Annotated in this window: 47 protein-coding genes, 2 pseudogenes and 1 riboswitch (1 of these 50 cut by a window edge); of the genes and pseudogenes, 26 read left to right on the top strand and 23 right to left on the bottom strand. The window is 72.7% G+C overall.

The genetic code is table 11. The annotated features are described in order from the left end of the window. Positions 1-70 precede the first annotated feature (70 nt). Complete coding sequence (locus ACFWVC_RS21195; RefSeq protein ID WP_384288007.1) at positions 71-451, top strand: DUF2795 domain-containing protein; 381 nt, start codon at positions 71-73, stop codon at positions 449-451. A gap of 44 nt (positions 452-495) precedes the next feature. Further along, on the top strand, positions 496-1,974 hold the full coding sequence (locus ACFWVC_RS21190; RefSeq protein WP_384288004.1) for a phosphatase PAP2 family protein: 1,479 nt from the start codon (positions 496-498) through the stop codon (positions 1,972-1,974). Positions 1,975-2,076: 102 nt separating this feature from the next. On the opposite strand, the gene ACFWVC_RS21185 is transcribed toward ACFWVC_RS21190, so the two are convergent. The 3 genes from ACFWVC_RS21185 to ACFWVC_RS21175 all read right to left on the bottom strand — a co-directional run bounded on the left by ACFWVC_RS21185 (position 2,077) and on the right by ACFWVC_RS21175 (position 5,658). Then, positions 2,077-2,490 carry an SseB family protein gene (locus ACFWVC_RS21185; RefSeq protein WP_384288001.1) on the bottom strand — a complete coding sequence of 138 codons (414 nt, stop codon included), beginning with the start codon at positions 2,488-2,490 and terminating at the stop codon, positions 2,077-2,079. Positions 2,491-2,582: 92 nt separating this feature from the next. Continuing rightward, the gene (locus ACFWVC_RS21180; protein WP_384287994.1) at positions 2,583-3,653 is read right to left on the bottom strand and encodes an RNA ligase (ATP); all 1,071 of its coding nucleotides are present in this window, start codon (positions 3,651-3,653) and stop codon (positions 2,583-2,585) included. A 73-nt stretch (positions 3,654-3,726) separates the two neighbouring features. Then, on the bottom strand, positions 3,727-5,658 hold the full coding sequence (locus tag ACFWVC_RS21175) for a DUF5107 domain-containing protein (protein WP_384287992.1): 1,932 nt from the start codon (positions 5,656-5,658) through the stop codon (positions 3,727-3,729). 173 nt (positions 5,659-5,831) lie between these two features. Here ACFWVC_RS21175 and fes point away from each other — a divergent pair, with 173 nt between their 5' ends. Beyond that, positions 5,832-7,256: an enterochelin esterase gene (gene fes, locus ACFWVC_RS21170; RefSeq protein WP_384287989.1), complete on the top strand. Its 1,425-nt coding sequence runs from the start codon at positions 5,832-5,834 to the stop codon at positions 7,254-7,256. 79 nt (positions 7,257-7,335) lie between these two features. Beyond that, entirely contained in the window at positions 7,336-7,851 is a 516-nt protein-coding gene (locus tag ACFWVC_RS21165) for a GNAT family N-acetyltransferase (protein WP_384287987.1), read from the top strand. 135 nt (positions 7,852-7,986) lie between these two features. Beyond that, positions 7,987-8,138: riboswitch (TPP riboswitch) on the top strand. Positions 8,139-8,206: 68 nt separating this feature from the next. Here the strand turns inward: ACFWVC_RS21165 and ACFWVC_RS21160 are convergent. After that, positions 8,207-9,382, bottom strand: a complete 1,176-nt coding sequence (locus tag ACFWVC_RS21160) for an Ig-like domain-containing protein (protein ID WP_384287986.1) — start codon at positions 9,380-9,382, stop codon at positions 8,207-8,209. A 558-nt stretch (positions 9,383-9,940) separates the two neighbouring features. Here ACFWVC_RS21160 and ACFWVC_RS21155 point away from each other — a divergent pair. The 3 genes from ACFWVC_RS21155 to ACFWVC_RS21145 all read left to right on the top strand — a co-directional run bounded on the left by ACFWVC_RS21155 (position 9,941) and on the right by ACFWVC_RS21145 (position 12,721). Beyond that, positions 9,941-10,393 (top strand): DUF4232 domain-containing protein, encoded by a 453-nt coding sequence (locus ACFWVC_RS21155; protein WP_384287983.1) that lies wholly within the window; start codon positions 9,941-9,943, stop codon positions 10,391-10,393. A gap of 431 nt (positions 10,394-10,824) precedes the next feature. Further along, positions 10,825-11,607 carry a response regulator transcription factor gene (locus ACFWVC_RS21150; RefSeq protein ID WP_384287981.1) on the top strand — a complete coding sequence of 261 codons (783 nt, stop codon included), beginning with the start codon at positions 10,825-10,827 and terminating at the stop codon, positions 11,605-11,607. Further along, the gene (locus tag ACFWVC_RS21145; RefSeq protein ID WP_384287979.1) at positions 11,600-12,721 is read left to right on the top strand and encodes a sensor histidine kinase; all 1,122 of its coding nucleotides are present in this window, start codon (positions 11,600-11,602) and stop codon (positions 12,719-12,721) included. Before ACFWVC_RS21150 ends, ACFWVC_RS21145 begins: the two co-directional genes overlap by 8 nt. Before the next feature lie 18 nt (positions 12,722-12,739). Here ACFWVC_RS21145 and ACFWVC_RS21140 read toward each other — a convergent pair. The 8 genes and pseudogenes from ACFWVC_RS21140 to ACFWVC_RS21105 form a co-directional block, all read right to left on the bottom strand. Further along, positions 12,740-13,450 (bottom strand): annotated as a pseudogene (locus ACFWVC_RS21140) (NAD-dependent epimerase/dehydratase family protein); the annotation flags it as partial. A 173-nt stretch (positions 13,451-13,623) separates the two neighbouring features. Next, entirely contained in the window at positions 13,624-14,502 is an 879-nt protein-coding gene (locus tag ACFWVC_RS21135) for an LD-carboxypeptidase (protein WP_384287977.1), read from the bottom strand. Between the two features lie 110 nt (positions 14,503-14,612). Further along, complete coding sequence (locus tag ACFWVC_RS21130; RefSeq protein WP_384287975.1) at positions 14,613-16,607, bottom strand: prolyl oligopeptidase family serine peptidase; 1,995 nt, start codon at positions 16,605-16,607, stop codon at positions 14,613-14,615. Then, positions 16,604-17,941, bottom strand: a complete 1,338-nt coding sequence (locus ACFWVC_RS21125; RefSeq protein WP_384287973.1) for a M20/M25/M40 family metallo-hydrolase — start codon at positions 17,939-17,941, stop codon at positions 16,604-16,606. Before ACFWVC_RS21125 ends, ACFWVC_RS21130 begins: the two co-directional genes overlap by 4 nt. After that, positions 17,934-18,767 carry a M55 family metallopeptidase gene (locus tag ACFWVC_RS21120; protein WP_384287971.1) on the bottom strand — a complete coding sequence of 278 codons (834 nt, stop codon included), beginning with the start codon at positions 18,765-18,767 and terminating at the stop codon, positions 17,934-17,936. Before ACFWVC_RS21120 ends, ACFWVC_RS21125 begins: the two co-directional genes overlap by 8 nt. 197 nt (positions 18,768-18,964) lie before the next feature. Further along, complete coding sequence (locus ACFWVC_RS21115; protein ID WP_384287969.1) at positions 18,965-21,484, bottom strand: SpoIIE family protein phosphatase; 2,520 nt, start codon at positions 21,482-21,484, stop codon at positions 18,965-18,967. A gap of 203 nt (positions 21,485-21,687) precedes the next feature. After that, complete coding sequence (locus ACFWVC_RS21110; RefSeq protein ID WP_384287968.1) at positions 21,688-24,072, bottom strand: MFS transporter; 2,385 nt, start codon at positions 24,070-24,072, stop codon at positions 21,688-21,690. A gap of 163 nt (positions 24,073-24,235) precedes the next feature. Next, positions 24,236-25,747, bottom strand: a complete 1,512-nt coding sequence (locus ACFWVC_RS21105; protein WP_384287966.1) for an SLC13 family permease — start codon at positions 25,745-25,747, stop codon at positions 24,236-24,238. 291 nt (positions 25,748-26,038) lie between these two features. Between ACFWVC_RS21105 and ACFWVC_RS21100 the strand changes: the two genes are divergently transcribed. Genes ACFWVC_RS21100 through ACFWVC_RS21090 form a run of 3 tightly spaced genes read left to right on the top strand, consistent with a single transcriptional unit; the run spans position 26,039 to position 29,061 of the window. Beyond that, on the top strand, positions 26,039-27,268 hold the full coding sequence (locus ACFWVC_RS21100) for a CaiB/BaiF CoA transferase family protein (protein WP_384287964.1): 1,230 nt from the start codon (positions 26,039-26,041) through the stop codon (positions 27,266-27,268). Beyond that, positions 27,269-28,213 (top strand): hydroxymethylglutaryl-CoA lyase, encoded by a 945-nt coding sequence (locus ACFWVC_RS21095; protein ID WP_384287962.1) that lies wholly within the window; start codon positions 27,269-27,271, stop codon positions 28,211-28,213. A gap of 56 nt (positions 28,214-28,269) precedes the next feature. Beyond that, positions 28,270-29,061: an IclR family transcriptional regulator gene (locus ACFWVC_RS21090; RefSeq protein ID WP_384287960.1), complete on the top strand. Its 792-nt coding sequence runs from the start codon at positions 28,270-28,272 to the stop codon at positions 29,059-29,061. A gap of 42 nt (positions 29,062-29,103) precedes the next feature. Here ACFWVC_RS21090 and ACFWVC_RS21085 read toward each other — a convergent pair whose 3' ends face one another. Beyond that, complete coding sequence (locus ACFWVC_RS21085; protein WP_384287958.1) at positions 29,104-29,550, bottom strand: SRPBCC family protein; 447 nt, start codon at positions 29,548-29,550, stop codon at positions 29,104-29,106. Positions 29,551-29,736: 186 nt separating this feature from the next. Here ACFWVC_RS21085 and ACFWVC_RS21080 point away from each other — a divergent pair, with 186 nt between their 5' ends. Both ACFWVC_RS21080 and ACFWVC_RS21075 read left to right on the top strand, forming a co-directional pair. Then, positions 29,737-30,789: an Rv2578c family radical SAM protein gene (locus tag ACFWVC_RS21080; protein WP_384287956.1), complete on the top strand. Its 1,053-nt coding sequence runs from the start codon at positions 29,737-29,739 to the stop codon at positions 30,787-30,789. 90 nt (positions 30,790-30,879) lie between these two features. Further along, the gene (locus ACFWVC_RS21075; RefSeq protein ID WP_384287954.1) at positions 30,880-31,395 is read left to right on the top strand and encodes a GNAT family N-acetyltransferase; all 516 of its coding nucleotides are present in this window, start codon (positions 30,880-30,882) and stop codon (positions 31,393-31,395) included. On the opposite strand, the gene ACFWVC_RS21070 is transcribed toward ACFWVC_RS21075, so the two are convergent. Both ACFWVC_RS21070 and ACFWVC_RS21065 read right to left on the bottom strand, forming a co-directional pair. Next, a complete protein-coding gene (locus ACFWVC_RS21070) occupies positions 31,361-31,642 on the bottom strand; it encodes a HEAT repeat domain-containing protein (protein WP_384288018.1) in 282 nt (93 codons plus the stop codon). The genes ACFWVC_RS21075 and ACFWVC_RS21070 overlap by 35 nt on opposite strands. A gap of 15 nt (positions 31,643-31,657) precedes the next feature. Continuing rightward, a pseudogene (locus ACFWVC_RS21065) lies at positions 31,658-32,263 on the bottom strand (HEAT repeat domain-containing protein); the annotation flags it as partial. A 928-nt stretch (positions 32,264-33,191) separates the two neighbouring features. On the opposite strand from ACFWVC_RS21065, the gene ACFWVC_RS21060 reads away from it, so the two are divergent. From ACFWVC_RS21060 to pssA, 8 genes are all read left to right on the top strand, one after another. Next, a complete protein-coding gene (locus ACFWVC_RS21060) occupies positions 33,192-34,979 on the top strand; it encodes a 3-hydroxyacyl-CoA dehydrogenase family protein (RefSeq protein ID WP_384287951.1) in 1,788 nt (595 codons plus the stop codon). A gap of 97 nt (positions 34,980-35,076) precedes the next feature. Continuing rightward, positions 35,077-35,835 (top strand): TetR/AcrR family transcriptional regulator, encoded by a 759-nt coding sequence (locus ACFWVC_RS21055; RefSeq protein ID WP_384287949.1) that lies wholly within the window; start codon positions 35,077-35,079, stop codon positions 35,833-35,835. A 509-nt stretch (positions 35,836-36,344) separates the two neighbouring features. Continuing rightward, positions 36,345-37,682 carry a crotonyl-CoA carboxylase/reductase gene (ccrA, locus tag ACFWVC_RS21050; RefSeq protein WP_384287946.1) on the top strand — a complete coding sequence of 446 codons (1,338 nt, stop codon included), beginning with the start codon at positions 36,345-36,347 and terminating at the stop codon, positions 37,680-37,682. Positions 37,683-37,696: 14 nt separating this feature from the next. Beyond that, positions 37,697-39,709: a protein meaA gene (locus ACFWVC_RS21045; RefSeq protein WP_384287944.1), complete on the top strand. Its 2,013-nt coding sequence runs from the start codon at positions 37,697-37,699 to the stop codon at positions 39,707-39,709. 55 nt (positions 39,710-39,764) lie between these two features. Continuing rightward, on the top strand, positions 39,765-40,268 hold the full coding sequence (locus ACFWVC_RS21040; protein ID WP_384287942.1) for a MaoC family dehydratase: 504 nt from the start codon (positions 39,765-39,767) through the stop codon (positions 40,266-40,268). A 20-nt stretch (positions 40,269-40,288) separates the two neighbouring features. Then, positions 40,289-41,500, top strand: coding sequence for an acyl-CoA dehydrogenase family protein (locus ACFWVC_RS21035; protein WP_384287939.1), 1,212 nt, complete (start codon positions 40,289-40,291; stop codon positions 41,498-41,500). A gap of 170 nt (positions 41,501-41,670) precedes the next feature. Next, positions 41,671-42,327: a phosphatidylserine decarboxylase gene (locus ACFWVC_RS21030; protein WP_384287937.1), complete on the top strand. Its 657-nt coding sequence runs from the start codon at positions 41,671-41,673 to the stop codon at positions 42,325-42,327. Next, positions 42,314-43,165, top strand: a complete 852-nt coding sequence (gene pssA / locus ACFWVC_RS21025; RefSeq protein WP_384287934.1) for a CDP-diacylglycerol--serine O-phosphatidyltransferase — start codon at positions 42,314-42,316, stop codon at positions 43,163-43,165. Before ACFWVC_RS21030 ends, pssA begins: the two co-directional genes overlap by 14 nt. A gap of 81 nt (positions 43,166-43,246) precedes the next feature. Here pssA and ACFWVC_RS21020 read toward each other — a convergent pair whose 3' ends face one another. Together ACFWVC_RS21020 and ACFWVC_RS21015 are read right to left on the bottom strand one after the other, a co-directional pair. Then, positions 43,247-44,374 carry a glycerate kinase gene (locus ACFWVC_RS21020; RefSeq protein WP_384287931.1) on the bottom strand — a complete coding sequence of 376 codons (1,128 nt, stop codon included), beginning with the start codon at positions 44,372-44,374 and terminating at the stop codon, positions 43,247-43,249. Between the two features lie 37 nt (positions 44,375-44,411). Then, positions 44,412-45,146 carry a class I SAM-dependent methyltransferase gene (locus tag ACFWVC_RS21015; RefSeq protein ID WP_384287929.1) on the bottom strand — a complete coding sequence of 245 codons (735 nt, stop codon included), beginning with the start codon at positions 45,144-45,146 and terminating at the stop codon, positions 44,412-44,414. A 116-nt stretch (positions 45,147-45,262) separates the two neighbouring features. Here ACFWVC_RS21015 and ACFWVC_RS21010 point away from each other — a divergent pair, with 116 nt between their 5' ends. From ACFWVC_RS21010 to ACFWVC_RS20995, 4 genes are read left to right on the top strand one after another with little or no spacing between them, the layout of a single operon-like run. Next, positions 45,263-46,327 carry an ADP-ribosylglycohydrolase family protein gene (locus tag ACFWVC_RS21010; RefSeq protein ID WP_384287926.1) on the top strand — a complete coding sequence of 355 codons (1,065 nt, stop codon included), beginning with the start codon at positions 45,263-45,265 and terminating at the stop codon, positions 46,325-46,327. Positions 46,328-46,336: 9 nt separating this feature from the next. Then, entirely contained in the window at positions 46,337-47,347 is a 1,011-nt protein-coding gene (locus ACFWVC_RS21005; RefSeq protein ID WP_384287923.1) for a ketopantoate reductase family protein, read from the top strand. Continuing rightward, complete coding sequence (locus ACFWVC_RS21000) at positions 47,340-47,750, top strand: hypothetical protein (RefSeq protein WP_384287920.1); 411 nt, start codon at positions 47,340-47,342, stop codon at positions 47,748-47,750. Before ACFWVC_RS21005 ends, ACFWVC_RS21000 begins: the two co-directional genes overlap by 8 nt. A gap of 50 nt (positions 47,751-47,800) precedes the next feature. Next, positions 47,801-48,310, top strand: a complete 510-nt coding sequence (locus ACFWVC_RS20995; RefSeq protein ID WP_384287915.1) for an NUDIX domain-containing protein — start codon at positions 47,801-47,803, stop codon at positions 48,308-48,310. Between the two features lie 20 nt (positions 48,311-48,330). Here the strand turns inward: ACFWVC_RS20995 and ACFWVC_RS20990 are convergent, their stop codons facing one another. Then, a complete protein-coding gene (locus ACFWVC_RS20990) occupies positions 48,331-50,124 on the bottom strand; it encodes a gamma-glutamyltransferase family protein (protein ID WP_384287912.1) in 1,794 nt (597 codons plus the stop codon). A gap of 40 nt (positions 50,125-50,164) precedes the next feature. Between ACFWVC_RS20990 and ACFWVC_RS20985 the strand changes: the two genes are divergently transcribed. Together ACFWVC_RS20985 and ACFWVC_RS20980 are read left to right on the top strand one after the other, a co-directional pair. Beyond that, entirely contained in the window at positions 50,165-50,983 is an 819-nt protein-coding gene (locus ACFWVC_RS20985) for a nucleotidyltransferase domain-containing protein (RefSeq protein ID WP_384287909.1), read from the top strand. Between the two features lie 78 nt (positions 50,984-51,061). Beyond that, on the top strand, positions 51,062-51,808 hold the full coding sequence (locus ACFWVC_RS20980) for an NAD-dependent deacetylase (RefSeq protein ID WP_384287902.1): 747 nt from the start codon (positions 51,062-51,064) through the stop codon (positions 51,806-51,808). 25 nt (positions 51,809-51,833) lie between these two features. Here the strand turns inward: ACFWVC_RS20980 and ACFWVC_RS20975 are convergent, their stop codons facing one another. The 5 genes from ACFWVC_RS20975 to ACFWVC_RS20955 form a co-directional block, all read right to left on the bottom strand. Beyond that, entirely contained in the window at positions 51,834-52,817 is a 984-nt protein-coding gene (locus ACFWVC_RS20975; protein WP_384287897.1) for an aldo/keto reductase, read from the bottom strand. Positions 52,818-52,883: 66 nt separating this feature from the next. After that, positions 52,884-54,317, bottom strand: a complete 1,434-nt coding sequence (locus ACFWVC_RS20970) for a phytoene desaturase family protein (protein ID WP_384287893.1) — start codon at positions 54,315-54,317, stop codon at positions 52,884-52,886. Beyond that, entirely contained in the window at positions 54,314-55,132 is an 819-nt protein-coding gene (locus ACFWVC_RS20965) for an inositol monophosphatase family protein (protein WP_384287889.1), read from the bottom strand. Before ACFWVC_RS20965 ends, ACFWVC_RS20970 begins: the two co-directional genes overlap by 4 nt. A 75-nt stretch (positions 55,133-55,207) precedes the next feature. Next, the gene (locus ACFWVC_RS20960) at positions 55,208-56,746 is read right to left on the bottom strand and encodes an NCS1 family nucleobase:cation symporter-1 (RefSeq protein WP_384287885.1); all 1,539 of its coding nucleotides are present in this window, start codon (positions 56,744-56,746) and stop codon (positions 55,208-55,210) included. A 16-nt stretch (positions 56,747-56,762) separates the two neighbouring features. Beyond that, positions 56,763-57,671: the 3' portion of a TIGR03842 family LLM class F420-dependent oxidoreductase gene (locus ACFWVC_RS20955; RefSeq protein ID WP_384287880.1), read on the bottom strand. Its footprint extends 111 nt past the window's final position; the window shows 909 of its 1,020 coding nt (coding positions 112-1,020); its start codon lies beyond the right edge, outside the window — the gene reads right to left on this strand; it ends in the stop codon at positions 56,763-56,765.

Below are 57,671 nucleotides of genomic sequence, written 5' to 3'. Positions count from 1 at the left end.
TTCGGCAGGCATTCAACGCCGCGAACGGGTAGACGAGGAAGTACCCGGCCCCCCGAGGAAAGGAGCCATCGTGCAACGAGGAAGCGACCGCCTGAGCGTCCACCGAGACGACGAGATGAAGCACGAACTGCGCGGACTGCTGCGCTCCGGGCATCCGACCCGGGTCGACGAGTGGCACGACCCCGAGCCGGCCGCCGACGACGACCTCGCGGTCGTGAACGGTCCCGTCCTGTCCGGCGCCACGGACGGCACGTCGCTGCCGTTCGAACTGGCCCGCCACCTGACCCGCAAGACGTTCCCGGCCCGGCGCGGCGACCTGCTGCGGGCGTTGCGCGACCACCACGCGCCCGACCCGCTCACCGACCTGGTGGACGGCCTGCCGGGCGACAACCGGCGGTACGCCAACGTCCAGGAAGTCGTACGGACGCTGGGGATGGGCCCGCGGGCCTGACCCCGGACGGACCCGGCAGTGGAATCGATCAGGAGGGAGTCGATGTGCGCCCGAAGCTGAGCGCGTGGGACAAGGAGCTGTTCCAGCGGGTCGCGACACGGGAGTGGCCGGCCGCGGAGCCCGTGCTGCCCCGGCTGAGCCGCGCCGCCAACCACGGCGCGCTGTGGTTCGGCGTGGCCGCGGGCATCGCGGTGGTCGGCGGCCGCCCGGGGCGGCGAGCGGCGCTGCGCGGCGTGGGATCGCTCGCCCTCGCCTCGGCGGTGGTCAACACCGTCGGCAAGGGGGCGGTGCGCCGGGCCCGCCCGGTGCTGGACTCCGTGCCGATGATCCGGCGCCTGTCGCGGCAGCCCGGCAGCACGTCCTTCCCCTCCGGTCACGCGGCCTCCGCGGTCGCCTTCGCGGCGGGGGTGGCCGTCGAGTCCCCCCGCTGGGGGGCGGTCGTGGCGCCGCTCGCCTGGTCGGTGGCGTTCTCCCGGATCTACACCGGCGTGCACTACCCCAGCGACGTGCTCGCCGGGATGACGCTCGGCGCCGGCGCGGCGCTGGCCGTGCGCGGTCTCGTGCCGACCGGCCGAGACCTCGCCGTGCCGCCCACGCCGCAGGCCGACGCGCCCGCCCTCCCGGGCGGGCGCGGCCTGTACGTGGTGGTCAACGAGGTCTCCGGGCCGCCGCCCTTGATGGGCATGCCCGCGGACCGGCTGCGGGCGGTGCTGCCGGAGGCCGTGGTCGAGGAGTGCTCCGAGGACGACGACCTCGCGGAGATGCTGGAGAAGGCCGCCCGCCAGGCCGCGGAGTCCGGCGGCGCGCTCGGCGTCCACGGCGGCGACGGCAGCGTCCGCCTCGCGGCGGAGATCGCCTTGCGGCACCGCGTGCCGCTCATGGTCTCCCCCGGCGGCACGTACAACCACTTCGCGATGGACCTGGCCATCGACTCGATCGACGACGCGGCGCGTGCCGTGGAGGCGGGCACCGCCATCTCGGCCGACGTCGCCCGCATCACACCGCTGGACGGGAGCGGCGACAGGGGCGGGGAGGACGGCAAGGCCGCACGGCCGTCCCTGTTCCTCAACACCTTCAGCATCGGCGTCTACCCCGAGCTCGTCCGCTACCGCGAGCGCTGGTCCCGCCGCGTCGGCAGCTGGCCGGCCGGCGTCCTCGCCGCGGTCCACGTGCTGCGCACGTCCAGCCCCGTCGACGTCGACATCAACGGGCGCCGCCACTCGGTGTGGATGCTCTTCGCCGGCAACGGCGCCTACCGCAGCCTCGGGCCGGCCCCCGTCCGCCGCCGCAACCTGGCCGACGGACAGCTCGACGTCCGCATGGTGCCCGGCAGCCCCTATGCCAGGACCCGGCTGCTCGCCGCCGCCCTCACCGGCTCCACCACCGCCCTGCTGCGACGGGTGCGCCTGGGCGGCATCGGCCCGGGGACTCGGCTCGCCGCGGACGGCGAGATCGCGCCCGCCCCGGCCGAGTTGCTCGTCGACAAGGTCAACGAGGCCCTGACCGTCTACCGGCCCATGTAGGGAGGCCACGCCCCGGGCGCTGCCCGGTACGACGTTGCCCCCGGCCGGCCTCCGCCTGCCGGGGGCAACGTCATGTCCCCAGGTTTGTTCAGGACCTCCGGCTCAACCGGACAGGCCCGCGAGGGCCCTGACCCCTTCGCCCTTGATGGTCAGGGTGTCCGGCGACCCCGCGTCGATGGAGAGCGTGAGCTCGTCCGAGGGCCATCCGCTGCTCAGCGCGGACAGGGGCATTATTCGGTAGCCCCTGGCATTGGGCAGGGCGTGGGCGAGACGAACCTCCGAGGTGAAGACCGGCACGAGTTTCGTGCCGTCCTCCTGCTCGAACACCGGCAGGCTGATCGTCTCCTGCTCCGCGTCATCGCCGCCCGCGGCCTCCGGTGCCCCGGGGACCGGGAGCAGCACGTCACTGGCCGCGAGGGTGCTGAGGGCGGAGGCGTTGTCGCCGCCCGTGGCGATCTCGTGCAGGGCGCGCTGTGCCGGCGGCTGGGCGCCGTTGGGGGCGCTGAAGTCGGTCATGGCCGTTCCCTTCTCTTGCGTGCGCTGTGTCGGGTGACTCGGGTGCTGCGCCTGCCCAGCGACGGGAGAGCCATGCATGCCGCTTGCTCCAATTACTCGAATTCCGTGCCGCCCTTGCGGGTGAGGTACGCGTCGCTGACGACCTTGGCGATGGCACGGCCGCCGAGCACGGGACTGTGGCGGTCAGCGGCGGCGCGGACGACGACGCCTTCCCGCAGGTGCAGGCCGCGGCCGGAGACGGTCTCGGCGCCCCGCGCCAGTTCCAGGACGACGTCGAGGTCGAAGGGGCCCGCGTGCAGCCGGGGCACCAGGGGCAGCGCTCCTTCGGGCAGCGACTCGGCCGGGTCCAGCCAGCGCACGGCGCCGTCGATCTCCGCCGCCACGTCGAAGGCCGCGTACCCGGGGACGCCGCCGCGCCCGTCCGCGCCGTAGCCGAGGTCCTGGACGCCGGAGCCGTAGACCTCGCCGTACAGCGCGACCCGGGCGGCACCCAGCCGTTCGGCCAGAGCGGCGGCGACGGCGGGCAGGCCGTGGCCGTGCGCGGCACGCCAGTACAGGTTCTGCGCGGACTCCTTGAGGGCCAGTCGCTGGGCGCCGAGCCCCTTGGAGGTGACCAGTACCTGCCCCGTCGCCGCCACGTAGGTCAGGGCGCACGCCGTGCCGTGCAGCTTCTCCGTGATCACGACCGGTTCGCCGGGCGCGAAGACGCCGGGGTAGCGCTTGAGGTTCTCGATGTCGATCCACGGCAGCAGGTCCGGCGCGGACTCCACGTCTCCGCTCATCGACACCGGGACCGGGGGCACCCATTTGGTGATGCCCAGCACTCCGGCGAAGTCGGCTTCGCCGGAGGCGGCCTGCGCCAGGTCCGTGCCGTCGAGCGCGGCGGGGCGGCACACGATGCCCTGGGACAGCTCGCCGCGCAGCCGGACCGCCTTGACGCGGTTGGCGGCGGCGCCGGCGAGCCGTCCCGTCAGGCCGAGTTCGGCGATCAGGGCGTCCGGCAGCACGGACTGCTCCGGGATGTACAGCGCGAAGTCACCGGTGCGGTAGGCCCCTTTGGCCACGACCGCCCGGTAGAGACCGACCTGGGCGAGCTCCAGGGCGTCCGCGTTCGGGTGGTCGTGGATGGTGAGCCGTTCGGCGGTGACGCGCAGCGTCGACATGGGCTTCCCCCCTCTTGGTGGTGCTCGGGAGGCACCACTGTGCGGGGTGTCGTGCGCCGTGGGCCACCGGTTTTCAGGGGGTCATGCGGAAGTCGTAGGCCTCGGGCAGCGGTTCGCCGTCGCCCAGGGCCTGCCAGGTGAGGTGCAGGGAGTCCTCGCCCTCCCGCAGGTCGTCGACGGTGAAGCCGGTGTCGAAGACGGCGAGGGCGCCCGCGATGTCGCCCCGGGCGCGCAGGACTTGGGCGTGCAGGAGGCGGAAGCGGCCGCGGGCGAGGACGTCGGCGGGGAGGGTGCCGAGGACGGCGGCGGCGTCGGCGGGGCGGCGGGCCGCGAGCAGGGCCGGGACCGCCTCGCGGGCGAGGGCGGCGCGGACGCCGGCCGGGGAGGTGCCCTCGGCCTGGGCGCGTACGGCGTCGAGGTAACGCTCCGCGGCGCGCGCGTGGTTGCCGTCGGCCAGGTCGGCGGCGGCGAGGCAGTGCAGAGGCAGCCAGGAGCGGGTGCGGGCGGCGGAGCGCTCCCAGCTGCGGACGGCCTGGGCGCGGTCGCCTGCGTCCCATTGGGCGAGGCCGAGGTGGTGGTCGAGGTACCACTCGTTGCCGTCGTACGTGCCCGCGGTCTCCAGGAGTTCGCGCCATTCGGGCGAGACGAGCACGGGGGCGGGGAGGGCGTCGTCGCCCGGGGCCTTGGGGAAGACGCCGGCGAGGAGCAGTTCCAGCCACGGCTTCTGCGGCTCGCCGATGGTCTCGGGGACGAAGGGCGTGCCGGGCAGGTCGTAGCGGCCGCGCAGCACCTCCAGGGCGCCCCAGCCGGAGCCGGTGGCGAGGATGTCCTTGGGCTCGGCGTCGGCGGCGGGGAGCCATGCCTCGTACGCGGCGCGCACCCGCTCCCGCGGGAGGGCCGCTTCCAGGCGGGCCTCGACGTCTCCCGTACCGGCGTCCGGCCCGGCGTCGAGGGGTCCGTAGGCCTCCAGCCAGGACACGGCGGTGCCGGCGGCGAGCGGCAGGTGTTCGAGCTGGGTGGGGGCGAGACCGGCCTGGATCTCCAGATAGCCGCCGGTATCGGTGTCGCCGGCGAGCCAGCGCTGCCAGCGGCGGCCGCCGCGCCCCTGGCCCCAGACGAAGAGCTTGCGGCCGCGCAGGGTGTCGGTGGAGGTCTGGACGAGGCCGTGGCCGTCGGTGCCGAGTGCGGCGATCCAGGGGCGGGTGCCGTCGGACAGGTCGTAGAACCAGTCGGCCGGGTGTTCGGACGCGGTGGGCGCTTCCGGAACGGGTACCCGGTGCAGTGTCCGGTTGGAACCGAAGTGCCAGGCGTGACCGGCGGGGGCGAGGACACGGGTGCCGGGTGTCTCCGGCACGGCGGTGTTGGACCACCAGTAGAGGGGAACGGTCCGGTGGTGAGGATTGCGGACACGGACGCCGGCATAGAGGAAGTCGGAGCCGTCGGGAAGCCACAGGTCGATCTGGTACGGCAGGTCGCGCAGCCGTTCCCACTCCCAAAGGCGCAGCATCTCGCCGCCGTCGGGCGCGGGGACGCGGGCGGCGTGCAGCGGGGCGCAGGTCATCGTGGTGTGACCGGTGGCACCCGGGTTCCATTCGACGCCGCCGGAGAACCAGGCCCCGGCGAGCCCGAAGTCGGCGAACTGCAGGACGGGGTTGACGTGCAGCAGTTCCCGCCCGGTGGGCTTGTGGTGCAGCGAGTACAGGCGGCCGCCGAGCCCGGGCAGGACGGTGGCGCGCAGGCGGTCGTTCTCGATGACGACGGCGTCGAGGGCGGTGGGCGTGCGCTCGCGGGTGTAGCCGTCCAGACGCGGTACGGGGAGCAGCGTGCGCAGGTGCCCGTAGGCGAGGCGACGGGCCATCGCGGGCGGGAGGTCGGCGTTCTCGGCTGCGTCGGGTTCGGCCGGCACGTGCAGTTCGTGCGGGGCGCGCAGGGCGGGCAGCGGGTTCTCCGGGCCGAGCGGGGCTGCGGGGAGGGTGAGGGTGCTGCGTCGCACGGTGGTGGCCAAGAGGCTCCCTCTCTTCGGCGCCGATGGGCAGGTGAGGACATGGAACCCCGGATCGGCCCGCGCCGACAGGGGTTTGGTCGCGGTGCGACGGGCCTCACGGCGACTTCAGGTAGAGGAGAACGTGACTTTAAATGACCTTTGCCATCGGAGGCGTCCAGGAGGGTTTGCCGATCATGCTGTCCGCGTTGTGGAGCCCGCCGTCCGGCACGTCGCTGCGCGCGCCGCGCTTCCCCCGGCCCGCGCCGGTGGAACGCGCCCGTAGCCCGCGGATCGCGGCGCTCACCGAACGCCCCGAGCGGGAGGGGGACTTCTGGCGGGCCGTGGAAGCCGAGGGCACCCCCCTGGTGGAGGCCATCGACGGTGACCCGGGGCACGCCGCCGTCACCTTCCTGTGGCGGGGCACGGCCGCGACGCGCACCGTCCTCGTGCTGCCCAACCAGGTGGTCGACCCCGAGGACCTGGCGGGCAACCTCATGGCCCGCGTCCCGGGCACGGACGTGTGGCACTGGACGATACGGATGCGGGCCGACTGGCGTGCCACGTACGCCCTTTGCGTGGACGACGGCGAGGGTGACGACGAGGCCGACGAGGGCAACGGGGACGGCACAGCGGGCGGCTTCGGGCCGGACGGCCCGGCGGGCGGCTCCACGTCCGGCGCGCCGGACGCGCCCGGCGCGAGACAGGCGTACCTGCGGCGGCTGCGCCGCCATCCGCGCCGCGACCCGCTCAACCGGGCCGTCTTTCCCAGCCGTTGGGGTGCCGAGCCGCTGTCCGTGGTGGCCCTGCCCGCCGCTCCCGTGGCGCTCGGCAGCGGCCGGACCCGCCCCGGCACCGGGACGGGCGAGTTGTCGGTGCACACGCTGCGCAGCGGGCACCTCCACAACTGGCGGCGGGTGTGGACCTACACGCCCGCCGGCTACGAGGACCTGGCCGGGCTGCCGGTCGTGGTCCTGCTGGACGGCGACGTGTGGCAGCAACTGGGCATCTCCGGGATGCTCGACGGCCTCATCCGCGTGGGTCTGCTGCCACCGCTCGTCGCGCTGCTGCCGGACGCGCTGGACAGCGACACCCGCCGACGTGAACTCGCCTGCGACGAACGCTTCGTGGCTTTCCTTACGCGTGAACTGCTGCCCTGGGCGGCCCATCGCTGGCCCGTCACCGGCGACCCGTCACGGACCGTCGTCGCGGGTCAGGGTCTCGGCGGCCTGGCCGCGGCCTACGCGGCCCTGCGGCGGCCGGAGCGCTTCGGCAACGTCCTGGCACAGTCGGGCGCCTTCTGGTGGCCGGCCGCCCGCCGGGAGGGGGCCTGCCCGGAGGAGTGGCTCACCGGCCGCGTCCGGGCCCTGGCCCGCAGACCCGTGCGCTTCCACCTGTCGGCCGGTCTCCAGGAGTGGGGCGTGCCGGCCGCCGGCCGCCGCCTGCGCGACGCCCTGAGCGCCAAGGGGTACGCGGTCGCCCACCGCGAGTACAACGGCGGCCACGACTACCTCTGCTGGCGCGACGACCTCGCCCACGGCCTCGTCTCGCTTCTCCGCGGCCCCTTCCCCGGCGAAGTCCCCGGCGGCGGGCCCCGCGGACTGGTCGTCGGCGGCGGCTGAGGCCCCGGGTACCAAGCACCGGGACCCGGCAGGGGAAAAACCGGTTGCCGGAAGGGCGGGCGGACCGGAGACTGCCCGCGTGCTGATCCGACGGGAAACCTCAGACGACCTGGCCGCCGTGCACGCCGTGACGGCGGCCGCCTTCGCGAAACCGGGCGCGGAGGTGCCCGTGGAAGCCACGCTGGTCGCGGAGTTGCGGGAATCGGGAGCGTGGCTGCCCCTGTTGTCGCTGGTCGCCACGGACGACGAGGGTGCCGTGGTCGGGCATGTCGTGTGCTCGCGCGGCCATGTGGACGCGGTCCCCGTGGCGGCGCTGGGCCCGCTGAGCGTGGCGCCGGAGTACCACCGGCGTGGGGCCGGGCTGGCCCTGGTCCACAGCGTGCTGGGCGCGGCGGAAGCGCTCGGGGAGCCGCTGGTGGCCCTGCTGGGCAGCCCGGCGTACTACGGCCGCTTCGGCTTCCGGGCCAGTACGGACTACCGGATCACGCCGCCGGACGCGGCGTGGGGCCCGTACTTCCAGGTGCGGCCGCTGGCCGCGTACACCCCCTCGATCAGCGGGGCGTTCCGTTACGCGGAGCCGTTCGACCGCGTCTGAGCGGGACGTGGGAGGCGCCCCGGCGCCAGTAGTCCCAAAAATCATGGAATGGGTGGATTTGCCGCTAGTGCTGCGCGAGGATCGGTATTAGCCTGGAAGAGGCCTACGGGGCGAGCGAGGGAGTTCGGTAGCACCGAGAGCGGACAGGGAAGGTCCCACTTCCCCCGCGACCGGGATCAACGGCCGAGCTGAGAGGCTTGAAGGTCAGGGAAGAGGCAAGGACCGGAGAGCGACCCCTAGCACCTGATCCGGACCATGCCGGCGAAGGGAGTCCCACCTCGTAGGTCGTCGAGGGAGCCCGCGCATTCTGCGCGGGCTTTGTCGTGTCCGACCCCCGCCGTGCCGTCGGCCCGCGTCACAGGGCGCTCCCAGCACGCCAGTCGGACCAGTCGGCGTTCCAGTCGCCGTAGCCGTTGTTGAGCTGGACGGTGTCCGTGGAGTTGACGACGGTGACCGGGTCGCCGATGCCGACGTGCTCGTAGAACCACTTGGCGTCGGCGGTGCTCATGCCGATGCAGCCATGGCTGCCGTTGACGCGCCCGAACTTGCCGTCGTTCCAGGGCGCGGCGTGGGAGAAGGTGCCGGAAGTGGTCAGGCGGACGTCCCACTTGACGTCCTTGAGGTTGTAGGCCTCGGGGCCGAAGATGCGGACGGTGCGGGAGTTCATGGTGATGCTGGGAGTCTTCTCCAGGACGACCATGGTGCCGTTCCAGGTCTCGTAGCCGGGCTTGCCGGTGGAGACCGGGAGGGTCCGCACGACCTTGCCGTCGCGGCGGAGGGTGAGGGTCTTGCGCGAGGTGTCGACGGTGGTGGTGACGGCGTGCCCGATCCGGAAGTGCACGACGCGGTTCTGGGTGCCGTAGAGGCCGCCGCCCGCGTCGACACCGTCGAGGTTCATGCGGAGGGTGACGTCGGTGCCGGCCTTCCAGAAACCGCGGGGCCGCCAGTCGACGCGGTCCCGGCCGCTCCAGTCCTTCATCCAGCTCCAGGAGCCGTCGACGGCGGGCGAGGCGGTGACGGCGAGCTTGCGCTCGACGGCGGCGCGGTCGCGGATGGGCTGATTGAAGACGATGGACACCGGCATGCCGACGCCGACGGTGGTGCCCTTGTCGGGGTGGTACTCCCCCACGAAGGTGCGGTCGGCCTCGGCGGTGGTGAAGCGTACGTGCTTGGTGAGCGCCTTGCCGTCGTCGCCGGTGGCGCGGGCGACGACGTCGTAGGTGACGCCCGGCGCGAGGTGCCCGGTGGACGTCCAGCCCGCCTTGCCGGCGGCGAGCGTGCCGGACAGCGGTCCGGGGCCGGGCGCGGTGACGCGGACGGAGTCCAGCCGGCCGGAGGTGACGCGGACGGCCACCTTGCGGTCGACGGGAACGGGCTGTTTGGCGGATGCGGGGGTGACGGTGATCGCCGGACGATCGGCCGCGTCCCCGTCGCCCCCGGTGTCGCCGGAACCGCTGCACGCGGAAAGCGAGGCGGCGACGGACAGCGCGAGGACCGCGGCGGACGTGCGCGGTATCCGGTCGTAATGCATGGGTCGGATCCTCCCCGGTCGAGTCGTACCTCTCCTCCTGCCCGGGACGGCCCCGTTCCACCGCATGCCGAGGGAACCCGCCGAGGACGGCGGCGAGGGTCGCGATCCCGGCGGCGCCATCGCCATCGCCATCGCCATCACCATCGGCCAGGTCGAGGCTCGGGAGCGCGAAACGCCGTGCTGAACTGCGCGATCACCAGAATCCGGAACGTGGCGATGTGACCGCAATGCGTTACCATTCCGTATCAGCCATGTACGTCCGGAAACCGTCCCGGTCGGCGCCCGCGTGTTCCGAGCCGAACGCCGGCGGCGAGCCGGGCCGAACAACTGGGGGACGTCATGGAGCACATGAACGCGCGCGGCGCCGCGACGGCGGCGGTGCTGGTCTGTACGGCGGCGGCACTTCTGACCGGATGCCGCGGGGACGACGGCACGGCGAAGCCGCCGGTGCCCACGGGCTCGGTGACTGCGGCTTCGCCGACTTCCTCGGCCTCCCCTGTTTCCTCGGCTTCGTCCGCGCCGGGCCCCTCGGCGTCGCCGATCGCATCGGACGGTCCGGTGGGATCCGCTTGCGGGGACACGGCGTTGGAGGCGGGGCCGGCGCGCCAGGCGGCGCAGCGGCCGCAGGGGACGGGCACGGGGGCGGCGATCGTGGGCTTCACGAACACCTCCGGAACCGCCTGCACAGTCGAGGGGTTCCCCACGGTGGCCGGGGCGGCCAACGGCTCGCCGGAGCTCAACGTGCCGCTGACCGTGGAGCACAGCGGCACCGCCGCACCGGTCACGGTGGCGCCGGGCGGCCGGGTGTGGGTCAAGTTGACGTTCCATCAGGTCCAGGGCGAGGGTGACGGCTACTGCGCGTCGGGAGAGGCGCCGGTGCAGTACCCGACGATGGTGCTGGGCCTGCCGGGTGGCGCGGGGCGTCACCAGGTCGCCCTGGACGACGGGGTGTTCGCCGAATGCGACGGGATCGTCGCGGTCACCGCGCTGTCGGCGGCACAGCCCTCCTGACGTCACGCGCGGTGGACCGCGAGGGCCGACGCCGGAAGAGCGGACCGCCCTGGTGCGCGGGGTAGGCGCGTACGCGTCGTCATCGGCCCAGTTCCGCCGCGAATCGGGTGCCGGGCGCGGCCGCCGCCACCGCGCGGGCGTCGGCGGCGGCTCGTCCCCGCGCGGGTGCGCGGTCATCGCCCCCCGGAGAGTCGGCGAGGGACGCCACCGGAGGCCGGACCGGCAGATGGAGCGGGCAGGGAGATCTGGGATCGGCCTCGTCAAAGCCGGGCAGGATCCCGTCCACCCGGGAGGGGAAAGTGTCGGTCACCTTCCTCACCCCATGAATACGGAACCGACATTTCTGTCATGCGGCACTAAGGAACCCGGCCGCCCCCGGCGGGAGGCCACCACCCCGGCGTGCGGCGCGTGCCCGGTGCGAGACTCGGAGCGTGACCAGCGACGCTTCCCCCGCCCGTGTCCTCGTGGTGGACGACGACCCCACCGTGGCCGAGGTGGTGACCGGCTATCTCGTCCGCGCGGGCTTCACGGTCGACCGTGCCGCGGACGGCCACGCGGCACTCGCCTGCGCCGCGGCGGCCCGCCCCGACCTCGTCGTGCTCGACCTGATGCTGCCGGGCCTGGACGGGCTGGAGGTGTGCCGCCGCATCCGCGCCGACCAAGGCCAGATACCGGTGGTCATGCTCACGGCACGCGGCGACGAGGACGACCGCATCCTCGGCCTGGAGGTCGGCGCGGACGACTACGTGACCAAGCCGTTCAGCCCGCGCGAACTGGTATTGCGCGTCGAGTCGGTGCTGCGCCGCGCGGGCACCCGCCGCGAGGCCGCGTCCGGCACGGCGACCGGCCCGGGAACGGGCGCGGAAACCGGCGCGGAAACCGGCATGGCGCTGCGGTCCGGGCCGCTCACCCTCGACCCGGCCGCCCACCGCGCCACGCGCGACGGCGTCGAGCTCGCCCTCACCATGAGGGAGTTCGAACTGATGGCGTTCTTCCTCCAGCATCCGGGCCGGGTCGTGGGCCGCGAGGAGCTGATGCACCGGGTGTGGGGATGGGAATTCGGCGATTTGTCGACTGTCACCGTCCATGTGCGCCGGCTGCGCGAGAAGATCGAGGACGACCCGGCCCGGCCCCGGCTCATCAGCACCGTCTGGGGCGTCGGATACCGCTTCGACCCGCCCGCCGTGCCCGCGACGGAGGCCGTCGATGCGTGATCTGCTGTTCATCGCCGCCTACGCCGCCCTCGGCGCGGCCGTCGCCGGCCTGCTCGGCGCGTTCGCCCTGCGGTTGCTGCGGCGCCGCTCGGTGGCCCTGTCGCTCGCGGTGGTGGCCGCCGTGGCGGTGGGCGCGATGCTCGCCGGGACGCTCTCGGTCGCCTGGGCGATGTTCCTGTCCTCGCACGATCTGGGCGTGATCACGACGGTGTGCGCCATCGCGGCGGCCGTTTCCCTGACCGTCGCGCTGCTGCTGGGACGGTGGGTCGTGGCGGGCAGCCGTGCGCTCGCCGAGGCCACCCGCGTCCTCGGGGACGGGGGCGGCTTCTCGGCGCCCGCCACCGCGCCCACCGCCGAACTCGCCGCACTCGGCCGCGAACTGGCCGCCACCAGCGTCAAACTCACGGCCTCACGTGAGCGCGAGCGCGCCCTGGAGGCCTCGCGGCGCGAGCTCGTCGCCTGGATCTCGCACGACCTGCGCACGCCGCTCGCCGGTCTGCGCGCCATGGCCGAGGCCCTGGAGGACGGGGTCGTCGACGATCCCGCCCGCTATCACCGCCGTATCCGCGCCGAGGTCGAGCGGCTCTCCGGCATGGTCGGTGACCTGTTCGAACTCTCCCGTATCCAGGCAGGGGTGCTCGCCCTGACACCGACCCGCGTGTCCGTCCACGACCTCGTGGACGACGCCCTCGCCGCAGCGGAGTCCCTCGCCCGCGAGCACGGGGTACTGCTCGTCGGGGATCGTGACGGCGCCCACGACCCGGTGCCGGTGAAGGTCGACGGCCGGGAGATGAGCCGAGTCCTGGCCAACCTGCTGGTCAACGCCATCCACCGCACCCCGGCCGACGGGACCGTCGCGGTGGCCGCGCACCGCGCGGCGGACTCCGTCGTGCTGTCGGTGACCGACGGCTGCGGCGGCATCCCGGCCGATGACCTGCCGCGCGTCTTCGACACCGGCTGGCGGGGAACGGACGCGCGCACTCCGCCGGCGGGCGCGGGCCTCGGGCTGGCCATCGTGCGCGGCATCGTCGAGGCCCACGAGGGGCGGGCCGCGGTGCGCAACGTCCCCGGCGGCTGCCGCTTCGAGGTGGTGCTCCCGGTCGCGGCGCCGTAGGACTCAGGCCTCTTCCCCGAACTCGGCCATGCCGTCGGCGAATCGGACGCGCGGCCGCCGGCCGAGTTCGTCGCGCAGCCGCCGGGACGAGGCGGTGATGTGCCGGACGTCGCCGAGGCGGTACTCACCGGTGGTCAGCGGTTCCGGCCGGCCGTACGCCGCGGACAGGGCGCGGGCGAGATCGCCGACGGTGTGCGGCTCGCCCTGCCGACGTTGTAGGCGCGCAGCGTGCCGGGGCGGAGGGCGGCGGAGCGGGGGGTGCCGAGCGCGGTGACGTTGGCCGCCGCGACGTCGTGGACGTGCACGAAGTCCCGCCGCCGGCCACCGTCCTCGAAGACGCGGGGTGCCTCGCCGCGCGCCAGGGCGGAGCGGAACAGCGCGGCGACTCCGGCGTAGGGGGTGTCGCGGGGCATGCGGGGTCCGTGGACGTTGTGACAGCACAGGGAGATGGCCCGGCCCCCCACACGCGCGCGCCCAGCAGGCCGCCAGGTGCTCCTGGGCGAGCTTGGTGGTCGCGTAGACGTTGCGCGGGTCGGCGGGAGCGTCCTCCTCGACGAGGCCGGGGCGCAACGGCTCGGCGCACTGTGGGCAGGGCGGTTCGAAGCGCCCCGCGGCGAGGTCTTCTGGCCGCCGCGGACCGGGGCGTACCAGGCCGTGCGTGCCGCAGGCGTAACAGCCCTCGCCGTACACCACCATCGAGCCGGCGAACACCAGGTCGCGCACGCCGGCCTAGCGATGAAGCCCGCGCCGCCCGTGACGAGTACCCGCATGTTCTCGACCGTAGGTCCTGGCACGCGCCGCTCTGGCCGGACGCGCACGGCCGTCAGGGGTTCGAGCTTCCGGGGGATGCTGTGCCGCGACCGCTCGGCGCACGGCACGGCACAGCCAGCACAGCACAGCCGTCATCCGTCGAGGGCGGGCACCTCCAGGGTCAGCGTGCCGGCGTCGGCGTCGAGCACGGCGGGCACACCGAGCGGCACGGTGAGGCTGCTGTCACCGTGGCCGAACCCGAGCTCCTCCACAATCGGAACGCCCAGCCCGCCCAGCCGGTCGCGCAGCACCTCGCGGACCCGCTCGTACGGGCCGCAGTCCTGCCACGAGCCGAGGGCTATGCCCGCGACACCGTCCAGGAGGCCGGAGCGCAGCAGCTGCGTCAGCATGCGGTCGATGCGGTACGGCTCCTCGCCGATGTCCTCCAGCAGCAGGATGCCTCCGGCCAGGCCGCCGCGGCCGTCCGGTGTACCGATACCTGCGGCCAGCAGGCTCAGGCAGCCGCCGACGGTGATCCCGCGTGCCGTACCGGGGACGAGTGTGCGCGCACCGGCGGACCCGAGCACCCGCACGGTGTCCGGCTCGAAAAGCGTCGCCCGGAGGTGGTCGCGGGTCGGTTCGTCCTTGATGAACGCCTGCGCGGCGATCATCGTGCCGTGCAGGGTGGCCAGGCCGAGTCGCAGGGCGAAGGCCTCCTGCAGCGCGGTGATGTCGCTGAAGCCGAGCAGCAGCTTCGGCCCGGCCGCCCGCAGGGCGTCCCAGTCGAGCAGGTCGGTCATCCGCTGAACGCCGTAACCGCCGCGTGCGCACAGGACGGCGGCCACCTCGGGATCGCCCCACGCCTGCTGGAAGTCGTGGGCCCGTGCCGCGTCCTGCCCGGCGAGGTAGGGGAACCCGGGGTGGCGGTCCAGCACATGCGGGGCCACCACCGGGTCGAGCCCCCAGTCACGGAGGATGTCCAGCCCTGCCTCGAGTCGTTCCGGTGGCACGGGCCCGCTGGGGGCGACCACGGCTACGCGGTCGCCGGGGACGAGCCGGCGCGGTCGGACGAGAGGCCGGAGGGGCGCCGAGGGTTCAAGGGGATGACGGCCATGCGGGGGATGAAGGGGATGCGGGGATCTCACTTGCCGAGCTCCAGAGGGGGTACATCGGGCGGGGTGAAGCCGAAGACCTGCCCGTAGAGGGAGAGCTCGGCCTCCAGAGAGGTGACGAGGGTGTCCTCGCGCCGGAAGCCGTGTCCCTCGCCCGCGAAGAGGAGGTACGCGTGCGGGATGCCGCGCCCGGCGATGCGCTTGAGGAAGCGCTCGCACTGCACGGGCCGGCAGATCACGTCGTCCGTGCCCTGCATGAGCAGGAAGGGCACCGTGAGCCGTTCGGCATGGGTGATCGGCGATCGCTCGCGGTAACGGTCGGGGACTTCGGCCCACGGACCGACGAGCGAGTCGAGGTACTGCGACTCGAAGTCGTGGGTCTCACCGCCCGCGGCCCAGCCGGTCAGGTCGAGCAGGGGATACAGGATGACGCCGCACGCGTAGACGTCGGTGGTGGTCAGGGATGCCGCGCTGGTCCAGCCGCCGGCGCTGCCGCCGCGGATGGCGAGCCGGCCGCGGTCGGCCGTGCCCTCCGCGGCCAGTGCCTCGGCGACGGCGGCGCAGTCCTCCACATCGACGAGGCCCCATTGCTCCCGCAGCCGTTCGCGGTAGGCACGCCCGTAGCCGGTCGAGCCGCCGTGGTTGACCTCGACGACGCCGATGCCGCGGGAGGTGAAGTAGGCGATCTCCAGGTCGAGCACGAGCGGGGTGCGGCTGGTGGGGCCGCCGTGCACCCACACCACGTAGGGCGGCAGTTCGCCCTCGGGCGCCGTGAAACCGGGGTTGCGCGGCGGGTACACCTGTGCGTGGACCTCCCGCCCGCCGGGGCCGGTGAAGACCCGCTCGACGGGTTCGGGCACGAACGCCGGGTCCACGACGTCCTCGTGGGCGGCGCCGACGACGCGGCTGCGACCGGTGCTCGTGTCGAGTTCGACGACCTCGACGGAGGTGCGCGCGGAGGCCGCGACGCCGATGACCCGGGTCCCGGACGACGCGAGGGGTCCGGCCCACTCGCTCCACGGCCCCTGCACGTCGGCGAGTTCGCCGGTGGCCGGTTCGAGTATCCCGAGCCGCTGGGCACCGCGCCCGTGGAGCACGGCCACCGCTCCGCTGTCGAGCGGCGCGAACCAGCGCGCTCCCATCTGCCAGGCGGGGCCGGCGAACTCCTCGTCCCGGGGGCAGAGGTTGACGACCGCGCCGGTGGCGGGGTCGACCCGGTGCAGATTCCACCAGCCGGTGCGGTCGGTGGCGGCCAGCAGGGTGCCGTCCACCGCCCACTCGGCCTGCGCGACCGATTCGGCGGGCCCGCCGAGGATCGTGCGGGCGGCGCCGAAGGTGCCGTCGGCCGCGACCTGCGCGAGCTTGAGCTCGGTGCCGTCCCAGGGCATACGGGGGTGGTCCCAGGCGATCCAGACGGCCTGCCGTCCGTCCGGGGAGAGCCGGGGCGCGGTCACGAAGCGGTGCGTGTCATCGGACAGTTCGCGCACGGCGTCCCGCGATTCGGCCGCGGAACCGTCCAGCGGCACGGCCGTGAGCACCCGCCGCAGGTCGAGGGGACCGTCGCCGGTGAACTCCTCCAGCACGCACCAGACCTCACCGCGGTCCAGGTGGAGCTGGGGATCGGCCCAGCGCAGCCCGTCCCCCACCGGGGACAGGGGGGTCAGCGGCCGGGGCACGGCATCGGGTACCCCGGGCTCGTAGGCGTAGAGCCGCTGGTCGGCGAAGTGGGCGAAGACGATCAGCGGGCCGGACGGCCCCGTCGTGCCCGCCCAGGCCCGGCCCCCGTACTCGATGACGCGGGTGCGGACGTTCCACGGCGCGGGCAGCGGTGACTCCACGGTGCCGTCGGCCAGCCGGCGCACCAGCGCCCGCCGTCCGCCCTCGGCGGGGCGGGGCTCGGTCCACCACACCTCGTCGCCGACGAAGCCGGGGAAGTCCGGGCGTCCGTCATGGGCGGCGGCGGTGCGGGCGTCGACCGGTGACTCCCAGGCGCCGTAGGGCGCGGTGCGCGGCGTCGGGTTCATTGCTCTCCTCCGGTGATCGTGGTGTGCGTGCCGAGCAGGAACCGGTCCAGGACCCGGACGCCGAAGTGCAGGCCCTCGACGGGGACACGCTCGTCGACGCCGTGGTACATGCCCGCGTAGTCGAAGCCCTCGGGCAACTTGAGCGGGGAGAAGCCGTAGCCGGTGATGCCCAGGCGGGAGAACTGCTTGGCGTCGGTGCCGCCGCCCATCACGAAGGGCACCACGTGCGCCCCGCTGTCGAAGTGCAGCAGGGCCTCGCGCATCGCCCCGAAGACCGGGCTGTCGACGGGCGCCTCCAGCGGGATCTCCCGGTGGTGGTACTCCCACTTCACGTCCGGGCCGGTGAGTTCGTCCATGGTGGTGGCGAACTCCTCCTCACCGCCGGGCAGCACACGTCCGTCGATGTGGGCGACCGCATGGCCCGGAATGACGTTGATCTTGTAGCCGGCCTCCAGCATGGTCGGGTTGGAGGTGTTGCGGATCACCGGCTCGACCAGCGCGGCCGCGGTACCGAGCTTGGTGAGCAGGGCGTCCACGTCCGTGAAGTCGGGCTCGACACCGTAGAGCGCGGCCAGTTCGGTCAGGCCGGCCCGGACGGTGGGGGTGATCCGCACCGGCCAGCGGTGTTCACCGATACGGCTGACGGCCGAGGCGAGCCGTGTCACGGCGTTGGTCCGGTTCACCTTGGAACCGTGTCCCGCCCGGCCGTCGGCGGTCAGCCTCAGCCAGGCCGTGCCTCGCTCCCCCGCCGCGACGGGGTAGATCCGCTTGCCGGGGCCGGCGTGGAAGGTGAAGCCGCCCGACTCGCTGATGCCCTCCGTGCAGTCCCGGAAGAGTTCGGCGTGCTGATCCGCGAGGAAACCCGATCCGTAGGAGGCGCTGTCCTCCTCGTCGGCGGTGAGGGCCAGCACGATGTCCCGCGCCGGGCGTACGCCCTCGCGTGCCCACGAACGCACGGTGGCCAGCACCATGGCCACGGTGCCCTTCATGTCGATGGCACCGCGGCCCCAGACCACGCCGTCGCGCACCTCCCCGGAGAAGGGGTGCACGCTCCAGTCGTCGGCCTGGGCCGGCACGACGTCGAGATGCCCGTGGACCAGCAGGGCGCCCTGCGCGCCGCCCGCCCCGGTGCCCTCGATGCGCGCCACCAAGTTGGCGCGGCCGGGAGCGGACTCCAGGATGGCCGCCTCGATGCCGGCCTCGGCAAGCAGCCCGGCGGCGTACTCCGCGGCCGGGCGCTCGTTGCCGTCCCCGCCGCCGTGGTTGGTGGTGTCGATCCGGATGAGCTCCGAGGTGAACCGGACCGCCTCGTCGAGTGCCTGGGTGTCAGCCATACTGCTCCTCCACTGCTGCCGAGACGAGGGTCGTCACAGCTTTGAAGCAGCGGATCCCCTCGTACATGGTCGGTGAGGTGTACGTGACGCGGCGCTCACCTGTGCGCTCGACGCCGGGCACCACGGCCGCGGCGCCCGCCAGGTGCTCCGCGTCGAGTTCGAGTTCGATCGTGAACGGTCCACCCTGCGCCGGTTCCTGCCGCACCGCGATGCCGGCCGCCTCCTTGGCCGCCGCCCTGATGTCCGCCGCGGTCCGGGCCGGTGGCCGGCACACCGCCGCGTACCGTGACACGTAGTCCTTGACCGCCACCGTCCGCGCCGCCGGCGCGTACCGGTGGGCGTCCAGCGCGGTGCGGTCGTCACCTGTGACCAGCACGACCGGCACCCCGTACTCCGCGACGACCAGGGAGTTGAGCCATCCCTCGCTCGCCCGGTCCCCGTTGACCCACACCCCGGTGATGGAGTTGGGGAGGTAGGTGTGGGCGAGCACACCTTCTGTGCCCGCGCCCGTGTGGTACCCCACGAACGCCACCCCGTCCACGTCCCCGTGCTGGACGCCCTCCACCATGGACAGGTCCTTGTGGCGGCCGGTGAGCATCTGGGCCCGCTCGTCCAGTTGCTCCAGCAGCAGATTGCGCATGCTCCAGTGCGCTTCGTTGATCACGACCTCGTCGGCCCCGCCGTCGAAGAAGCCGGCGACCGCCGCGTTCACGTCCGAGGTGAACAGGTGCCGGCAGCGTTCCCACTGGCCGCTGCCGGGCACGACGTCACCGGGCCAGGTCACCCCGGTGGCGCCTTCCATGTCCGCGCTGATCAGGATCTTCATGGCACGGAACGTTACGCAAGGTCATCGGCGCACACCAGGCCCCCACCCGGCCTGTGGATAACTTCCCCCAGCGACCCCCGATCGGCCCTCGACGGCCCCGGTCCGGCCCCGGCGTACCCGACCCGCGAACTCGTCGCCGACGAGGTGCCGACGCGCCGCGCGACCGACAGCCGGTCATACCGGCATACCGGCATACATCACGTTCGGGTGGCGGCCTTCCGGCACGGCAGCTGCTGCTCGAACCAGACGGTCTTGCCCTGCGCGGTACGGCTCGCGCCCCACTCCCGCGCCAGCCGGCTGACGATGCGCAGCCCCCGTCCCTTCTCGTCCTCGGGGCCCACGCCGAGCAGGACGGGCAGGGCGTGGTCGTCGTCGCTGACCTCGCACAGCAGCGCGTCCGCGCGGACCAGCCGCAGTTCGACATGGCGGGTGTGGGCGTGGCGTACGGCGTTGGTGACGACCTCGCCGACCAGCAGCGCGGCTGTCTCGGCTGCCTCCGGCGCGCCCCAGCGCTCCAGGGCGTCGCGGGTGAGCGCGCGGGCCCGTCGCACCTCGCGCACATCGAGCGCGAGCTGCCAGGTGGCGACGTCCTCCCGCGCTATGCCGCCGAGCCGGGCCATCAGCAGGGCGACATCGTCCTTGCGGCCGCCGGGCCGGCCGAGCGCGCGGATGACCGTGTCGCACTCCTCGTCCATCGAGGCGGCAGGAGTCGCGGCGCTCTCGCACAGCGCCGCCAGTCCGGTGCCGATGTCCTGGCCGCGGACCTCGATCAGACCGTCGGTGCACAGCACCAACCGGTCGCCCGGCGCGACCGGCACCCGCACCGTCTCGAAGGCCACCCCGCCGATGCCGATCGGCGCGCCCGTGGGCACGTCCAGCAGCTCGCTGCGGCCGTCGACGGCGCGCAGCAGCACGGGCGGGAGGTGCCCGGCGTTGCCGATCAGCACCTCGTTGTGGACCGGGTCGTACACCGCGTACAAGCAGGTGGCCAGGTGGTGCTCGCCGAGCCGCTGTGCGAGGTCGTCGAGGCCGCGCAGCAGCTGCGCGGGCGGCAGGTCCAGCGCGGCCATGGCCTGCACGGCCGTGCGCAGCTGCCCCATCATGGCGGCCGCGTTGAGCCCGTGTGCCATGACATCGCCGACGACCAGCGCCACCCGGGAGCCGGGGAGCTTGATGACGTCGAACCAGGCGCCGCCGACCCGTCCCAGCCGGGTGCCGGGCAGACGGCGGGTCACCACGTCACAGCCGGGCAGGTGCGCCGTGACCTGCGGCGCCATGCTGTCCTGGAGCGTGTCGGCGACGTTCTCCTGATACGTGTACATGCGGGCGTTGTCGAGTACCAGCCCGGCGCGTGCGGCCAGTTCGGCACCGGTCACGCGGTCCATGGCGTTGAACGGCGGGCGCTCCTGGTGACGCAGAAGGATCATGAAGCCGAGCACCACATTGCGTGCCTTGAGCGGCACCACCAGCATGGACCGGCCGCTGATCAGCGGCCGGATGTCACGCTTCTCGAACTGCGCGGCGATCTCCTCGCCCATGGGCTCGGTGATCCTGGGCACGAGGACGGGCTGCCCGCTGGTCATGCACTGGAAGAACGGGGTGTGCTCGGGGAACGCCATCGACTCGCCGACCGGCACCACGTCGTCCCAGCGGCCGGGCTCGTCCGTGTGCTCCACGGCGACCTGGTACCACATGGTCGTGACGTCCGGCGGCCCTTCGGGGAAGCCCTCGCCGGCCGGCACCTGTGCCCGTAGATAGGTGGCCGCCACGTCCGTGAAGCGCGGCACCACGGCAGCGCTGACCTCGTGGATCGTCCGGGACAGATCCAGGGAGCTGCCGATGCTCCCGCTGACCTCGTTGAGGAACTCCAGACGCTCGCGGACGGCGGCGTACTCCAGGTCCGGTTCCGCGCCCACGGCCGCGCCGCTCCCGGGGGCGGCGGCGGCCTCGCGGGCAGCGCGCAGCGCGTCGGCGCGGCGTTCGGCCCGGCGGGGCACACCCCAGTCCGGCGTGACCGGGACGCGGTCGTGCCGGCTGATCTCCAGGACCGGGTAGCCGAGTTCCAGCACCTGGGAGACGATCCGGCCGCTCTCGACGACGCCCATGCTGGGCAGGATCTCCGGCAGCCGCTTGGCGAGTCCGTCTGCGCCGGGGAACTCGGTGTGCAGGGCGAAGCCGGGCGCGATCCGCTCGAACTCGCCGGTGGCATCGCCATCCTGGCCGGCTTCGACGTGCAACTGGGCGGCGTCGGCGGCGAGTACGAGCAGCGTCTCGGGCCCGGGCCCGACCAGGGGGTAGGACCACCACAGCACGTCCACCGGAGCGTCTTCGACAACGGTGTCATGACTGCGGTTGAGACGGGCGCGCCCCGCGGTGGGGTAGGACGTCTCGCCGCTCAGCGAGGCGTCGAGGTCGGGGCCCCCGTAGGGGCCGAGGGAACCGGGGCCGTAGGCGGCGCCGCTGACGGTGTCCGTGCCGTGGGGGCCGCCCGACTCGTCGCCGAGGGCACCGGAGACCGGCAGCATGTCGATCGCGGAGCGGCCGATCGCCTGCTCCCTTGTACTGCCGAAGAGTTTGCGGGCACCGGTGCTCCAGTGGGAGACCAGCCCGTCACGGTCGACCACGACCACGGCGAGCGGAATGCGCCCCGAAAGGCCCGTACGCTGCGGAGGCAGCTCCGGTCGGCTGCCCTCCCCGAGCGGGGTGCGACGTTCCATGACGCGCTCGGCTCCTTCCCCTGTGGCGCCGGACACCGATCGCGGCAGGGCGTGGTCGGCGCCCCGCACAAGATCTGCGGCTCCGCCACCACGGTACGACCGTCACCGGGTACCGCGCGCGTCATTGCGGCAAACTTGCTTACTCCAATGTGAAATTGACAGAACGTCACCGACGACGGAGGCGTGCGTCCAGCCCTCGGACCTCAGTCCTCGTAGCCGAGGAGCACGTCGCGTTCGCTGCGGCCGCCCCCGGTCAGCCGGAGCACGGTGGCCACCGGCGGGTAGCCGGAGGCGATCACCGTGTACTCCCCCGCGGCCAGGTCCACGAAGCGGAAGGTGCCGTCCGCTCCGGTCGTGACGGTGTCCAGGACGTTGCCGGCGGCGTCCAGCAGCGTGACCCGCGCGTCCTCCACCGGCCGCCCGCCGGGGGCGCGCACGGTGCCGCGCAGCATGGCGCCACCCGCCAGTTCGACGTCCTGCCGGGTCTCCCTGGCGGCCTGGACGGAGACCGGGAGTGCCGCGGGCCGGTACGCGGGGGCGTTGGCGGCGAGGGTGTACTCCCCCGCGATCAGCTCGGTGAGGGTGTAGTCGCCGTCGCGGCCGGTCCGCGCACTGGCCACGACGTCGCCGCCGGCGTCGGTGAGCGTCACCGTCGCCTCGCGCACCGGGGTGCCGTCGGCGGTGTGCACGATCCCGGCGAGCCGCCCGGCGCCGCCGAGCACGACGTCCAGTTCCACCGGCCGCTCGCCCACGGTGACGCTGACGGCCTGCGGCTGATGCCCCCCGGCCGCCGCGATCAGCACATAACTGCCGCCGCCCGGCGTGCTCAGCGCGTACCGCCCGTCGTCCCCCGTGGCGCCGCGCCCGACCTGACGTCCGGTCACGTCGATGAGGGTGAGCGCGGCGCGCCCCACGGTGCTGCCGTCGGCGTGCTGAACCGTGCCGCACACCGGGACGCCGCCGAGGTCGGCCTTACGGGCGGTGGGGACGTGCTGGGTCACCAGGGGTTTCTCTTTCAGGAGGAAGGCGAGCAGGAATCCGATCGCGAGGACGGGCACCAGGTAGAGGAAGATGCGCGGCATCGCGGTGGCGTACGCCTGCACATAGGCGTCGCGCAATGCGGCCGGCATCGCGTGCACCATCTGCGGCGTGATCGACTGCGGGTCCGGCAGCTCGGCGCCACGCGGCAGTCCCGCGGCCAGCCGGTCCGCGAGACGGTTGGCGAAGAGGGTGCCGAAGACGGCGGCGCCGACCGAACCGCCGATCTGACGGAAGTAGTTGTTGGCGCTGGTGGCCGCGCCCAGGTCGGCGGGCCGCACCGAGTTCTGCACGGCGAGGATCAGCACGGGCAGCACAAGGCCGATGCCGAGTCCCAGTACCGCCATGTAGACGCTGTACTCGGCGCGCGGGGTGTCGATGTCCAGCCGCGACAGCAGCCACATGCCGAGCACCGACAGCGCCCCGCCGAGCAGGGGGAAGGCCTTGTAGCGGCCGGTGCGGCTGATGAGCTGGCCGGAGACGATCGAGGCCGCCACCACGCCCAGCATCATGGGGAGCATCAGCAGACCGGACTCGGTCGCGCTGGCCCCGTTCACCATCTGCAGGAAGGTGGGCAGGTAACTGGCCGCGCCGAAGAGCCCGACACCGGTCACGGCGCCGATGAGGGCCGACACGGTGAAGATCCCGTCGCGGAACAGCCGCAGGGGGATGACCGGTTCCACGGCGAACCGTTCCACCACCACGAAGAGCACCGCGCAGCACGCCGCTCCGGCGCCCAGCCCGATCACGACGTCCGAGTCCCACGCGTAGGTCGAGCCGCCCCAACTGGTCAGCAGCACAGCGCAGGTGGAGCCCACGGCCAGCAGCAGAGCCCCCAGCACGTCGAGCCTCGGGCGCGCCGTGGGGCGCGGCAGCCGCAGCACGACGGCGATCACGGCCAGGGTCAGCAGACCGAAGGGCACGTTGATGTAGAAGCACCAGCGCCACGAGGCGTGGTCGGTGAAGAAGCCCCCGAGCAGCGGCCCCGCCACCGAGGCCACGCCGAACGCCGCGCCGATCAGGCCCATGTAGCGGCCGCGCTGCCGTGGCGGGACGATGTCCGCGATGATCGCCTGGACACCGATCATCAGGCCGCCGCCGCCGATGCCCTGGATGGTGCGGAAGGCGATGAGCTCGTTCATGGTGCGCGACCAGCCGGCCAGGGCGGAGCCGATGATGAAGACGACGATGGCGAACTGGAAGACGCTCTTGCGCCCGAAGAGGTCGCCCAGCTTGCCGTACAGCGGCAGTCCGATGGTCGAGGCGAGCAGATAGGCCGTCACGGCCCAGGACATCCGGTCCAGCCCGTGCAGTTCCCCGACGATCTTGGGGAGCGCGGTCGCCACGATCATCTGATCGAGCGCCGCGAGCAGCAGGGTCAGCATGAGCCCGAGGAAGACCAGCCGCACCCTGCGGGGCGTGAGGTCGGCGGCGGGGATCCCGTGGCCGGAGGACGCGCCGTCGTCCGCGCCCGCGCCCGCTCCGGCGCCGGACTCGTCGGCGAGGGGTTCGCTCTGCTCGGTCAGCGTCGTCGCCATGGTGCCGCCCATCGCTGTGTCCACTCCCCTCGTCGCGCCTGACCTTTCGACAACGATCAAAAGGCCCGGGGATGCGCTGCGGACGGGCGGAACCACCCGTTCAAGTGACGTGCTCGCAGGCCCGTGCCCATGGAAGGCACCGATGGAGGGCGCCGGCCGCGGGACGCGGACCGTGTCAGAGGAAGAGGCTCAACGGGAGGAGCAGCAGGAGGGCCACGACGGAGGCCACCGAGACGCCGACGGTGCACGTCTTGAGCGTGCCCCGGGTCGTCTGCCCCATCAGCGACTGCAGGAGCCAGAAGGTGTTGCTCGTGACCTGCACGGCGAACAGCGATCCGGCGCCCACGGCGAGCGCGACCAGAACCGGGTCGAGCCCGAGGCCGGGCGCGATCGGGGCGAGGATGCCGGCGGCCGTGATGGCGGAGATGGTGACCGAGCCGATGGCCATGTGCAGCACCGCGGAGACCGCCCAGATCAGCAGCAGGGGCGCCACGTCGCCGGCGGTGAAGTAGCCGCGCAGGATGCCGCCGAGACCGCTCGCCGACACCACCGCGGCCAGCGATCCGCCGACCGCCGTCAGGATGAGGATCTGACCGCTCTCCTTGAACCCGCGCATCATGGCGCGCTCCACCCCCTCACGGCCCACGGCGAACCTGCCGACGAGCACCGTGCCGACGAGTCCGGTGAGCAGCGCGACCACGGGGTTGGCGATGAAGGAGAGAACGACGTTCCTGACGCCGACCGCGTCGATGACGGCACCGGTGGCGATCATCAACAGGGCGGCCAGGAGCGGGGCGAAGCGTACGAGCAGGCCCGGACCGTCACCGGGCGCCGGAACCACAGCGCCTTCGGAGCCGCCGGCCGGACCAGCCGTGGACCGGCTCACCGGGGGGCGGTCCGGCCCCGCCGCGCTCGGGGGTCCGGCCCCCGGAACGGCGCCCACGAGGGCGACCGTCGGGAGTGCCCGGGCCGTCGCCGGACGGGCCGGCTCCCCCGTATTGTCCGCGGCCGCCGGAGTGTCGGGGACCGCGGGGTCCGTGGTGGCGCTCTCGTCGGTGGCGCTGTTCCAGAAGCCCCGCCGGAACAGGAAGGTCATGACCGACACCGAGATCAGGATCGTCGGAACGACCAGCACAAGGCCCCACAGCAGCATCGTGCCCAGGGGTACGTGCAGCAGGGCGGCCAGGGCCAGCGCGCCGACACCCGGCACCATGAGCACGATGCCGCTCTCCAGACCGATCGCCAGAGCGGCCGCCATGCGGGCGGAGCCCAAGGGGCCGATCCGGCGGGAGGCGGTCCGGGCAAGGGGTGCGCAGATGACGAGGAGCACGTCCAGGTAGATCGCCTGCAGGAGTGTGCCGATGGTCAGCGCCATGGAGTGCGGCAGCCGCCGGGGACCGAACAGTTTCAGCAGGTGCCCGACCAACTGCTCGATGGCACCCATCTCCTGCAGGAGCGAGCCCATGAGCACACCGAAGGCGATCAGCAGGCCGACCTCGGCCATGATGTCGCCGAAGCCGGTCGTGATGGTCCTGACGGTCCTGTCGGGCCCGAGCCCGGTCGCGAGGCCCAGGTAGAGCGAACCCACCACAAGAGAGATCACGGGGTTCACGCGGAAGCGGACGATCAGCACGACGATGGCGACGATCGCGACGGCGGTGTTGGCCAGTACGGAGATCTCGGACATCCGCTCGCTCCTTGCACACGCGGCGCCGGGGGAGGCGAGTACGGCCAGGCGCCCCGTCGCGGTGCGGAAGCGGGCTCGTCCACAACCGGCTCTCTGTGAGACGGCATCTCACCATGAGGGTACTCCGATGCTCGATCTCTTGCGTATGCATACGTCTGCAACCCTCAGGTATGACTTCCTCCCGGGTGACACACGCCTAATCAGAGCGACATAACAGACTTCTTGACGCGAAACGTCGGAACCCACATGCTGGAAAGAGACATCACAATCTGGGTTGCGAGGTGATCGCAGATGCCCGAATCGTCTGCGAGGCATGAGGAGGCGCCGGGCCCCCTCGCGGGTCTGCGCGTCCTGGAGATGGGCAATTTCATCGCCGCCCCGTCGGCCGGCCGGCTCATGGCGGACCTCGGGGCCGACGTCGTCAAGGTCGAACGGCCACGTGGCGGCGACGAACTGCGCCGGTGGCGGCTCCACGAGGGCGACACCTCCCTGCTGTTCCGCGCGATGAACCGCAACAAGAGGTCGCTCACGCTCGACCTCGGGCGCCCGGAGGGCCAAGAGGTCGCCCTTGCCCTGATCCGCCGTTGCGACGTCGTGCTGGAGAACTTCCGTCCCGGCACCCTGGAGCGCTGGGGACTCGGTGCGGAGCGAATGCGCGCGGTCAACCCCGGCGTGGTCCTGGCCCGGATCTCCGGCTACGGGCAGACCGGTCCCTACCGCGACCGTCCGGGCTTCGGCGGCGTCGCGGAGGCCGTGGGCGGACTGCGCCACCTCACGGGCTACCCCGACCGGCCGCCCACCCGTCTGGGCATCAGCCTCGCCGACTCCGTGGCCGGCTTGTACGCGGTCGTCGGCGCCCTTGCCGCGCTCCACCGCCGCTCCGCCACCGGGCGCGGGGAGGTCGTGGACGTCGCCCTGTACGAGGCGGTGTACTCCCTGATGGAGTCCCTGACGCCCGACTACGACGCCTTCGGGATCGAACGGGAACGCGCGGGCGGCGCGCTCCCGGGCATCGCGCCCTCCAACACCTACGTGTGCCAGGACGGGCGTTACGTGGTGATCAGCGGCAACGGAGATGCCGTCTTCCGACGCCTGATGGCCGTCATCGGCCGGCCCGGTCTGGGGGACGACCCACGCCTGGCGGACAACGCGGGCCGGGTGCGGCACGTCGCCGAGCTCGACGCGGCCATCACGGCCTGGACCGCGGAACTGCCGCACGAGGAGGCCCTGATGCGGCTGGCCGCCGGCGACGTCCCCTGCGGCCCGATCTACACCGCGGCCGAGATCGCCAAGGACCCGCATTTCGCGGCACGCGGCATGCTGGAACGGCATCGTGTCGCCATCGCCCCCGGATGGCACCAGGACGTGGCCTTCCCCGGCGTGGTCCCCAAACTGGCCGAGGCGCCCGGCCGTACGCGCTGGCTCGGCCCGGACCTGGGTGAGCACACCGACGTCGTCCTGGCCGAAGTCGGCATAGGAGCGGCCCGCCGGGAAGAACTGCGCGATCTGGGGGTGGTGTGAATGCCCGGCACCGACGACCAGGTGCTGATCACGGACGTCCTGCTCCGTGACGGCCTCCAGAACGAGCCCGTCGTGGTTCCCACCGCCGACAAACTGCACCTGGCGTACGGGCTGCTGGACGCCGGACTGACCTCACTGGAGGTCGGATCGTTCGTCCGTCCCGAGAAGGTCCCGCAGATGGCGGACACCAGCCGCCTGGTGGCCGGGCTGCGGCCAGGGGAGTCGGTCTCCCTGCACGCCCTCGTCCTCAACGAACGAGGAGCGCGGCGGGCGGTCGAGGCCGGGACGCGCGACGTCCGGCTCACCGTCTCCGCGAGCGACGGCCACAGCCTCGCCAACGCCGGTGTGCCCAGGGACGCGGCCCTGGCACGGCTGGGTCCGGCCGTCGAGCTTCTGGCGGGCTCCGGTGTGCGCCTGGAGGCAACGATCGCGACCGCCTTCATGTGCCCGTTCGATGGCGAGACGGACCCGGCCACGGTGGTGGAAGTCGCCCACCGGCTCGCCGCGTTCGGCATCCGCGTGCTCCATCTCGCCGACACCATAGGGGCGGCCGGTCCCCTGCACATCCGCCGCACCGTCACCGCCGTGCGGGAGGCACTGCCCGAACTCCCGCTCGGCCTCCACCTGCACAACACCTACGGCATGGCATCGGCGAACGTCTGGGAGGCGCTCCGCTTGGGTGTGCGCCGCTTCGACGCCGCGCTCGGCGGCATCGGCGGCTGCCCCTTCGCCCCAGGCGCCGCCGGCAACCTCGGGACCGACGACCTGGTCAACCTCTGTCACCACGCGGGCATCGCCACCGGCATCGACGTCGGCCGCCTCACCGCGGTGCGCGAGGAACTGCGGATCCTGCTCGGCCACCGGCTCGACTCCGCGCTCGCCGCGGTGCCGTCCGCGCCGGTACCGCTGCGCGCCGGCGCCGCGACGGCCGGCACGACCGGCTGACATACGGTAGCCGTCGTACGAGACGGACGTCCGGCCCGGAAGACGCGGTGATGCGCATGAGCGAGAAGGCGGGGACCGCGCCACTGCTGGTCCTGCAGAAGATCCGCCAGATCCTGGAGTGCTTCACCATCGAGCGGCCGGAACTCAATCTGCAGGAGATCACGCGGGTCACGGGCCTGCCGGGCAGCACCTGCCAGCGCCTTGTGCACAACCTGTTGCGGGAGGGCTTCCTCGACCGCGACGGGGACACCTACCGGATCGGCCTGCACTTCGTGCAGTGGGCAGCACCGGGCACCTTCGGCCTCGACATGGTGCGGCTCACCCGGCCCGCGCTCCAGCGGCTGCGCGACCGGAGCGGGGAGACGGCCTGTCTCTATGTGCGGGACGGCGCGTTCCGGACCGTCGTCTCACTCGCCGAGACGCACCATGTGGTGATGCGGCTGTTCGCGGTGGGCATGGTGATGTCCCTGCACGCGGGTTCGGCGGGGAAGGTCTTCATGGCCTTCGACCCCACGGCCCGTCGCGACGCGGTCGGCCACGGCCTCACCCGCCACACACCGCGCACCGTGGTGGACATCGACCTGCTGGACGACCAGTTGGAGGAGATCCGCAGGACGGGCTTCTCCGCCACATTCGAGGAGCGCGACATCGGAGCGGCCTCCATCAGCGCTCCGGTCTTCGGCAGCACCGGAGAGGTGGCGGCCGCCCTCGGCATCGGCGCCCCGACGCAGCGGCTCACTCCGGCCGACGTGGGAAGGCTCGCCCCGTGTGTCGTCGAGGCCGCCGAGGAGGCCTCCCGCTGCCTGGGCTACCGACCCGGCATCAGGAACGGCGCCGGCGCGCGCTGAGGGCGGCGGCGCCGTTCCGGCGCGGCGGTTCGCTCCCGCCCGCTACTGCTTCTCGGTCTCGGCGGCCAGGCGGGCGAGCACCGCGTCCTGGATGCGGTTGAGGCCCTTGGGCGCGAAGGTGCGCTCGAAGAAGCCGCCGATGCCGCCCGCGCCGGTCCAGGTGGTGGTGACCACGGCCTTGGCGCGGCCCTCGCCCGCCGGGGTGACGGTCCAGGTCGTCACCATGGAGGAGTTGCGGTCGCTCTCCACGAGCTGCCCCGGGGTGGGCTCGGTGACCGCGAACAGGCAGTCACGGATGCGCTTCTCCGTCGCCTGGAGCTTCCAGTGCACCAGGGTGCCGGCGCCGCTTCCGCCCTCCCGCACCTCGTACTCGCTGTACTGCTCGGGCAGCAGCCGCTGCCGGGTCCCCGCGTAGTCGGCGAGCGCAGCGAAGACGCTCTCCGGGCTCGCCGCGATCTCGCGCTGGGTGCTGGCCTCGACCTGTGCCATCGCCGTCCTCCGGTGACTTCCCGTGATCCATGTGCCGTCGACGGCAAGCCAACCACCACGGGCGTGCCCCCGCGAAATCGGTGGCTCCCGCCGGGCGCGGTCACGTGCACGACCCCTTCACGGATACCCCTCGACGTTTTTCGCTCAAGTGTTCTATTCTCGGAGCAGAGCAACGAAGGAGGCGGCATGAGGTGGGACAACCTGGGCCGCGACACGGCTGCGACCACGCCCGCACTCTTCGGCATGGATGCCGTGACCCGCACGTTCGACACACCCGAGTTCCGCGGCATCACCTTCCACGAGGTGCGTGCCCGCAGCATCGTCAACCGGGTGCCGGGGGCGTCCCGAATGCCGTTCGAGTGGACGATCAATCCCTACAGAGGGTGCAGCCACGCCTGTGTGTACTGCTTCGCGCGCAAGACGCACAGCTATCTGGATCTCGACAGCGGCCTGGACTTCGACTCGCAGATCGTCGTCAAGGTCAACGCGCCGGAACTGCTGCGCCGCGAACTGGCCGCGCCCCGCTGGAAGGGCGAGCACATCGCCATGGGCACGAATGTCGACTGCTACCAGCGCGCCGAAGGACGCTACCGGCTGATGCCGGGCATCCTGGCGGCGCTGCGCGACCACGCCAATCCGTTCTCGATCCTCACCAAGGGCTCGCTGATCCTGCGGGACCTCGATCTGCTGGTCGAGGCGTCGCGCGTCACGGAGGTCTCCACCGCCGTCTCCGTCGGCTTCCTGGACCGGAAGCTGTGGAACACCGTGGAACCGGGCACACCGGCGCCCGCGAGGCGGCTGGACGTCTGCCGGACGCTCAATGACCACGGCATCCCCTGTGGCGTCCTGATGGCACCCGTGCTGCCCTATCTCAGCGACTCTCCGGAGCAGTTGCGGGAGACCGTCCGCGCCATCGCCGAGGCCGGCGCCACCTCGGTCACCCCGCTCGTCCTGCATCTGCGCCCCGGTGCCCGCGAGTGGTACATGGCGTGGCTGTCGGTGCACCACCCCCGTCTGATCTCCCGCTACAAGGCGCTGTACGGCAGCGGTGCCTACGCCCCGACCTGGTACCAGCGGCGCATCACGCGCCAGGTCCACGAATTCGCCGACGAGTTCGGCATAGGGCCCTCGCGCGCGAGTGCCGCCCGGCGTCTGCGGCCCGTGCCGGCGCTGACCGCGGAGGAAACCCCCGCCGAGGAGACGGCCGTCCCGGAACCGACGCAATTGACGCTGCTCTGACGTGTCCGCCGCGCCTGGAGCGACTGGACGGCGCCGGACAGCGAAGAAGAGGGGTGACCCGGCCGCCGTCGCGCGGATAGCGTCCGGTGCATGACCGAAGTACGGGCGATGGCCCGCGAAGACATCGACGCCGTGTCCGCGGTCCGCGTCAGCGGCTGGCGGGCGGCGTACGCGGGGATCGTCCCGCAGCCCTATCTGGACGCCATGGACGCGGAAGCGGATGCCGAACGGCGCCGGGGGTGGTTCGACGCGGGCAACGGACGGGTCGACAACCTTGTCGCGAGCGACGGCGACGAGGTGACGGGGTGGGCGGCGCTCGGCCCGTACCGTGGGGAGCAGGACGGCGGCGAGGTCGGCGAGTTGTACGCCATCTATGTGCGTCCGGACCGCATCGGCCGAGGCGACGGGCGTGCCCTCATGAACGCCGTGCGCGCGCGGGCCGCCGAACGCGGCTTCCGGCGGCTGCGGTTGTGGGTGCTGGCCGACAACGCGCCCGCGCTGCGCTTCTACGAACGGGCCGGCTTCGGTCCGGACGGCACCGACCAGATCGAGATGTACGACGACGTGCCCCTCAAGGAGCTCCGTTACGCCGCGGATCTGGACTGAAGCGGCCCGCGAGCCTGCGCGTCGAGGCACTGGGCGCCTCCTTGTGCGCCCTGGTGAGCGCGGACGTGGCCGCCGGGTCGCCGGAACGCACCAGGGCCCGCACGACGCGCCGCGGGTACGGCGGCGCGCACAACCCCGCGAGCGCGGCGGTGGCGCGGGGCTCCTCCCGGTAGCGGGCCAGTCCGCGCGCGGCGGCGCCCCGGACCTCCTCCTCCGGGTCGCCGGCCGCGGCCAGCAACGCGTCCAGCGCGGCCGCGCCGCCGATCCGGCCGAGGGCGTCGACCGCCGGGGCACGCAGGAGCGGCACACCGCGTGCCCGGTCCAGCAGGGGCACCGCCCGCGCGTCCCCGAGCCGGCCGAGTTCCTCCACGCAGCCGCGGGCGGCCTGGAGGCCGGGCCGCCCCTCGTCCAGCAGCCATCGCAGGGTGGCCATCAGGGCCGGTACGGACTCCGGAGCGCCCAGGCGTCCGAGGAGGCGGATCGCGGCGAGGGCATAGGTGATGCGCAGCCGGTTGGTGGCGAGCGCGGCGGCGGCGCGGGCCGTGCGGGGGTCGCCGAGCCGGGCGAGGGTGTCCGCCGCGGTGACATTGCGGACGGCGTCGCGGTGGTTGAGGAGCAGGACGAGCGTCTCGAAGGCCCGGCGGTCGCCTGCCCGCCCGAGCATGACGGCGGCGATCTCCCGGTCCCCCAAGGAGCGCGACGGCTCGGTTAGGACGTCGGCGAGCGCGTCCCGTGCCCCGGCGTGGTCCGTCCTCCCGAGCGCCACGAGCCCCGCCTCGCGCACGGCCGCCTCGGGGTCCTGGGCAGCCTCCGAGAACAGGGTGAGATGGACTGGGTCCCCGCCACGGCCGAGGAGATCGAGGGCCAGTGCCCTGACCCGGGGCGCAGGATGGGCGGCGTACCGCAGCAGCAGCGGCACGCTTCCCGGCGCGAGGGGCGCTTTCACCGGGCCCTGGGTGCGGCGCCAGTGCGGGCACTCACCCCCGTTGACGACGCGAGCGACGGTCCGCTCGAGCCGGTCCGGGTACCAGGACGGCGCGTCCGGTTCCGCAGCGGCGCCGCCGAGCAGTGCGAAGAGCGGCCCGGCGATCTCCGGCGCGCGCTTGGCCGCCAGCGTCTCCAGGGAGTAGCGGCGCTCGTCCTCCGTGCCGCCGGGCAGGACACCGAGCAGGACGGGGACACCGGGCGAGCGGCCCGCCGCCACGTCGAGCAGTGCCCGTTCCTCGGGGCCGAGGAACGGCCGCACCATTGCGGCGGCGTCCCCGGACGCGGCCACGCGACGCACATAGGCGTCGCGGGACTCTCCGCGGCCCGGGGTGGCGAAGGCCAGCAGCCCGATGACGCGGCGCGGCTCGCCCCGCTCCCGCAGGTCGGCGAGGGTCGGGTCGCCGGAGCGCACGGACTCGTAGAGGACGCCGGCCCGTCGTGCCGCGCGGCTCCCCCCGGCGTGCGCTTCCCCCGCGTCGTCCACAGCGTCCCCTCTCGCCTGCCGTTCACCCTAATGGCGCGCTCATCTGTCAGAGGTGCAAATCACATGGGCGGTAGGCCTGGCGCGTTGGTTACTCGCCAGTTACCCTCTAACCAACGCACTCAGCGGCCTAGTGACGCAGCCGCCGTGTGCCGCCGCCGTCGGTTCGGCACCATCGCGGCGCAGCCCCGGGACAGGGCTCGCCAGCATCTCCACGCGGGCACGCACATCCACGCGTACTTGCCCCGCGGCTCCTCCAACTCCTCTCCCGCCCGCGCCTGTGCCACGAAGACGCACGGCGCGGACCCTCAGCAACTGGAGTTCCGCGATGGACCGTCCACGACCCTTCCGCACTGTCGCCGTCGTCGGCCTCGGCACCATGGGCACCGGCATCGCCGAGGTCATGGCGCGCGCCGGTCACGAGGTGATCGGCATCGAGACCGACGAGGCCGCGGCGCGCCGCGCCGTCGCCTCCCTGGAGTCCGCCACCGCCCGCGCCGTGCAGCGCGAGCGCATGACGGAGTCCGAGCGCGGCGGCGTCCTGGCCCGCTTCCGCACGTTCACCGACCTCCAGGCGGCGGCCGATGCCGATCTGGTCATCGAGGTCGTCACCGAGCACTTCGAGATCAAGCGCGAGGTCCTGTGCGGGCTGGACGCCGTCGTCAAGCCCGACGCGATCATCGCGACCGGCACCAACGCGCTGTCGGTGACGGAACTCGCCTCCCGCACCTCGCGCCCCGACCGCGTCCTCGGCCTCCACTTCTTCGCGCCGGCCCCGGCCATGAAGCTGGTCGAGGTCGTCTCGACGGTGCTGACCTCGCCCGAGGCCACCGAGGGGGTGACCGCCCTCGTCCGGGGCCTGGGCAAGGAGCCGGTGGCGGTCGGCGACCGCCCGGGCTTCATCGCCGACGGGCTGCTCTTCGGCTACCTGAACCAGGCCGCCGCCATGTACGAGTCCCGCTACGCCACCCGCGAGGACATCGACGCGGCGATGCGGCTCGGCTGCGGTCTGCCCATGGGCCCGCTCGCGCTGCTGGACCTGATCGGCATCGACACCGCCCAGACCGTGCTGGAGGCCATGTACCAGGCCTCACACGACCGCCTGCACGCCCCGGCACCGATCCTCGGCCAGCTCACCGCCGCGGGCCTGCTGGGCCGCAAGACCGGCCGCGGCTTCTACACGTACGAGGCCCCGTGCAGCGCCACCGTCGTGGCGGACACCGAGACGCCCGCCGCGGGCGGCGGGGCCGCGGCCGGCCGCCCCGTGCGGCGCGTCGGTGTGGCGGGCTCGGGCACCATGGCCACCGGCATCGCGGAGGTCTTCGCCAAGTCGGGCCACGAGGTCGTGCTGGCCGCCCGCGGCCAGGAGAAGGCCGACAAGGCCCTGACGACGCTCGCCAAGTCCCTGGACCGGTCCGTGGCCAAGGGCCGGCTCACCCAGGAGCAGCGGGACGAGGCAGTGGCCCGGGTGACCGCCGCCGGTTCGCTGGACGCGTTCGCGGACGTCGATCTGGCGGTCGAGGCGGTCGCCGAGGACCTGGCGGTCAAGCAGCAGCTCTTCGCGACCCTGGACAAGGTCTGCAAGCCGGGCGCGATCCTGGCCACGACCACCTCCTCGCTGCCCGTGGTCGCCATCGCGACCGCGACGTCCCGCCCTGGCGACGTCATCGGCATGCACTTCTTCAACCCCGCACCGGCCATGAAACTGGTCGAGGTGGTGCGCACGGTCCTGACCGAGGACGACGTGCACGCGACCGTGCGCGAGGTCTGCGGCAAGGTCAGGAAGCACGCCGTGGACTGCGGCGACCGGGCCGGGTTCATCGTCAACGCGCTGCTGTTCCCGTACCTGAACAACGCCGTGAAGATGGTGCAGGAGCACTACGCGACGGTGGAGGACATCGACGCCGCGATGAAGCTCGGGGGCGGCTACCCGATGGGTCCGTTCGAGCTGCTGGACGTCGTGGGGCTGGACGTCTCCCTGGCGATCGAGCAGGTGCTGCACAAGGAGTTCCGCGACCCGGGCCTGGCACCGGCGCCGCTCCTGGAGCACCTGGTGTCGGCGGGCTGCCTGGGCCGCAAGACCGGTCGCGGCTTCCGCGAGTATGCCCGGCGCTGAGCCTGCGGACGGCTGGGGCGGCCTGCTCGGGCCGCCCCACAGGTTGCGGAAGCCGGGCCCCGCCCATGAGTCGGCGGGAATGCAGTACGTTCGCGGTATGTCCCAGCCCGCGAAGCCCACCCGTACGTCCTCCGCGACCGCCCAGCGCCACCGCGTGCGCCAGGAGCTGGCGGCCGCGGCGATGCACCTCTTCGCGAGCCAGGGCTACGAGGCGACGACCGTGGACGAGATCGCGGCCGCGGCCGGGGTCGCCCGGCGGACGTTCTTCCGGCACTTCCGCTCCAAGGAAGAGGCGATCTTCCCCGACCACGACGACACCCTGGTGCGGGTCGGGGAGGTGCTGGACTCCGCGGAGCCCCACGAGCACCCGCTGGACACGGTCTGCCGCGGCATCACCGAGGTGCTGCGGATGTACGCGGAGGCGCCCGAGGTCTCCGTCGAGCGCTACCGCCTGACCCGGGAGATCCCGATCCTGCGCGAGCGCGAGATCGCCTCGGTGGCCCGCTACGAGCGGCTGTTCACGCGTTATCTGCTGGGCCACTTCGACGAGAGCGCCCACCATGACGGCGACGACGACCCACTGCTGGCAGAGGTCGCGGCGTCCGCGGTGGTCGCCGCCCACAACCACGTGCTGCGGCGCTGGCTGCGGGCGGGCGGCAAGGGCGACGTGGAGGTGCAGCTCGACCACGCCTTCGAGGTCATCAAGACCACCTTCGGCACGGGGATCGGCCGCCGCCCGGTCCCGGCCCCGGTGCTCGCCTCCCATCACGGCGAAGTGGTCGTGGCCGTCGCACGCACCGACGCCTCGCCCGCGGAGGTCATGCGGACCATCGAGAAGGCCCTGAAGGGCGCGTAGGCGCCTCGCCGGCCTCTCGGGGCCCTCCCTGCGCCGGGCACGGCGTGGCACGCCGTGCCACCTTCCCCGCCCCCTCCCCACCGCGCTCCGGACGGCCGTGGGCTCCCCGACTCGCCGCCCGGGCCGGCCGGTGGGACGGTGGGATACCCCCGCACACCGCGTCCGCCGCGACGGCACCTCCTGACACTCGCCCACCCACCGCTCAGATGTGCAGCCGTGATGCCATTTGAGAAAAATTGTTGGCACCCAGTGTCTTGCCGAGTGGCACGCGGTGCCATACCGTGAAAGCAGTCCGGGCGGGCGGCGTGCAGCGAACCCTCGCACGCCGTCTGTCCCCAAAGGCCCGGACGCCTGCGTCACAGGCATTCCACCCGCGCCACCAAGCGCTCTCGCTCGATCCGTGCGACCGTCACGGAAACAGCACAACCGCCGAACCGACGGCACGACCCACCGCAACCCCCGACGTTCCCTCAAGCGTCCCTACGTCGCGCTTCGCCGGAGGCATCACCGTGAAGGACATCCTCGACGCCATCATGGCGTCCGAAAGCACGGCCGCGGACTTCGCGGCCCTCCCGCTCCCCGAGTCGTACCGCGCCGTCACCGTCCGCAAGGACGAGGCCGGCATGTTCGAGGGCCTGGAGAGCAGCGAGAAGGACCCGCGCAAGTCGCTGCACGTGGACGATGTGCCCGTGCCCGAGCTCGGCCCGGGCGAGGCCCTGGTGGCCGTCATGGCCAGCTCGGTGAACTACAACTCGGTGTGGACCTCGATCTTCGAGCCGATGTCCACCTTCGGCTTCCTGGAGCGGTACGGCAAGCTCTCCCCGCTCACCAAGCGCCACGACCTGCCGTACCACATCATCGGCTCCGACCTGGCGGGCGTCGTCCTGCGCACCGGCCCCGGCGTGAACGCCTGGCGGCCCGGCGACGAGGTGGTCGCGCACTGCTTGTCCGTGGAACTGGAGTCCGCCGACGGCCACAACGACACGATGCTCGACCCCGAGCAGCGCATCTGGGGCTTCGAGACCAACTTCGGCGGCCTCGCCGAGATCGCCCTGGTGAAGTCCAACCAGCTGATGCCCAAGCCGAAGCACCTCAGCTGGGAGGAGGCCGCGGCACCCGGCCTGGTGAACTCCACCGCCTACCGGCAGTTGGTCTCCCGCAACGGCGCCGGGATGAAGCAGGGCGACAACGTCCTGATCTGGGGGGCCAGCGGCGGCCTCGGTTCGTACGCCACACAGTTCGCGCTGGCCGGCGGCGCCACCCCGATCTGTGTGGTGTCCTCGCCGCAGAAGGCGGAGATCTGCCGCAGCATGGGCGCAGAGGCGATCATCGACCGCAATGCCGAGGACTACCGGTTCTGGAAGGACGAGCACACCCAGGACCCCAAGGAGTGGAAGCGCCTCGGCAAGCGCATCCGCGAGCTGACCGGCGGCGAGGACGTCGACATCGTCTTCGAGCACCCCGGCCGCGAGACCTTCGGCGCCTCGGTGTACGTCACGCGCAAGGGCGGCACGATCGTCACCTGCGCCTCGACCTCGGGCTTCACCCACGAGTACGACAACCGCTACCTGTGGATGTCGCTCAAGCGCATCGTCGGCTCGCACTTCGCGAACTACCGCGAGGCGTGGGAGGCCAACCGGCTCGTGGCCAAGGGAAAGATCCACCCGACGCTGTCGCGGACGTACAGCCTGGAGGACACCGGCCAGGCCGCCTACGACGTGCACCGCAACCTCCACCAGGGCAAGGTCGGCGTGCTGGCGCTGGCCCCGCAGGAGGGGCTCGGCGTCCGGGACGAGGAGATGCGGGCCCGGCACATCGACGCCATCAACCGCTTCCGGAACATCTGAGATCGGGAACGAGCATGAGCGAGCGTCAGAAGGACCGTCCGTGGCTGATGCGGACCTACGCCGGGCACTCCACCGCCGAGGCGTCCAACGCCCTGTACCGGCGTAATCTCGCCAAGGGCCAGACCGGCCTGTCGGTCGCGTTCGACCTCCCGACGCAGACCGGTTACGACCCCGACCACATCCTCGCCCGCGGCGAGGTGGGCCGGGTCGGGGTCCCGGTCGCCCATCTCGGCGACATGCGCCGGCTCTTCCAGGACATCCCCCTGGACGGGATGAACACCTCGATGACCATCAATGCCAGCGCCATGTGGCTGCTGGCGCTGTATCAGGTCGTCGCGGAGGAGCAGGGCGCCGCTGTCACGGAGCTCCAGGGGACGACGCAGAACGACATCGTCAAGGAGTACCTGTCGCGCGGGACGTACGTCTTCCCGCCCGTGCCCTCGCTGCGGCTGACGACCGACATGATCGCCTACACGGTCAGCCACATCCCCAAGTGGAACCCGATCAACATCTGCAGCTACCACCTGCAGGAGGCGGGCGCCACTCCGGTCCAGGAGATCGCGTACTCCATGGCGACGGCGATCGCCGTCCTGGACGCCGTCCGCGACTCCGGACAGGTGCCGCAGGAGCGCATGGGCGACGTCGTGGCGCGCATCTCCTTCTTCGTGAACGCCGGCGTGCGCTTCGTCGAGGAGATGTGCAAGATGCGCGCCTTCACGCGCATCTGGGACCAGGTCACCAAGGAGCGCTACGGGATCGAGAACCCCAAGCAGCGCCGCTTCCGCTACGGCGTCCAGGTCAACTCGCTCGGCCTGACCGAGGCCCAGCCGGAGAACAACGTCCAGCGCATCGTCCTGGAGATGCTGGCCGTGACGCTCTCCAAGGACGCCCGCGCCCGCGCCGTGCAGCTGCCGGCCTGGAACGAGGCGCTGGGGCTGCCGCGTCCCTGGGACCAGCAGTGGTCCCTGCGCATCCAGCAGGTGCTGGCGCACGAGAGCGACCTGCTGGAGTACGCGGACATCTTCGACGGCAGCCACGTCGTGGAGGCGAAGGTCGGCGAGCTGGTCGAGCAGTCGCTGGCCGAGATCGGGCGCATCCAGGAGATGGGCGGCGCCATGGCCGCCGTCGAGTCGGGCTACCTGAAGTCGCAACTGGTCTCCTCGCACGCCGAGCGCCGCGCGCGGATCGAGTCCGGCGACGAGAAGATCATCGGGGTCAACTGCTACGAGGGCACCGAGCCCAGCCCGCTGACCTCGGACCTGGACGGCGCCGTCATGACCGTCGACCCGGAGAACGAGGCCCGGGTCGTGGCCGCCCTCCACGACTGGCGCGACAACCGGGACGAGTCCCGCGCCCAGAAGTCCCTGGAAGCCCTCAAGGCGGCCGCCGCCGGGACCGCCAACCTGATGGAGGCCACCTTGGAGTGCGCGCGGGCCGGCGTGACCACCGGCGAGTGGTCCTGGGCCCTGCGCGACGTCTTCGGGGAGTACCGGGCGCCGACCGGCGTCGGCGGCGCCCCCGTCGCGGTCACCGCCGAGGCGGGCACGCCGCTGGCCGAGGTGCGCCGCAAGGTGGCGCTCACGGCCCAGGAGCTGGGCGGCGGCAAGCTGCGGCTGCTCGTCGGCAAGCCGGGCCTCGACGGCCACTCCAATGGCGCCGAGCAGATCGCCGTGCGGGCCCGCGACGCCGGCTTCGAGGTGGTCTACCAGGGCATCAGGCTGACGCCCGAGCAGATCGTGTCGGCGGCGGTCGCCGAGGACGTCCACTGCGTCGGCCTGTCGATCCTGTCCGGCTCGCACGCGGAGCTCGTGCCGGACGTCCTGGAGCGGCTGCGCCGCACGGGGGCGGAGGACGTCCCGGTCATCGCCGGCGGCATCATCCCCCCGGCGGACGCGGCCAAGCTGATCGAGTGCGGCGTGGCCGCCGTGTTCACGCCGAAGGACTTCGGAATCACCGAGATCATCGGCAGGATCGTGGACGAGATCCGCAAGGCGAACAAGCTGGACCCGCTGGAGGTCCCCGCGTGATCGCCGCAGAAGTCACCCGTACGAGCAAGCACGACATCCCGGAGGCGCAGAAGCGATGCAGTTCGGCCGCACGTATGAAGAGTTCGAGGTCGGCGCTGTCTACAAGCACTGGCCCGGGAAGACCGTCACCGAGTACGACGACCACCTCTTCTGCCTTCTGACCATGAACCACCACCCGCTCCACATGGACGCGAACTACGCCGAGCAGACCACCGATTTCGGCAGGAACGTCGTCGTGGGCAACTACATCTACTCCCTGCTGCTGGGCATGTCCGTCCCCGACGTCTCCGGCAAGGCGATCGCCAATCTGGAGGTCGAGTCGCTGAAGCACGTGGCGCCGACCTTCCACGGCGACACGATCTACGGCGAGACCACCGTGCTGGACAAGTGGCCGTCGAAGTCCAAGGACGACCGGGGCATCGTCCAGGTGGAGACCAAGGGCTACAAGCAGGACGGCACCCTGGTGTGCGTTTTCCGCCGGAAGGTGATGGTCCCGACCGCCACCTACATCAAGGAACGCGGCGGCGAGCAGCCCGGCCGCCCGTCCGTCGCCCACTGAACTCGTAGGAGAAACGACAGATGAGCCGTCTCGCCCAGACCGACGGGCTGACCGACATCCAGCAGGAGATCCTCTCCACGGTCCGCAGCTTTGTCGACAAGGAGATCCTCCCGGTCGCCAATGAACTGGAGCACAAGGACGAGTACCCCACCGACATCGTCGAGGGGCTGAAGGAGCTCGGCATCTTCGGCCTGATGATCCCTGAGGAGTACGGCGGCCTCGGCGAGTCCCTGCTCACCTATGCCCTGACGGTCGAGGAGATCGCCCGCGGCTGGATGAGCGTGTCGGGCATCATCAACACCCATTTCATCGTCGCCTACATGCTCAAGCAGCACGGCACACAGGAGCAGAAGGACCACTTCCTGCCCAGGATGGCCACCGGCGAGGTGCGTGGCGCGTTCTCGATGTCGGAGCCGGGCCTGGGCTCCGACGTCTCCGCCATCCGCACCAAGGCCGTCCGCGACGGTGACGACTACGTCATCAACGGCCAGAAGATGTGGCTGACCAACGGCGGCACGTCCAACCTCGTCGCGGTCCTGTGCCGCACGGACGAGGGCCAGCCCGAGGGCGCGGCCCCGCACAAGTCCATGACGACCTTCCTCATCGAGAAGGAGCCGGGCTTCGGCCCGAACCCGACGGTGAAGGGCCTCACGGTGCCCGGGAAGATCGAGAAGATGGGCTACAAGGGCGTCGACACGACCGAGCTCATCCTCGAGGATGTGAAGATTCCGTCAAATCGGGTCCTGGGCGGCGAGAGCGGCCGCGGTTTTTACCAAATGATGGACGGCGTCGAGGTCGGCCGGGTCAATGTGGCCGCCCGCGGCTGCGGCGTGGCACGGCGTGCCTTCGAACTGGGGATCGCGTACGCCCAGCAGCGGCACACCTTCGGCAAGCCGATCGCGCAGCACCAGGCGATCCAGTTCAAGCTGTCCGAAATGGCCACCAAGGTGGAGGCCGCGCACGCGCTGATGGTCAACGCCGCACGCAAGAAGGATTCCGGCCAGCGCAACGACCTCGAGGCCGGCATGGCGAAGTACCTGGCCTCGGAGTACTGCAAGGAGGTCGTCGAGGACGCGTTCCGCATCCACGGCGGCTACGGCTTCTCCAAGGAGTACGAGATCGAGCGCCTGTACCGCGAGGCACCGATGCTGCTGATCGGCGAGGGCACCGCCGAGATCCAGAAAATGATCATCGGTCGCCGGCTGCTCGAGGAGTACCGGATCCAGGGATGAATGTCTGGGTTGTGACACTTTGTGCGAGCCAAAGGTCACACCCAGTCATCAATAACCGGCCACGGACTCCGCCACTGGCTTGCCCAGTTGCCCGTCACTGCCGATACCATTCACGGAAAGCCGCCGTCCCCAGAACCATCTTGCGGCACCCTCCGCTACGAAGGTCTTCCATGCCCCACAGCCAATCCTCTGCTAAACGCGACAGCCTGGCCGGCGTACGCCTCGCGCGCGGAGCATCGCCGTGGCTCCTCCCGACCGTGGCCACCGCAGCGGTCAGCCTGGCCCGCGCCCGCCGTTCCGGGCGCTGGGCGGCCGTGGCCGTCCCCACCACCGCCCTCGCGGCGGGCATGCTGTGGTTCTTCCGCGACCCCGAGCGGGAGATCGCCCAGGGCCGCGTCATCTCGCCGGCCGACGGTGTGGTGCAGAGCATCATGCCGTGGAAGGACGGGCGCACTCGCGTCGCGATCTTCATGAGCCCGCTGAACGTCCACGTCAACCGTGCCCCCCTCGCGGGCACGGTCACGTCGGTGGAACACATCCCCGGTGGATTCGTTCCGGCGTTCAACAAGGAGAGCGAGAACAACGAGCGCGTCGTCTGGCACTTCGACACCGAGCTCGGCGACATCGAGATGGTGCAGATCGCCGGTGCCGTCGCGCGGCGCATCGTGCCCTACGTCCCGCAGGGCACCAAGGTCGAGCAGGGTGAGCGGATCGGCCTGATCCGGTTCGGCTCCCGCGTCGACATCTACCTCCCCGAGGGCGTCGAGCCCGCCGTCGAGGTCGGCCAGACCACCGTTGCTGGGGTGACTCGCCTTGACCGTGATTGAGCCCGACGCGCAGGCACCGTGGGTCGCCGCGGTGGACGAGGACGACGACGATGACATGCCGCTCTCAACGCGGCTGTCGATAGCGGACGGCCTGACCCTCGGCAACGCGATCTGCGGCTTCATGGCGGTGTACTTCACCACCACCGGAGTCCTGGTCCCGCACCTCATGGGCAACACCGACGGCGGCATGACGCGGCACAGCGCCGCCACCGCCGTGCTGCTGATGCTCATGGCGTCGGTCTTCGACCTCTTCGACGGGCTCGTTGCACGCAAGCTGCGCAGCTCGGCGATGGGCGCGGAGCTCGACAACCTCTCCGACCTCATCAGCTTCGGTCTGGCCCCCGCCTACTTCGTGGTGGTCTGGGGCCTGATCTCCGACGACGCCTACGGCAAGCTGTCGGCGGTGGCCGCCGTCGTGGTGCTGCTCGCGGTCGTCCTGCGGCTCGCCCGGTTCTCCTGCACGACGGTGCGCGAGGGCATCTTCCAGGGCATGCCGAGCCCCTTCGGGGCCATGACCGTGATCTCGGTGGTGCTGCTGGAGCTGCCGTTCATCCCGACGGTGCTGGCCATCGTCGGTGTGGCGTGGCTGATGGTCAGCCGGGTCGAGTACCCCAAGCCGCGGGGCCGGCTCGCCGTGATCACGCTCGCCTGGATCGTGGTCAGCATGGGCTGCCTGGTCTGCTGGGCCTTCGCGGTCCCCGGCGGCGACGTGCTGCTCCAGACGGGCGCGGCCCTGCAGATCTGCGCGGCGGCGGTCATCCCGCTGTTCGCGACGACCCGCCGGGTCAACACGATCCGCAACAACCGCCGTGAGGCGCGTACGGCGCAGCTTCCGTAGCCGTACGACGAACGTCCGTGGGACCCCGAGCCGGGAACGGCTCGGGGTCCCACGCGTTTGCGCCCGCTCGGACGCAGCGGTTCAGAGCAGGACGTCGCGCGCGATGCCGACAGCGAGGCGCTCGAGCAGCGGCCCGGCCTCGGCCATGCAGCGCGCCGGGTCGGGCTCGATGTCGGTGAGAGCGTACGCACGCCGGATGCCCGCGGCGGTCAGCGCGGCCGGCGGCAGGGCGAGGCGCCCGCAGACGGCGACCACCTCGACGTCCCGGGCGCGGGCGGCGGCCGCCACACCGGCCGGGGCCTTGCCGTGCAACGTCTGCTCGTCCAGGGAGCCTTCGCCGGTGATCACCAGATCGGCACGTTCGAGCGCCCGCGCGAAGCCGAGCATGTCCATCAGCACCTGCACACCGGGACGGAAACGCGCCCGCAGGCCGACGAGGGCGCCGAAGCCGACACCGCCCGCCGCGCCCGCGCCGGGCGCCTCGGCGGCCGAGGCGGCGCCCAGCACCTCGGCGAGGCGCGCGAGCGCGGCGTCCAGGGCCTCGACGTCCTCCGGGGAGGCGCCCTTCTGCGGCCCGTAGACCGCGGCCGCGCCCTTCGGCCCGAGCAGCGGATTGTCGACGTCGCTGGCGAGGACCACCTCGGTGTCCGCCAGGCGCGCGTCGAGTCCCGACAGGTCCGCCGAGGCCAGTCCGGCGAGCGCCGCTCCCCCGGGACCCACCGGTACACCCTGCGCGTCCAGCAGCCGTGCGCCGAGCGCGACGAGCATGCCCGCGCCGCCGTCATTGGTGGCGCTGCCGCCGACACCGAGCACCAGGGATCGCGCCCCCGCGTCGAGCGCCGCACGCAGCAGTTCGCCGGTGCCGTAGGTGGTGGCCGTGAGGGGCGCGAAGACCCCCTTCGGCAGATGCCGCAGCCCGGAGGCCTCGGCCATCTCGACGACGGCGGTGTCGCCGCGCAACGCGTACGCGGCGGTGACCGGCTCCCCCAGCGGCCCGGTGACCTCCACCAGCCGCCGTTCGAAGCCCGCGGCGACGGCGGCGTCCACGGTCCCGTCGCCTCCGTCCGCGACGGGCACGGACTCGATGACGACGTCCGGCGCGGCACGCCGCAGCCCCGCGCCGATCCGCTCGGCCACCTCGACGGCGGTGAGTGAACCCTTGAACTTGTCCGCGGCGATCAGTACTCGCGCTCGCCGTGTGTCCGTCACATTGATCTCCCTTACCGCAGGTCGCGCCGCTTGGACCCTATCCCGGGCGGTCCGCGCTGCCCAGCGGCCCCCGGGGGGCCGCGCGGTAGTAGGAGGCGACGGCGGGCTGTCCGGTCCAGTTGGGTCCGGCCGCGGGGTCCGCCCCGAGGTAGCGGAAGGGCAGGCGGACGGTCCGCGGCCCGCGCAGGGTGAGCAGGTGCCGCCGGGAGTCGTAGGTGAAACCCGCCGCCCGCAGGGCCGCCAGCACCGGGCGGCCGGCCGGCGCACCGTCGCCACGGCGGATCGACTCGGGGTCCAGGTGCGCGACCAGCAGCCCCGGGGGGCCGAGCCACGAGGCCGCGCGGCAGAGCAGACCGAGCCGGTCGCCGACGTAGTGCAGCCCGTGGACGCAGGTGATCAGGTCGTACGACCGCCGGGGTGTCCATTCGGCGGCCGAGGCCGTCACGAACTCCACCCCCGGCGGCGCCGGGGCCGGGACGAGGGGGCCCACCAGGTCGACGCCGGTCAGCACCGCCGTCGCCGGGAGCCGCGCCGCGGCTTCGCGCAGGGCCCGGCCCTCGCCGCTGCACAGGTCGAGCCAGGAAGGCGACGCGGACCGGCCGAGCACGTCGCCGACCGGATCGAAGCCGAGTTCACGGGCGTAGCTGTTGACACCGGACAGGCCGCGCTCGCGGTTCATCGTGTTGTTGGCGACCACGGTGGACCGTTCCAGCTCGTCGTCGGGCAGCAGTCGGGGCGCGGTCGCCGGGGCGGTACCGGAGGCTTCGGACACCCGGTCATTGTCCCAGCGCGCCCCGCGCCGGCGGCGCCGGAGGAGGTTCAGGCGACGCGCCGCGTCGGCGGCCACGGCTTCCCGCCGGAGCCGCGGGATTCCGGTAGACCGGGAACATGACGTCATCAACCCCCGGCCTCCAGGACAGGGTCCTCGGCGGCTGGCTGGGCCGCATCGCCGGCAACATGCTCGGCAAGCCCGTCGAGCGCGGCGACCACTGGACCAGGGACCGCATCGACCGCTACCTGCGCCGGGCGGACGCCCTCCCGCTCACGGACTACCTCCCCGCGCTGTCCCCGCCGCCGGACCCCGCAGAGTTCGACCTGCGTCCGGAGTGGCGGCAGTGCACGCGCGGTGGCGTCGACGGCAGTGTGCGGGACGACGACGTCGACTACGCGATCCTCGGCCTGGACCTGCTGGAGACGCACGGGGCGGGCTTCACCACCGAGGAGGTGGGCGAGCTGTGGCTGCTGCGGCTGCCCTACCTGCAGACCTTCACCGCGGAGCGGGCCGCGTACCGCAATCTGGCGACGGGCATCAAACCCCCGCTCAGCGCGACGGTCGACAACCCCTACCAGGAGTTCATCGGCGCCCTCATCCGCGCCGACGTGTACGGCTGGACGTCCCCCGGGGACCCGCGCCGCGCCGCCTCGCTGGCCCGGCGTGACGCGGTGCTGTCGCACACCGGCAACGGCGTCTACGGCGCGATGTGGGCGGCGGCCCTGATCGCGGCCGCGTTCACGGCGCCGGACGCACGGACCGCACTGGAGGCGGCCCTGACCGAGATCCCGCCCGGCTGCCGGCTCTCCCGCACGGTGCGCCGCACCATGGCGCTGCACGAGGCCGGACTCGGCTGGGCGGACACCTTGGGGGACCTCGATCAGGAGACCGGGCACCTGCACTGGATCCACGTCGTGCCCAACGCCGCGGTCATCACCGCCGGACTGCTCTACGGGCAGGGCGACTTCACGACCACGATCGCGCTGACCGTGCGCGGCGGCCTCGACACCGACTCCAACGGCGCCACGGCGGGCTCGGTCGCGGGCGTGCTGTGCGGCGGCGCCGCGATCCCGCCGCAGTGGACGGAACCGCTGGGGGACCGCGTGCGCAGCGCGGTCTTCGGCTTCGACGGGGCCTCGATCGGCGACCTCGCCCGCCGCACGGTCGCACTGGTGCCGTAGGGTCCGCGTGTGCGGTACATCATCATCGGCGCGGGTGCGGTCGGCGGCTCCATCGGCGGGCGGCTGTTCGAGAGCGGGCACGACGTCGTCCTGGTCGCCCGGGGCGAGCACGGCGCGGCGCTGCGGGGCCACGGGCTCACCTTGCGCACGCCTGACGCGACGCTCTCCCTCCCCGTCCCGGTCGCCGACGGGCCCGACGCGCTGGACCTGCGCGACGACGACGTCCTGGTCCTCGCCACGAAGACCCAGGACACCGCCGCCGCGCTCGACACCTGGGCGCCCGTCGCCCAGGGCCTGCCTTTGGTGTGCGCGCAGAACGGTGTCGCCAACGAGCGGATCGCGCTGCGGCGCTTCCCCGACGTGTACGGCATGTGCGTCTGGCTGCCGTCGGCCCATGTGGAGCCCGGTGTCGTGGTCGCTCCGTGCGCACCGCTCACCGGCATGCTGCACCTGGGCCGCTACCCGCACGGCACGGACGCCACGGTCTCGCGCATCGCCGCCGACCTGGAGTCGTCCGCCTTCCTGCGCGCGCCGGTCACCGACGACGTGATGCGATGGAAGTACGCCAAGCTGCTGACGAACCTCGGCAACGCGATCGAGGCGCTGATCGGCCGTGACGAGTCCACGCACGCCCTCCACCAGCGGGCGCGCGCCGAGGGCGCGGCGGTGCTCGACGCGGCGGGCATCGCCTACGCGAGCCAGGCCGAGCAGGCCGCGAAGCGCGGCGACCTCGTCACCGTGCGCCCCGTCGAGGGCGCCCCCCGCGGCGGCGGCTCGACCTGGCAGAGCCTCAGCCGCGCGACCGGCTCGGCCGAGGCCGACCACCTCAACGGCGAAATCGTGCTCCTGGGCCGCCTCCACGGCGTCCCCACCCCCGTCAACGACACGCTCCGCCTTCTGCTCAACCGCGCCGCCCGGGCACGCCGCGCGCCCGGCAGCCTCCCGGCGGCCGACCTCGTGGCGGCGGTCGACGCGGCGGTCGAGGCGGCAGAGGGGTCCTCCGGCAGCTCCCGTGACTGACCCGCCGGGCCACGCGGCGGTGGAGCTGCCCGAGGGGTCCTGGTGGGACTGGGACGTCATCGCGTGGCAGCCGGGCGAGTTCAGGCTCGCCGCCGGCCACGACCTGACCTACCACCACGGGCTGGAGCCGGTCTTCACCGATCCGCTACTCGTCACCTGCCCGGCCTTCTTCCACGACCCCGTGTTCCGCGCACCCAGCGCGGACGAAGCCCTCGCGGTGGCACGGCAACTCGGGGAGCGACCCCTGGTCGCCTTCGAGGCGGACGCGGGCGGCCCCGGCCCGGTCTCGTGCCTTGTCGCGGCGGAACGACTCGACATCGTGCAGGGGACCGTGCTGCACTACCGGCGTGCGGACGCCGCTCCCGGCCGGAGATACGCCCCGTGGGTGCGGCGCGAGGGGTGATCGGGACGACCCGGCGTCCTCGGGACCGCCCCCCGATTAGGTTGGGACCCGTGACGACCTCCGACTTCTCCGCGTACATCGACAGCCTCCCCAAGATCCTCGCCGGCGCCAGCACGCTGTTCCGCGACGCCGACGGCCGCATCCTCATCGCCGAGACCACCTACCGCGAGGACGGCAAGTGGGTGCTGCCCGGCGGCACCATCGAGTCCGCCGACGGGGAGACGCCGCGCGATGGAGCGCGCCGCGAGACGCTGGAGGAGATCGGCCTCGACGTCGAACCCGGCGACCTGCTCGCCGTCGACTGGATCCAGGGCGTTCCGGGGCGCCCGCCGCTCGCCTCGTTCCTCTTCGACGGGGGCGTACTCGACGACGCCGCGCTCGGAGCCGTCCGCCTCCAGGCCGAGGAGCTGTCCGACTGGCGCATGGCGACCCCCGACGAGGCCGAGGCCTACCTCTCCCCCGGCCTCTACCGCCGCGTCCGCGCCGCCCTCACCGCCCTGGCCACGGCCTCCGTCCCCGTCGAACTCGTCAACGGCCTCCCGCCGAGGCCGCGGTCCTGAGACGGCGCCGGGACGAGCCCTCAGCGTCCGACCGCGTAGCCCTGCATGCCGCGGGGGTTGGCCGCGGCCGACAGGACGCCGGTGCGGGGGTCGCGGGCGACGGCGCAGAGGCGGCCCTCGGACCAGGGGGCCGCGATGGTGAGGTCGTGGCCGCGGCGGCGCAGGTCGGCGATGAGCGATTCGCCGAGACGGGACTCGACGGTGAGGCTGCCGGGCTGCATGGCGCGGGGGTGGAAGGAGCTCGGGAAGCCGTCGGTGTGCCAGCTGGGGGCGTCGATGGCGCCCTGGAGGTCGAGGCCGCCGCGGACGTCCTCGCGCAGGGCGACGGCAAGGAAGAAGCTCAGTGACCACTGGTCCTGCTGGTCGCCGCCGGGCGTGCCGAACGCCATCACCGGTACGCCGTCGCGCAGTGCGAGGGACGGGGTGAGGGTGGTGCGCGGACGGCGGCCCGGGGTGAGGGAGTTGGGCAGCCCGGGTTCGAGCCAGGCCATCTGGAGCCGCGTGCCCAGCGCGAAGCCCAGGCCGGGTATGGCGGGGCTGGACTGGAGCCAGCCGCCGCTGGGGGTGGCGGCGACCATGTTGCCCCAGCGATCGACGACATCGAGGTGGCAGGTGTCGCCCCGGGTGGCGCCGTTGTGCGCGACGGTCGGCTCGCCGACGCCCATGGCGTCGAACTTTGGCTCCGCGCCCGGGTCGTGGATCGGGAAGCGCGGCAACCGCGGGGCGCGGCCGCCTGGCCTGCCGGGCCGCAGGTCGTACGAGGCCTGGGCCGGGTCGATCAGGGCGCGCCGGGTGTCGTTGTAGGCGGGCGAGAGCAGTTCGGCGAGGGGGACGGCGGCCGGGTCGGCGTCGCCGTACCAGGCCTCGCGGTCGGCCATGGCGAGCTTGGTGCCCTCGACGAGCGTGTGGACCCAGTCCGCGGTGCCGTACTCCGGCATCTCGGCGGCCTCGGGCAGCAGCGCCAACTGCTGGAGGAGGACGGGGCCCTGGCTCCAGGGGCCGGCCTTGCAGACCGTCCAGCCGTTCCAGTCGTGGCTGACCGGGTCCTCGTAGCGGGCCTCGTAGCCGACGAGGTCGTCCCCGGTCAGGGTCGAGGCGTGCCGCTCCCCGGAGGTGTCCATGGCCGGGCGCGCCGCGAAGTCGGCGATGGCCTCGCCGATGAAGCCCTCGCGCCACACGCGCCGGGCGGCCTCGATCTGTGCTTCCCTGCCGCTTCCCGCGGCCTCCGCCTCGCGCAGCAACCGCCGCCAGGTGGCGGCCAGTTGCGGGTTGCGGAGCAGTTCGCCGGGGCGGGGCGCGGGCAGGTGGAGCTCGGCCGAGGTCGTCCACTCCGTCTCGAACATGGCGCGTACGGACTCGACGGTCGCACCGACCGCCTCCACCGCCGGGTGCCCGTGCTCGGCATAGCCGATGGCGTACGACAGCACCTCGGCGAGCGGCTTCGTGCCGTGGTCGCGCAGCAGGACCATCCACGCGTCGAAGGCACCCGGCACTGCCGCCGCCAGCGGGCCGGTGCCCGGGACGAGGTCGAGACCGAGCGACCGGTAGTGGTCGACGCTCGCACCCGCGGGGGCCGGGCCCTGGCCGCAGAGCACGCGCACGCCGCCGCCCGCCGGGGCGAGGATGATCGGCACTTCGCCGGCCGGCCCGTTGAGGTGCGGTTCCACCACGTGCAGGACGAATCCGGCGGCGACGGCGGCGTCATAGGCGTTGCCGCCGTTCTCCAGCACCGCCATGGCCGACTGCGAGGCCAGCCAGTGCGTGGACGAGACCATGCCGAAAGTGCCCTGAAGGGTGGGCCGGGTGGTGAACAATTGCGTACTCCTCGCGCCGGATGGCTCCTACACTCGCACGATGCCCGAACAGCTTGTGCCCGCACCCCCTGTCGCCGCCATGGCCGAGGCCCTGTCCGGTGTCCCCGGCGTCGTGGGCGTCCTGCTCGGCGGCAGCCGGGCGCGCGGTACGCACCGGCCGGACTCCGACTGGGACCTCGGCGTGTACTACCGCGGCGCACCCGACACAGCCGCCCTCGCCGCGCTCGCGGAGGAGGCGACCGGCGCCCCCGTGGAGGTCGCGGGCCCGGGCGGCTGGGGCCCGTGGGTGAACGGCGGAGCGTGGCTCGACGTCGGCGGCGCCCGGGTCGACTGGATCCTGCGCGACCTGGACCGGGTGCTGCGCGTCTGGGAGGACTGCGCGGCCGGCCGCTACGAGGTGGGCATCCAGCCCGGCCATCCGCTCGGCTTCTGGTCTCCGGCGTACCCCGGCGAGGTGGCACTCGGGCGCGTCCTGGCCGACCCCTCCGGTGAACTGGCCGCGCTGCGCGAACGCACCCGGGTGTACCCCGAGCCGCTGCGGGCGGCGCTGACCGGCGCCGCGTGGGAGGCGGACTTCCTGGTGGTCAACGCCCGCAAGTCGGCGGCGGCGGGCGACGTCCTGCACGCCGCGCTGTGCCTGTCGCGTGCGATCGGCGTGCTCGCCCAGTCCCTGCACGCCCACCACCGCGTCTGGTGCCTGAACGAGAAGGGCGCCCTGGCCGCCGCGGACGCGCTGCCCGGCACCCCGCCCGGTTTCCGGGCCCGGGCCGAGGCGGTGCTGGCCGGGCTGGGTGACCCGGCGAACGCCGTCGAGGCGGCGGCCGGTCTCGTCGCGGAGGTTCGGGAGCGACTGGGCTGAGCGGCCGGGCTGGGCGGCTGAGCGGGCGGCGCGGAAACACGATGGCCGCGTGCCGCCCGGTCTGCGTACGCTCGCCGCATGGACGCGAAGAAGCCGCTCGTCGCGATTCTCAGCGGCGCGGGGATCTCCACCGACTCCGGCATCCCCGACTACCGTGGGCCGAACGGGGTGTGGCGGCGGGACCCCGAGGCCGAGAAGCTCGTGACGTACGAGCACTACATGGCCGACCCGGAGGTCCGCCGCAGGTCCTGGCAGCTGCGCAACGACAGCCCCGCCCTGCGGGCGCGCCCGAACGGGGCGCACGCGGCGATCGTCCGGCTGGAGCGGGCCGGTGTGCCGGTCCGGGTGATCACGCAGAACGTCGACGGGCTGCATCAGATGGCCGGGCTGCCCGAGCGCAAGGTGCTGGAACTGCACGGAACGGCGCGCACGGTCGTGTGCACGCGGTGCCACGACCGCGCCCCGATGGCGGAGGCGCTGGAGCGGGTCCGGGCCGGTGAGGAGGACCCGGCGTGCGCGAAGTGCGGCGGCATCCTGAAGTCGGCCACCGTGATGTTCGGTCAGCGGCTCGACCCGGTGGTGCTGGGGAACGCGATGGCGATCGCGAAGGGCTGTCAGGTGTTCTTCGCGGTGGGCACCAGTCTGCAGGTGCAGCCGGCCGCCTCGCTCGCGGGAATCGCGGCCGAGCACGGTGCGCGGTTGGTGATCGTCAACGCCGAGCCGACGCCGTACGACCCCCTCGCGGACGAGCTGGTGCGCGAGCCGATCGGGACCGCGCTGCCCGCGCTCCTGGACGGCATCGTCCAGGAGGCGGGCACGGGCTGACGCGGGAACCGGGGCCCGCCGGCGGCTACCAGCGGTGGTGGACCTGTGCGCGGATGCGGGTGTCGTAGAGGTCCCGCACGGCGTCCAGCGTGCTCTGCGGCAGCGGCGGCAGGGCCGCGGCCTCGGCGTTGGCGCGGGCCTGGGCGACCGAGCGGGCGCCGGGGATGACCGTGGTGACGCCGGGCTGCTGGATGATCCAGCGCAGCGCGGTCTGCGCCGGGGTCGCGCCCTCCGGCGCCAGCGCGACGAACTCCGCGGCGGCCTCCAGCCCGGTCTCGTAGTCGACGCCGGAGAAGGTCTCGCCCTGGTCGAAGGCCTCGCCGTGCCGGTTGTAGTTCCGGTGGTCGTCGGCGGCGAAGACGGTGTCCTTGGTGTAGCGGCCGGTCAGCAGACCGGACGCGAGCGGCACGCGCGCGATGATCCCGACGCCCGCCTCGGCGGCGGCCGGGAGCACCTGCTCCAGCGGCTTGAGGCGGAAGGGGTTGAGGATGATCTGCACGCTCGCCACACCGGGGCGGGCGATCGCCGTCAGCGCCTCCTCGCAGGTCTCGACGCTCACCGCGTACGCGGCGATCCGCTGCTCCTCGACGAGGGTGTCCAGGGCGTCGAAGACCTCGTCCGAGGAGTACACCGGGGTCGGCGGGCAGTGCAGCTGCACGAGGTCGAGCGTGTCGACGCCCAGGTTCGCGCGCGAACGGTCGTTCCACGCGCGGAAGTTGTCCAGCACGTAGTTCTCGGGGAGCTGCTCGGCGCGGCGGCCCATCTTCGTGGCCACGAAGATGCCGGCGTCGGGGCGCTCCCGCAGGTAGCGGCCGATCAGCTGCTCGCTGCGGCCGTCGCCGTAGACGTCGGCCGTGTCGAAGAAGGTCACACCGGACTCGACGGCGGCGTCCAGCACCGCCAGTGCGTCCTCCTCCCGCACGTCGCCCCAGTCGGCACCCAGCTGCCAGGTGCCGAGACCCACGACGGACGCCTTGCGGCCCGTCCTGCCCAATACGCGCTGCTCCATGTCCGCGATGCTAGTCGCTGTGTCCGACACCTGCGGTCCGGGGCCGTGCCGCGGCTCCGGAGCCGGTCAGCGTCGGGGGACGGCGGCCCCCAGCCGCTTGAGGACCGTGCGGGCCGCGTGGTGGCCCGGCATCCCGTGCACGCCGGGTCCGGGCGGGGTGGCGGAGGAGCACAGGAAGACGGTGGGGCGGGAGGTGGTGTAGGGATTCCACTTCGGCTTGGGGCGGAAGGCGGTCTGCAGGCCGGTGAAGGCGCCGCAGCCGAAGTCGCCGCCGATGTAGTTGAGGTTGCGGGCGGCCAGTTCGGCGGGGCCGCTGACGGCGCGGGCGAGGACGAGGTCCCGGAAGCCGGGGGCGAAGCGCTCGATCTGCCGCTCGACGGCCTCGGTGGCGTCGCCCTGCCAGCCGTTGGGCACGTGGGCGTAGGCCCAGAAGACGTGCTTGCCCTCCGGCGCGCGGCCGGGGTCGACGACGCTCGGCTGCGCGGTGATGAGGAACGGGACGTGCGGGGCGCGGCCCGAGGTGGCCCGGTCCAGGGCGTCGCCGATCTCGCCGTAGGTCGGGCCGACGTGCACGGTGCCGGCCCGCCGCGCGTCGGCGGCGGTCCAGGGCACCGGGCCGTCGAGGGCGTAGTCGATCTTCCAGACGGCGGGGCCGTAGCGGTAGCGGTGATAGGCGTCGCCGAGGCCGGCGATCCGGGCGAGCGCCGTGGGCGAGGTGTCGAAGACGTAGGCGCGCGCGGGCGGCAGTTCGTCGATCTTGCGCACCGTGACACCGGTGTGGACGGTACCGCCCAGCTCGCGCAGGTACGAGGCCAGCGCGTCGGAAAGGCTCTGGGAACCGCCGCGCGGCAGGGGCCAGCCGACCTCGTGCCCGGCGACCGCGAACATCAGCGCGATCGCGCCGGTCAGCGGGCTGTTGAGCGGGGCGACGGTGTGCGCGGCGAGTCCGGCGAGCAGCCCGCGGGCCTTGCGGTCGCGGAACCGCCGGGCCAGCAGCGCCACCGGCGGCAGGCCGGTCAGTCCGAACCGCGCGAAGCCCAGCGGGTCGCGGGGCAGGCCGTGCCACGGGGGCCGCAGGAAGTCGTGGGCCAGGGTGTCCCAGCGCCCGATGTACGGAGCGAGCAGCCGCCGGTAGGTGCCCGCGTCCCGTGGTCCCAGCGAGGCGGCGGTGGCGCCGACGGTGCGGGCCAGGACGGCGGCGGTGCCGTCGTCGAAGGGGTGCGCGAGCGGCAGTTCGGGGTGCAGCCACTCCAGTCCGTGGGCGGCCAGCGGCATGGCGTTGAAGGCGGGCGAGCCCACGCCGAGGGGGTGCACGGCCGAGCAGGGGTCGTGCAGGAAGCCCGGCAGCGTCAGCTCCTCCGTGCGCGCGCCTCCGCCGACGCGGTCGCCGGCCTCGAAGACCTCGACGGACAGCCCGGCGCGGGCGAGTTCGACGGCGGCGGTCAGGCCGTTGGGGCCGGCGCCGACGACGATCGCGTCCAGGACGCGCGCCCGGCTCACCGCTCACCCGCCATGAGGGCGACCACGCGCCGCGCGGTCGCCTCGTCGCGCGCGACGGAGAAGGGGAAGGCGTTGCCGCCCGCGATCCGGAAGGGCTCACCGGCGGCGGTGACACCGGCCCCGCCGGCCTCGGCGACCAGGAGCACTCCGGCCGCGTGGTCCCACGGCGACTCCCAGGTGAAGGCGACGGCGTCCAGGGAGCCCCGGGCGACCTCCAGGTAGTCCAGTCCGGCGCAGGTGCACTGGCGGGCCGTGACACCGTCGGCGCCGAGCCCGTCGAACTGCCGCCTCTCCTGCTCGTCCATGAAGGAGAACTGCGACGTGGCGATCCTCAGCGCGGCGCCCTCGACGTTCTCGGCGGTGCGGATCGGCTCGCCGTTGAGCAGCGCCCCCGCGCCGCGCCGTGCGGTGGCCATCAGGCCGAGGCGCGGCACGTACGTCCACGAGGCGTGCACCTCGCCGTCCCGCGCGAGGGCGACGAGGGTGGCGAACTCGGCCTTGCCGTCGACGAAGTTGGTGGTGCCGTCGACCGGATCGACGATCCAGACCGGGTCGCCGCCGCCGATCCGGCGCAGGACGGAGGGATCGGCGTGCACGGCCTCCTCGCCGACGACGACGGAGCCGGGCAGCAGCGCGGGCAGCTCTTCGGTGAGTCGCCGTTCCGCCTCGCGGTCCGCGACGGTGACCAGGTCCCCGGGGCCGGTCTTGTGGCTGATGTCGGCGGCGGTCAGCTGTCGCCAGCGCGGCACGACCTCCGCTTCGGCGACCGCCCGTACCGCGTCCTCCACGGCCTTGAAGAGTGCGTCATCGATCACTCCCCCATCAGACCAGATCGCTCCGCGCCGTGCGCAGTCGCGGGGGCTTTGGCGGGTTCACGCCGTCCGCGCCGTTCACCCGGTGCGCGCGCGCCGCCTGGCCGGCCACATGAGGAGCACGTAGAGCGCGAAGGACGTGGCCAGGCCGACGGCCCAGCCGTAGTCGGCCAGCGGGCGCAGCGGCGGGATCAGCCCGTCGACGGGGAACGGGCCCTGCTTGGCGCCCTTGGCGTCGACCTTGGAGTGGGAACCGCCGACCGCCAGCAGGGCGCCCGCGGCGAAGGCGGTCACCGCCCGCCAGTTCCAGCCGGCGCGGTACCAGTAGCGGCCGCCGCCCGACTGGTACAGCTCGGGGAGCGCGAGGTGGGTGCCCCGGACGACCCAGTAGTCGGCGATCAGGATGCCCGCGACCGTGCCCAGGATGCCGCCGACGAGCCCGAGCCAGGTGTAGATGTACAGCTCGGGGGTGGAGATCAGCTTCCACGGGAAGATCAGCACCCCGACGACGCCCGTGATCAGCGCGCCGGTACGGAAGTTGATGATCCTCGGGGCGAGGTTGGACAGGTCGTAGGCGGGCGAGACGACGTTGGCGGCGATGTTCACACTGATCGTCGCCACCAGGACGGTGACCAGGGCATAGAGGAGCCCGAAGACACTGTCCGCCTTGCCGGCCAGCTCGACGGGGTCCCAGATGGCCTTGCCGTAGACGGCCTCGGAGCCGGAGGTGACGAGCACGGACAGCACGGCGAAGAGCGTCATGGTCGTCGGCAGGCCCAGGGTCTGCCCCCGGACCTGGGCGCGCTGCCCTGCGCCGAAGCGGGTGAAGTCGGGGATGTTGAGGGACAGCGTCGCCCAGAAGCCGATCATGCCCATCAGGGAGGGGAAGAAGACCTGCCAGAAATCCGGCCCCCAGCCGAGCGAGGACGGCTGGTCCAGCAACTGTCCGAGGCCGCCGGCCTTCCCGGTGATCCAGATGAGCAGCACCAGGGCGCCGACGATGACGAAGGGCGCCGCCCAGTTCTCGAAGCGGCGCAGCGTCTCCATGCCCCGGTAGATGATGGCCAGTTCGAGCGCCCAGAACGCGACGAAGCACAGCCACAGCGTCCACGGGTAGCCGCCGATCCGCGCCGCGCCGGCCCAGCCGCCCCAGATGTTGCCGAGCAGGACGAAGATGCCCTGTCCGCCGATCCACGTCTGGATGCCGAACCACGCGCAGGCCACCGCCGCCCGCAGCAGCGCCGGCAGGTTCGCGCCCCGGACGCCGAACGAGGCGCGGGCCAGCACGGGGAAGGGGATGCCGTACTTGGGCCCGGCGTGGCCGGTGAGCAGCATCGGGGCCAGCACGATGACGTTGGCCAGGGCGATGGTGAACACCGCCTGCTTCCAGTCCATGCCGAGCGCGACCAGGCCGGAAGCGAGCGTCCAGGAAGGGATGTTGTGGGCCATGCCGACCCACAGCGCGGTGAAGTTGTACGTGGTCCACTTGCGTTGGGCCAGCGGGACCGGGAGCAGGTCCTCGTTGGCGTAGCGGCCGTGTGGGGCGGCCGCGCCGGGCGCCAGCTCGACGCGGCCGTCGGTGTGCGTGATCTGGGCGGGGGCCGTGGCCTCCTGCATGTGCGCGTGTCCTCGGTCAGCCGGCGAGGGCGGGGATCACGGTGGCGCCGTAGGCGTCGATGGTGGCCTCCTTGGCGTCGTGCATGTCGTAGAGCGCGAACTGGTCGACGCCCAGGGCCTTGAGGGCGCTCAGCTTCTCGATGTGCCGCTCGGCGGGCCCGATCAGGCAGAAGCGGTCGACGATCTCGTCGGGGACGAAGTCGGTGTGCCGGTTTCCGGCCTTGCCGTGCTCGGCGTAGTCGTAGTCCATCCGGGCCTTGATGTACTCCGTCAGCTCCTCGGGGACGGCGCTGGAGTGGTGGCCGTACTTGGCGACGAGGTCGGCGACGTGGTTGCCGACCATGCCGCCGAACCAGCGGCACTGCTCACGGGCGTGGGCCAGCGCCTGCGGGGAGTCGTCCTCGGTGACGTACGCCGGGGCGGCGACGCAGATCCGCACGTCCCCCGGGTCGCGGCCCGCGGCGACGGCGGCGTCCTTGACCGCCTTGACCATCCACTCGGTCAGATGGACGTCGGCGAGCTGGAGGATGAAGCCGTCGGCCTTCGCCCCGGTCAGCGCCAGCGCCTTCGGTCCGTACGCGGCCATCCAGACGGGGAGCCGGGCGCCCTCCTTGATCCAGGGGATGTGGATGAGGTGCCCGCCGAGGTCGGCCTCGCGGCCTTCGGCGAGCTCGCGGATGACGTGCATGGCCTCTTCGATGCGGGCCAGGGCGTTGGGCTTGCGGCCCGCCACCCGCATCGCCGAGTCACCGCGGCCGATGCCGCAGATCACCCGGTTGCCGAACATGTCCGCGAGCGTGGCGAACGTGGACGCGGTCACCTCCCACGTCCGCGTCCCCGGATTGGTGACCATCGGGCCCACGATCAGCCGCTCGGTCTGCGCCAGGATCTGGCTGTAGATGACGAACGGCTCCTGCCACAGCAC

Origin of the sequence: Streptomyces sp. NPDC058691, from assembly GCF_042714775.1 — a bacterium.
GTDB lineage: Bacteria > Actinomycetota > Actinomycetes > Streptomycetales > Streptomycetaceae > Actinacidiphila.
This window is presented reverse-complemented; position numbering and strand designations above follow the sequence as displayed.

Bases quoted from the DNA above. Each gene is read 5' to 3' on its own strand.
- ACFWVC_RS21100 (WP_384287964.1), top strand. From the start codon at position 26,039: ATGCCCGAATCGTCTGCGAGGCATGAGGAGGCGCCGGGCCCCCTCGCG.
- ACFWVC_RS21160 (WP_384287986.1), bottom strand. From the start codon at position 9,382: ATGCATTACGACCGGATACCGCGCACGTCCGCCGCGGTCCTCGCGCTG.
- ACFWVC_RS21120 (WP_384287971.1), bottom strand. From the start codon at position 18,767: ATGAAGATCCTGATCAGCGCGGACATGGAAGGCGCCACCGGGGTGACC.
- ACFWVC_RS21130 (WP_384287975.1), bottom strand. From the start codon at position 16,607: ATGAACCCGACGCCGCGCACCGCGCCCTACGGCGCCTGGGAGTCACCG.
- ACFWVC_RS21055 (WP_384287949.1), top strand. From the start codon at position 35,077: ATGTCCCAGCCCGCGAAGCCCACCCGTACGTCCTCCGCGACCGCCCAG.
- ACFWVC_RS21010 (WP_384287926.1), top strand. From the start codon at position 45,263: ATGACGTCATCAACCCCCGGCCTCCAGGACAGGGTCCTCGGCGGCTGG.
- ACFWVC_RS21145 (WP_384287979.1), top strand. From the start codon at position 11,600: ATGCGTGATCTGCTGTTCATCGCCGCCTACGCCGCCCTCGGCGCGGCC.
- ACFWVC_RS21105 (WP_384287966.1), bottom strand. From the start codon at position 25,747: ATGTCCGAGATCTCCGTACTGGCCAACACCGCCGTCGCGATCGTCGCC.
- ACFWVC_RS21090 (WP_384287960.1), top strand. From the start codon at position 28,270: ATGAGCGAGAAGGCGGGGACCGCGCCACTGCTGGTCCTGCAGAAGATC.
- ACFWVC_RS21030 (WP_384287937.1), top strand. From the start codon at position 41,671: ATGCCCCACAGCCAATCCTCTGCTAAACGCGACAGCCTGGCCGGCGTA.
- fes (WP_384287989.1), top strand. From the start codon at position 5,832: ATGCTGTCCGCGTTGTGGAGCCCGCCGTCCGGCACGTCGCTGCGCGCG.
- ACFWVC_RS21125 (WP_384287973.1), bottom strand. From the start codon at position 17,941: ATGGCTGACACCCAGGCACTCGACGAGGCGGTCCGGTTCACCTCGGAG.
- ACFWVC_RS21040 (WP_384287942.1), top strand. From the start codon at position 39,765: ATGCAGTTCGGCCGCACGTATGAAGAGTTCGAGGTCGGCGCTGTCTAC.
- ACFWVC_RS20960 (WP_384287885.1), bottom strand. From the start codon at position 56,746: ATGCAGGAGGCCACGGCCCCCGCCCAGATCACGCACACCGACGGCCGC.
- ACFWVC_RS21060 (WP_384287951.1), top strand. From the start codon at position 33,192: ATGGACCGTCCACGACCCTTCCGCACTGTCGCCGTCGTCGGCCTCGGC.
- ACFWVC_RS21095 (WP_384287962.1), top strand. From the start codon at position 27,269: ATGCCCGGCACCGACGACCAGGTGCTGATCACGGACGTCCTGCTCCGT.
- ACFWVC_RS21080 (WP_384287956.1), top strand. From the start codon at position 29,737: ATGAGGTGGGACAACCTGGGCCGCGACACGGCTGCGACCACGCCCGCA.
- ACFWVC_RS21110 (WP_384287968.1), bottom strand. From the start codon at position 24,072: ATGGGCGGCACCATGGCGACGACGCTGACCGAGCAGAGCGAACCCCTC.
- ACFWVC_RS20985 (WP_384287909.1), top strand. From the start codon at position 50,165: ATGCCCGAACAGCTTGTGCCCGCACCCCCTGTCGCCGCCATGGCCGAG.
- ACFWVC_RS21035 (WP_384287939.1), top strand. From the start codon at position 40,289: ATGAGCCGTCTCGCCCAGACCGACGGGCTGACCGACATCCAGCAGGAG.
- ACFWVC_RS21075 (WP_384287954.1), top strand. From the start codon at position 30,880: ATGACCGAAGTACGGGCGATGGCCCGCGAAGACATCGACGCCGTGTCC.
- ACFWVC_RS21185 (WP_384288001.1), bottom strand. From the start codon at position 2,490: ATGACCGACTTCAGCGCCCCCAACGGCGCCCAGCCGCCGGCACAGCGC.
- ACFWVC_RS20975 (WP_384287897.1), bottom strand. From the start codon at position 52,817: ATGGAGCAGCGCGTATTGGGCAGGACGGGCCGCAAGGCGTCCGTCGTG.
- ACFWVC_RS20980 (WP_384287902.1), top strand. From the start codon at position 51,062: ATGGACGCGAAGAAGCCGCTCGTCGCGATTCTCAGCGGCGCGGGGATC.
- ACFWVC_RS21085 (WP_384287958.1), bottom strand. From the start codon at position 29,550: ATGGCACAGGTCGAGGCCAGCACCCAGCGCGAGATCGCGGCGAGCCCG.
- ACFWVC_RS21115 (WP_384287969.1), bottom strand. From the start codon at position 21,484: ATGGAACGTCGCACCCCGCTCGGGGAGGGCAGCCGACCGGAGCTGCCT.
- ACFWVC_RS21180 (WP_384287994.1), bottom strand. From the start codon at position 3,653: ATGTCGACGCTGCGCGTCACCGCCGAACGGCTCACCATCCACGACCAC.
- ACFWVC_RS21045 (WP_384287944.1), top strand. From the start codon at position 37,697: ATGAGCGAGCGTCAGAAGGACCGTCCGTGGCTGATGCGGACCTACGCC.